The sequence below is a fragment of the Mesotoga sp. B105.6.4 genome (genome assembly GCF_002896535.1).
Classification (GTDB): Bacteria; Thermotogota; Thermotogae; order Petrotogales; family Kosmotogaceae; genus Mesotoga.
Map to the genome: position 1 here is coordinate 115343 of NZ_JWIM01000073.1, position 57671 is coordinate 173013.

A 57671-nucleotide genomic window follows, 5' to 3' on the forward strand; every position below is an offset into this window, starting at 1 on the left:
TTGCGATGTCTGTGTTGCGAAGAGCGTATCCGGTCCCATAAATACCGAAACGTTGAACGCCAAATTCTCCGCTTCGAGAGCTTCAGTCGGCTCGATTCCATAGACGATTTGCAGCGGCATCGAATATGGATAATCCTTCTGGCCGTCATAAGGATCGATACCGAATGGGAAGAGGTCCCACAATGCGATCCACTCTTTGATTGCACTGCCAATCGCGCCGCATTTTCCTGTCACGTCTATGAAATCTATGCCATTATGCCCCTTCACGACACACTGGTACGTGTAGCCGGTTTTTCCAGTGTCACCTGTTTTCAGTTTAACATCTGTCTTGGGATGGAGTCCTGTTATGTTTAGCTCCAGATCACAGTTCTTTGCCGGCGTTCCGTCCTTTCGCGTCACTGTGACAGTTACGGTATGCGATCCGGGAGCTATGTTGATGTCATAAGAGGGTTTAACAGTGAGGGTGTAATCGCAGTCGCAATCGATGCCAGCGGCACCCATTATCGCATCCAGATGTTCAGTCAGGGGTTGTGCTCCACCCCAGGTCTGTGCCATTATGCTTGGCGGACTGCCCGCGGGTTGAGGGTTGTCGTTTACATAATTTCCTTCGTCATCTGTGTGGTATTCATCGTCTAGACCCATCATATGGCCCACTTCATGGGCGATGACAGGTCCAGTATCCAGATTGTCCCATTCACCCGTGGTTGTTTCAGTCGATCCTGGAGTCGGCAGTGGAGTAGCTACCCACGAAGTGTGGCTTCCTTTGACCTTCTTGACTTCCACAACATGGGCGTCATCAGGTGGTTCTGCACCTTCAGCAAGAACCGAGAAGTCAAAGTCGAACGTTACTGTGCAGCAGCCGTCACCCCATTCTCGAGAACCACTCGCGCCGTTCCATATGGCTTCAGCGTCAGTTTCCCAAGACTCGACCTGAGTCTCTGATGCGCCTTCACCATGGAAAACAATGGTTACCGTGACTGTGTAGTCGCAGGGTCCTCCAGAGACGGCCGTCGTCTGAGGAAAGAAGCTTGCTAATGGATACTCGGCGGGATAATAGGCATTGAGTATGGTTTCAGCAAAATCTGAAAGCAGTACCGGTGGTACGCTGTACATCATGGGTGTGTCTTCAGTCAGTAAACTCTCCAGTACAGGCTTTCCTGAGTCATCTCCATTCAGTAAGAATGCTACTGCAATAAGTGCCCTGATAGTCTTGTTGTCATCTTGAAGGTATTCTTCTAGACTGTCAAGAGTGGATTCATCCAGAAGATTTCGTTGAAAGGCGTAAGCTGCGGCCCAGCGTTCCAGTGGGTCACTGCTTTCCAAAAGAGCCAGGAATTTCTGAATCTTGCTGTTGACAAGAGGTATTAGTTCTTCGCCATAACGGAATGAAAGCGGGTTGTAAGGATCCAATTTGTCAATTATGCTTGCTACTCGATCTTCAACGAAAACTGCTTTGATTGTCTTGCTTTTGTCCATCGTGACTGTTGTTGTGGTTGAGTCGGGCGACGCTACTTCGCCTTCCCAGGATTCAAACTCCCAATTGTTGTCCGGATACGCTTTCACAGCAACGATTTGGTTCCTCGTGAATTCGTGAACTCCTGCAGTTGGATCTGTAGTTCCACTGCCTCCTATCTGAATTGTAAGAGAGTATTTTATGCTTGGACAACTCGTAAGAAAGATTATTGCCACAGACAGGACAAGCAGAACGAAAAATGCTCTACGCATTGTAGCACCCCCTTCGTATTAGTGAGTGCTTAATAAGAATCAATCGACCTCAGAAGAATGCAAGACACAGCAAATGGCTGCTTGATAACGGAATTATACATCGTTGACCCATGAATAGGAGCAGTGGAAAGAGAGTGGTTCTGGGAAGAACATGCCAGGAAGCGAGGCTCGCTGCCGCAAGGAAGTGATGCCCGGAAAAACGTCCGGGGAAGTGATGCGCCGAAAAGCATCGGCGGAAGTAATGCCACCTTCGGTGGGACGCAATGCACTGAAGAGCATCATAGCAATGCCTGCTTCGCAGGGAAGCCTCTCAGGTCAACCGTCATCGATCCGCCGTCCACCGAAGATCCGCTGTACGCTTAAGAACGAAGACTCGCTGAGCGCTGAAAAGAACCGCTGTACGCTTAAGAGCAAGGACCCGCTGATCGCTCTGAAACATGGTTCGCCGTTGCCATACGGATTCGTCTGTGCAGAGCTGGAGTATTCTCCAAACCAGTCGCTGCACCACTCCCATACATTACCAGACATATCATAGATTCCAAGCTCGTTGGGTTGGAGTAGTTCCAACATCGTGAGTATGCCGAATTGATTCGGCGGGTTGGACATTCTTGTGCCGGGTTGGAGTAGTTCCAACATCGTGAGTATGCCGAATTGATTCGGCGGGTTGGACATTCTTGTGCCGGGTTGGAGTAGTTCCAACATCGTGAGTATGCCCTTCAGAGTTTTCCCAATACCAGGATACGTCATCTACATTGTCACTCCCGGAATACTTGTATCCTTCGCTCTTGTTCCCGCCTCTTGCAGCATACTCCCATTCAGCTTCAGTCGGCAGTCTGTATCCGACTACCTTTGACGGATCAGGCGTCACTTTTCCATCCTTATCCAGTAAGTTGCCGTCATTGTCATACGCCTTAGGGAGATTCTCTTTTTCACTCAGCCAGTTGCAGTAATCTATAGCATCGTTCCAGCTTACATTGATTACTGGTCTGGTTCCCCTTCCCCAGCCTTCGTCGCCGGGTTTGCTCCTTCCGGTAGCCTCACAGAAAGCATCGTACTCGTCGAAAGTCACTTCATACTTGCCTATTTGGAAGCTGTACGTAAGCGTGACCTCTCATGGGTTGGTTTTTCTTCACTATATCCATCTCCCGAGGTGTCGCCCATCGTGAAACTGCCCTTCTGAACCAGCACGAATTCTCCGCTTCTTGCAAGCGTAAGAACCGCCAGAGACAAAACTCAGAGTGTAAAAAGCACCGTTTTCTTCATTCCCCACCTCCATGAGTGAGGCTCTGCACTCGAAATAGCACGGCAAGACCAAGGTAACATGCAACATATAGTGCAATGCGCTCGTTAACTAATATAGCACCTTTACGTCCAATACAAAGTTAAACTCTGCTCCGTCAGTTCCCGACGATGAATGTTTCTGACGATTGCACCTTATGATTTGCGGCAGCCTTCTATAATCATTCCTCCACTCAAGCTCTCGCAGAGGTATCTTAAGGCGCGGCAGTGCTTTCTATGTCGGCGTCGCACTCTCGGCTAATGAAAGCATGTTCTTCAAATGACTATCCTTATCTAGAGACAATATCCAGTGTTATTTCAGGGATTAAGCCAAACATCAAGTTCGTGATCAAAAGGGAGACACGATTTATCGCGTCATTTCGCAAGATATTGTCTGCAAAGAAGAGCAGACTATCGTCTCCAGTACTGAGAAGGATGCACCCAGATACAGATAATCAAGTCTTTCCCTGTCACTAAGGCATACCTTGTATTGCGGACTCGAAAAAGGTCATAGCGCCGGCTCGAAAAACGTCCTGCAGATACGGAAACCAATATTATAGTCTGTGTAAGTGGGGGGATCACTTCTACGGCTCACTACCCGTATACTTCTGGCACTGTGGCTCCAGCTGCCGCCACGCCCAACCTTGTCGGAACCGCTATCGTTATAAGGATCTGTCTGTGCAGAACTGGAGTACTCTCCAAACCAGTCGCTGCACCACTCCCAAACATTACCAGACATATCGTAAAGACCCAGCTCGTTTGGTGCTTTCTTTCCAACTTCCTGTGGCATGAATTGCATGTTTACAGTGTACCAGGCAACGTCACGGCCATCATTACTCCCTGCATACTTGTATCCCTCGCTCTTGTTTCCGCCTCTGGCTGCATATTCCCACTCTGCCTCCGTCGGTAGCCTGTATCCAACAACCTTTGACGGATCAGTAATTATCATGCCGTATCTGTCCAGAAGGTTACCTTCATCGTCATACGCTATTGGGAGATCTTCCTTTTCGCTTAGCCAGTTGCAATATGCTATCGCGTCCCACCAGCTGACATTATTTACTGGCTTGCTTTCCCTTCCCCAGCCCAGGTCCTCGGGTTTACTCCTGCCTGTATCTGCACAAAAGGCATCGTATTCATCGTACGTTACTTCGTACTTGCCTAAATAGAAGTCATATGTGAACTCCACTTCGTGAGTCGGTTTTTCATTACTGTCTTTATCCTCCCACGTATTGCCCATCGTGAAGCTGCCCTTCTCAACCAGTACTAAATAATCCTCAGATTCTGCCGACACAGCCTTTTCGGTATTTGCAAATGTTAAGATAGCCAGTATCAGAATACAGACTGTTAGCATCATGCCTTTCCTCATCCCTTCACCTCCTGAGTTGTTCCATTAACTTGTATGACAAGCAATTCCAGTTTCATATGCCACGTTCATAAACGAGGCTTGACACCTGGAGTAAGCACGTGAAGACTCAAACAATATACGGCAAGCTGTGCAATGCACTCATACGATTAATATAACACTTGTTACATACTGCACAAAGGCAAGTTCATTCTGTAAGTTCCTGTTGCTGAAAGCTTTTGGCGATTGCACCTGGTGATTTGCGGCAGCCTTCTATAATCATTCCTCCACTCAAGCTCTCGCAGAGGTATCTTAAGGCGCGGCAGTGCTTTCGATGTCGGCGTCGCACTCTCGGCTAATGAAAGCATGTTCTTCAAATGACTATCCTTATCTAGAGACAATATCCAGTGTTATTTCAGGGATTAAGCCCAACATCCAGTTCGTGATCAAAAGGGAGACACAATTTATCGCGTCATTTCGCAAGATACTGTCTGCAAAGAAGAGCAGACTATCGTTTCCAGTACTGAGAAAGATGTTGCCCGGATGAGAATTATCTAGTCTGACCCTGTTTATTTGAGGATCCAGTCAGCTGACAAAGCGAGTGTTCTGATCAGTGAATCTCGTATGCTTCTTGATGAACTCGGTCAAGCTCCTATTCTTTGGTCCTGACCAACCACTAACAACGGCTTTGAAAATCGAGTCCCATTTTTGCGATCATTGAGCTCTAGAACAGGCCTCCAGCCCTTATGTTTATCGAGAAATCAACTCTTTTCCTTTTTCAAATCCCCGAAATGTCCTGGAACGATACTGAAGCAATTATCCACAATAAAAGAGAGATACGAAGATGATTTGCTATCAATATACTATATAGTATAATACTGTAAAGTAGAATAAGTAGGTGATTATTGTGTTTGTTGGCAGAAAGAGGGAATTAGCCTATCTCGAGGAGAGATTCGAAAGGGGAAAACCGGAACTGCTTGTTCTATACGGTAGAAGGAGAGTTGGAAAGACAGAACTCACAAAGGAATTCTTGAGGAAGAAGCGGGGGATCTATTACCTGGCAGAGAAACTCCCGGAGAATCTTCAGCTGAAGAAGCTCTCCGAGAAGGTTATTGAATTCTTCGACGAAGACATAATAGCCGGATTCTCCAACTGGGAGATGCTGTTCAAGTACCTTGCCTCCAAGCACGATCGATACATACTCGTGATAGATGAGTTTCCTTACCTTATAGAAAGAGAACCGGGCATTATCTCGTCTTTTCAAAAGGGCTGGGACGAATACTTGTCAAACTCGAATGTCTTTCTCATTCTCACGGGTTCGAGCGTCTCCGTAATGGAGAACAGTGTCTTGAGCTATAAGAGCCCGCTCTACGGCAGGCGAACTGGACAGCTTCTTCTCAAACAATTTACCTTCTTTGAAATCGGCGAGTTCTTCAAGAAGAAATACGAATTTGACGATTTACTCAAGATATGGGGCACTCTTGGTGGAGTACCGTTCTATCTTGAGCAGTTTGACAGCGATCTTGACTACTACGGAAATGTCATGGAGAAGATATACAACCAGAACGAGGTGTTGTTTGCCGAAGCCGAGTTTCTTCTGAACGAGGAGCTCAGAGAACCGAGAAACTACTTCGCCATTTTGAGGGCAATTTCGCTCGGAAAGAGAAAACTGGGCGAGATAATAAACGAAACCGGTATCGACAAAAGTAGCATCATGAAATATATCTCCATTCTCAATCTTCTTGGCATAGTCGAGAAAGAAGTACCAGTGGGTGAAGATCCGCTTAAAAGCAAGAAGGGACTATACAGAATAGCAGACAACTTCTTCAGATTCTACTTCCGTTATGTTTTCTATTACAAAGATCTCATACTCACCGATCAGAGGGAAAGACTGTTGAGCATCCTGAAAGATACCGAAAACCAGTTCTTCTCGCTCACATATGAGGATTTCGCGCGCAGTGTTGTCATGTGGATTAGCGGAACGAATTACTTCGAGATTGGTCGCTGGTGGGATAGAAACGCTGAAATCGATCTGGTGGGCATGAACAGAGAAGAGAAACGAATATTATTGGGAGAAGTCAAGTGGAGTGAAAGGCCCCTCGGCACTGATATTCTTGCAGCATTGCGTGAAAGGGGAAATCTGCCGCGATGGGATGAATTCAAAGAGAAGGAGTACGCTATCTTCAGCAGATCTGGCTTCACCAAAGCTCTAATTGACGAGGCGAAATCCGATCGATCTCTAGTGCTCTTTCACGGTGACCAAAGAGTAGTCTGAAGAACCTGTGATACGCAGACGCTTTTCGAAGAACCCGTCAGGCATAATCATCGTCGAGTGAAGAGCCGTCCTTGGTCCTTCGTCCCAGATCATGGACCCGTCCTCCGATAAGATCAAAGACCAGATCCTGACCAAGAGCTCGTCAGGATGACCAATTGAGTTAGTTCATGCAACCTAAAGTCCTGCCCCTAGAAAGGTTCTACCTCCTGGCTAAGCCAGCCTTACGTCCCCGGATGGTTGGGGGTGAAATCCCCCTGGGCTACTCACCGATTTTGTCCAGTGCTCTCCAAAAGACAACGTTCATGTTTTCCCTCGTTGTAAAAGGTGAGTGCGTCACAGAGAGAAATCTTGAACAGATAATTACCTTATTATCGTATTTATCAGTTCATTTCTCCAATCTCCTAAATTCGTGCTGCCTTTGGCTGGCCAGGAAATGGGTTTGTCCGTGTTTTTTCTCGACTCATCCAGATGAGAATCGATGAATACATTTAGCAAAGCCTCAGGAACCTTATACTGTATGTTCTTGTGTACGATACTTCCAGTTTCGATGTATTCCTTTATTCTCTTAATCACAGTTTTTGCACTATCGGATCTGACTTTCTCCTGTGAGCTGCAGAAAACAAGGTTCACGGCTTTGACGAAACCATCAGAGTGTTCGGTGGCCAATCTTAGTTTCTCATTGTCTGTGATCACCTCTTCGAGCATATTTATGTTTCTCGCATTGAAGGGATGTATGAACTTAACCTCAATGGCATACTGCACTTCTTTCTTATACGTCAAATCATCTTTATGCTTCCTTTCTATCGAAAGCGAGGCATCTTTGTTTATCACATGCTTCAGAATCGTTTCGAGGTTAGCATCTTGTGGATTTTCGCCATCATGAAGTGTCTCGAATACAGAACAGATGAATTCTCTGTTTAGAACAACGAGATCGAAATTGCCTCTATCACCGTATTTAGCTTCATTATCGATCGATGTAATCGACACATCATTACCATATCCCTCAAGAAGTTTGCGTTTTTCATATCTGAAGTTGGTAGGATATTCTAGATGAACAAGGGAAACAGCTATCCCTTCTTCCCTGTGAACAAGCTCTATGCTGCCTCCCTCCATGATATCTTTGTGAAGAGACGCATGGATATCCGACTCTGTGAAGTAAAAGAAAGGATTCTCTCTGAATCTGTTTATCGTTTTCCTTATGCCGTTATACACAAGCGTATCAGCACCAGTCATAATTCGATCCCTCCAGTTGTTTGGTTCCCGAAGATAACACTCTCACGTGTTTTCAGCAGGTAGTTTGAGAATCGGTGATTTCAGGGGAAAATTCTATTTTGTGCGGCGCGATGCAGATTCATTTCAGTAGTAGGCCTGCTGTTTTCCGAAAGAAACAAATTCACTCCAGATTTGATTCCTCCTTTCTATGAGCGCGTTCTGCAGTATAAGAACTGCGCAGTGTAGGTTGTCATCTTTCCATCTCCCTTTTCCGAGGTAGCGATTCAGTCTGTAAGTTATATGAAAAGTGCATTGAGTAACGAGTTTTTTGCCGCGTCACAGAAGTATGGATTGTTCGCTGGCCGTTCTGCATATGCGGAAGCCTACGGCGTCGCCAGCCGAAGAGGGTTCCAGATAATCCCGATCTGTTACCCGAGCGAAAGTCTCGTTGAGACCTACGCTTGCACCCTTCACATAGACCAGTTCGTCTCTATTGGCAGTCTTTATTTCGGAAGGATCATTTCCGTCCGGCACAAGCTTCCCAATCGCCAGCGCTATGCTTTCAGCGGCCCAGGTCGCAACCTCTTCATCAATGCCGCAGTTGTCTCTTAGTCGTTGGGAAAAGTCTGTAATTGCAGCAATCTGTTCAGATGAATCCTCACTTCTCAGGAGTTCGTTAAGCAGCCCCTCTCTCAGAGCGGTTGCGACAGCCGTTGTCTCTGTTTCACACTTCTCGAAGGAGGCCTCTAGCAAGGCTTCGACTTTATCCGGTTGATCGAGAATATTTTTCCCGTGTGTCCTCACCAGCTCTGACAGACGTTCTCTCACTTTCCCATTCAAAGAGCTCACTCCTTCTATAACGGAGTCTCACTTCGCAGGCAATAAAGCTCTCCGTCTTAAAGTGTGTTTAGTGCAACAACTCCGTTCAGAAATTCTTCTTCAGATTTGTCCTGTTTGATGGGTCACATGACTTTCGAGTCTGATTTCGAAGTCGCGAGTGTTTTCGAGGGTAACCGTCTCCGTATCTCCGCCCTTTAGATACAGAAGAGTCGCTGAAACGGGGTCGAGCGTATTCTTCAGTAAATACAGGTAGAACTCCATCTGGAACCTGTATCTGACAAGCATTTCATCTCTCTTTTCGGCCAGCTTGAAGTCGACGATCTTCCAGCCTTCAGCCGTCTTGTAGAGTTTGTCGATTACGCCCGCCAGTATGAATTTTCCGAAGGCTCTCTCGAAGCGCACTTCGCTTCTACAAGCCTCTGAGTTCTCGATTTCGCGAATTATATCGTGATTGCCAAGTCCATTCAGTTGATGGAGGATCTCCTTTGCCCTCTCGGGGGTCGCCGACCCTCTTGAAAGCTCAGGATCGTTCAGGATCTCATTCAGTCTCTTTCCCTTTGGTCTTCCAGCCGGGTTGCCGAGCTGTTCGAAGATCCTGTGAACGTAAAGCCCTTCTGCTGTTGAGGCTCGCGAAGTCCTTTCGATACTGTCGATCTCGAGAATCTCCTTCGGTTTTTCATCGAAGTCGAGCGTGGTCGGGGATACGACTCTCCGGAATTTGAGATGATCGAAGCGCTTCATGTAATCAATATCGGGCTCTTTCCAAGCGGTTTCTTCGCGTCGAATTTCCCCGCCTTCTGCAACGGGCGGGGCCTTGACAAATGTAACCAGGTTCTCGAGCTCTTCCTCAAGCTGTCCCGTTTCTTCGTTGTAAAGGCCAGCCGCTATCTGAGGCAACCAGCCGACATTCGTATCGTCTTTATTCTTCTTCAGCTCCTTCTCCATGGCCTCTTTGTCGACATTCATCACAAGAATTTCCCGGGGCCTCGTCAGGGCTACATAGAGGGTTCTCTTCTCTTCTTCGGTCTGTTTTCGCAGATCTGCTCTGTAAAACATGTCGAGCCCGTCATTCGTCAGTTCCTTGCTGTAAAGAGTGAAGGTTTTCGTGGCAGTGTCGAAGAGCAATGAAGGGGTATCTTTCCTCGGACTCTCCGACATCTCGGCAACGATCACAACGGGAAATTCCAGCCCCTTTGCCTGGTGGACTGTCATTATCTTCACGCTGTCGCTCTTCTCGTTTTCCAGAGCCGCCTCACCCTCGTCTGCCTCTTCGGAATACAATTTGATGTTCCTCGAAAACTCCCTCAAGCTTATCCCCAGGGAGTCTAGCTGCTTGGATATTTGAAGGAATTTGATCACGTTGGCCAGACACTGCTCGGGCATTGCAAGGAGCGTCATCTTCGGAAGGTAGTCCGTCTCTCCGACGAAGGAGTCGAGAATCTCTCCCGGCTTCAAAAGTCTTGCCAGGCGCGAATACCTTGTTATGATCGTGCGAAGATCGGAGAAGGATTCATCTTCGCTCCTCATAATGCAGTCATAGAAGTGACTGTATTTCTCCTTGAGTCTAACGGCCGCCTGCAGCGTACCTCCCCATGCGGGAGAAAGGAAGAATGACAGAAAGGCCCTGTCGTCTGCGGGATTGCCGAGAAAACTGACGAATGCAATCAGCCCGGCTATCTCGGGCCTCTGGAAAAACTTTCTGGAGCCGACCGTATAGTAAGGAATCCCGTTTGATTCAAGCGCTTCCTGATACTGCTCGACGTTCTTGAACTTCCTGAGGAGTATGGCTATGTCCCCTGGCCGTATCTTGCGCGTTACGACAACTTCTTCCTCTCTGAAATCGAGATCCTCATCCAGAAGCGAACGTATGTAGGCAGCTACGGGTCCTGCGTGGTCTTTATCTTTGCTTTCAAGTATTCTTACCCTCTTTTCTCTCTTGTCACCGTGAACCTCCAGGGCCTCGACATCTTTGCCGTATTTCGAAGCAAATGCCTCAAGCATCTCATTGTTCATAACTTTCTTGAAGAAGGCGTTGTGGAACTTCACGATCTCCGGATGCGACCTGTATGATTTTCCCAGAGTGTCCGTAGCGTCGTCACTTTCTTCGAATTCCCTTCTTGTGAGATTGAAGATCTCGACGTTCGCTCCCCTGAACCGGTATATCGACTGCTTGTCGTCCCCTACAAAAAGCACCTTCACATTCTCCGAAGCCGTCAACTTACTTATTATTTCTGCCTGAAGCTCGTCCGTATCCTGAAACTCGTCTACGAGAATGTACTTGAACCTCTTGGAATAACCCTTAGCTATTTCGGTATTGTCGCTCAGCATCTTCCTTGTCTCTTCCAGCAACTGCTCGAAGTCGAGCTGGGCCTTCTTCAAAGTCAGTTCCTCGTATTCACTGTTGAGCTTTCTGAATGCTTCGTGGCAGACAGCTGTCGCTTTCGATATTTTCTCGGCGGTCTCTGAAGTGTCTTTGTTATCATTGGGGCTGTAAAGATACATGTTGTGTCTCTGCTTGGAGAGGCACTCTTCGACAATCTTGTGAGTTTTGTCCAGACCGTAGATGTCTATCATTTTGTCGAGAGAATCCAGATTGCGCGAGAAGAACCTTCCCAGGGCCTGAAGTTCCAGTATCTTCTTTGTTCCGGTAATGATCGAGAATCCAGGATCTAGATCCGAATTCGTATTCAGAATGGACTCTCTGAGGATTCTCGCGCAGAAGGAGTGGATAGTCGAGATCCAGACGTGCATGACCCTTGAATTTATCTCTTTCCATCTCACCCGCTCGCTTTCGCTGGCTGCTTCGTCTATCTGCTTCAGTATCGCTTTCGCAACTCTCTCCTTCATCTCAGCAGCGGCCTTTTCAGTGAAGGTAATCGCAAGGATGTTTTCGATGCCCAGCTTTTCGTCGGAGCGAAGAATTTTCATGTATTCCTCTACCAGCCTGTAAGTCTTGCCGGTGCCTGCAGAAGCGGAGATGAATGTGTTCTTATCCATCGGTTGGCACACCCTTCTGTCTCCATTTCAGAATGTTGAAGATTCCTTCATTTTCGCACTTGTAGCAATTCGATGCTGTTCCTTTCCAGGTCTCGATGGAGAAATCGCCCGACTGGATTCTCTTGATTATCTCTTCCACAGCTCTAATAAACTCCTCGTCCGAAATCTTCCCCTTTTCAGCAGTTTCGCAAATCTTGAACTTCAGTTTGCCGTCGAACTTCCACTTTCTTTCACCCGAAGAGTGATCGATCGAAAAATTGTTAGCTTTCTTCTTACCCTTTATGAGTCTGAATTCTCCTCCGCTCAGCATTTTGTTCTCTTTCGAAAAGGCGTTTTCGACTGCCATCGAATAGAGTATGAGCTGTTCGGCCATCGCTGATCCCGGGTTCTTACCGCTCTTGTAGTCAATGACAAATAGCGTACCGTCTTCACAAGTGTCTATCCTGTCTACGATTCCGTGTACACAAATTTCGGAGGTCAGCTTCAATGGGCCATAATCGGATGTGTCGAACCCAAAGGAGAGCTCCGTACGGAATACAGTCCTGCCGGCCCTGGTCTCCTCCGATTGATCGTAATTCACATATTCTGTGAGTATCTTGAACATCTGATCGTACCGCCTCTTGAAAAGCGATTTGTTCACGCTGCCGGAATATCTCTTCAGGTGGTTCTCGAGGCTTTCGTTAAGAGAAACGCCCCTCCCGAGGTGGTCGCTGAGAACGGCATGAAAAACGCTTCCCGCATCCATGTATGAAAGCTCGAGTATCTCCTCCGGAACAGGCTGTAACCCAAGCACATAGTTCAAGAAATACTTGAATTTGCACTTGCAGTAGGTCCCGATCGTAGAGAAGCTTATGCACTTCTTCGTCAGCTCCTCGACTGCCTTCACGCCGGGGACCTTGAAGGAAAAGTCGTTTGTAATCGAGCTCAGGTTCTTCTCCAAAGTGGCGACCGTTTCCGAGTCTTTATGTCTCTGCCACTCATCGGGGCTCTCCTTGAATATACTGGCTATCGAAAGCTTGTAGTCGGACTGGCTCATGGCCTCCGACAGCGAGGGCACGAGATCGGTGCGTTTCCCTTCTACACGGCCATACGGTCTGGCCTCGGATTTGCCGAATGCTCGAAGAATCGATCCTTCATAAGGTGACTTCATCAACACGTTCCCGTCGACCGTGGAATTCGAGAAAGTAATGCAGAGCCTCTCTTGTGCGCCGCTTATCGCCAGAAAAAGACCCAGCTTCTGTCTGTTCTCCTGAATGCCCAGAATGTCCTTGGCTCTGGGCTCGGAGTACTGCGCGTCTGCATAGAGTGGATTGAGAGAGAGAACCGGGTAATTGCCCTCGTCGAACCCCATGAAGTACTTGACCTTCTTCGAAGTGTATCGGGAGTCGATCAGTGAGAGGACTTCTACTCCACCGCCCATGTCGGACTCGCCCCGTAGAGCTTCTCCTTCCAGATACTTCAAGAGAGATTTGTAGTACTTCTCCGGATCGTACTCGGTGATTTCCATAGCTTCGAGAATCCCGGCATGTGAAGGAACGGCTCTTTCAACGAATTGATCCACGCAGGCAATGTTTTCAGATGCGAATGTCTTTTCCTCGCTTCCGAGAAGCTCTCTCAATCCAAGCCTTTCTTCACAGATTCTGAAGAAGTCTTCGTATTTCAAGACAGACATCGCCGCATTTCTCTCTATACTCTTCAGAAGTGAAAAAACCCTTCTGACAGCGGGCTTTGCAATAACGTCTATGAACTGGATCTCATCTCTTATCTCCTGGATTTGGGACAGAGCAGAAAAGTCCTCATCGAGATCGTCGTTGGAGGTCAAACTCTCGGCCTTCGCACCGAGAAAACGTTTGTAATTGTCGAGCTTCTCCAGCCAAACCTTTTTTGCACCCTCTGTTGTGGCGGCAGATGTATCGTACAGCAGACCGGCCTTAGCCGCCACCTTCTCGAAGAGGACCGCATCGACTGTTTTCTCGGGAGAACCGTCCCCGTAACCGGCATCTATCATTTCGAGGATTCCCGAAGGCTCTAAAGAATCGGATACCACTTCAAGCGGCAGTAGAAGGGTCTGGATGCTCTTCGATTCGAGTAGGGAAACCGAATTCTTGCTAACTGCAGGGATCCCGAAATCGTTCAGCGATTTCTTCAATACCCTCCAGTAATCGTTATTGGGAATCACTATCTCGATCTCTTCCGGCTCCAGTCTTTCCTTCGCTATCGCTCTTTTCACTTCCCTGGCAACAAAGTCGACCTCTCCGTACAGATCGTTGCACTCGACGATTTCCGCGCTTTCACACCCTGCGTCGTTCAATTCTTCCCGATCCGAAAACAGGATCTCCTTTACCTTCGTAAGTGAGCCGCTTTCGCTTAGATCCACATCGATCGTCTCGAAGTCAGAGCCCTCGAAGAGATCGGAAACGGTCTGACTCTCCCTGAACAGATTCCTTCTATCACCGTCTTCAGGGCATGAGAGATAGACCTCGTCGAAAAAACGCGTAATATTGCTCATAAAAGCCCTGGTTGCCGGGCTTAAATCGTAGAAGCCGTCTATGAATAGGGTCTTTCCGAAATCGCCTTTTTCGAGAATTGCTTGCTCTGCGGCCAGTCTCAGTGCATCGTAGGAATCGTAAAGCTTCCTCTCTTCGAAGTGTTTTTGAAGCTCTCCATAAACTTCCTTCAGAACCTTTGGAACGGCGTCTTCCTTACCGAAAGCCATCTCGAAATTACCGAGATTCTCCTTCAAGACGACGATCGCCTCATGAAAGTAAGCCGTAGCCTTTTCTGACGGATAGTAATTCTTGATCTTTTCGAAGGCCTTCGCGATCTCTATTCGTTCGCCTCTTTCGGGAACAGCCGTGCGATCCGGGAACATCTCCCTCGCGATCTTCAGAGCCAGAGATCTATCCGTAAGGAACTGCCCGGCGGCAATCGAAAGCCCTCTCTTCAACATGGCATCTTCTATAGTTCGCAGAAAGAATGAAGAGGGTCCGACGAAGAGAAACGAGAAGGGATCCTCGCTGTAGTTTTCCTGGAGTTTCCGCAGCAAGTAATCGCTTCTTCTTCTGCCTTCTTTTCCACAGACAAGAATACCTTTCAAGAACTGCCCCCAAATAAAAATCTCAACTTTACTACCATTGTACAGTTTTCAGTTACGTAAACAAAGCGTTTCTCACTCCTGATATAATTAAATAAATTGGCTTGCCGTTACCTTTGTAAACATCATTAGCCGATGCTATACACTCCAGAGAAACTCGCTTCGAAGAAAACATACCCGACCTGGAGCAATGTTGTTGCCTTTGTCTTTCAGGCAGGCCTTACTTCCGGCAATGGTTCCGGGTTGAACTCCAGACTATCGTTTTCTAATCATATAGACCTACAATTCTCGATGCACGTACTAATATGTCAGACTGACGCCGACGCGCATCCTGGACTTGAATACACTTCAGGCCAATGGTCTGGTTTGTTTCGGCCTTCTGGAGTTTCCGATTGCAGGAAAAGTGAATCGCAGGGGAAGACGTTCAGGAGAAGGGAGTGGAGTCAAGGTTAATAGAGTCATTGTAAGCGTTCCTAATCTGCACAACAAAAATAGAAGGAGGCCCGGCATGGATCTTGAGAATTTTGCGAGAGATTACATTTATTTGCTGTTCAAATTGAGAGAGCATGACCGAAGCCTTTCGGAAAGGGCTATCGAGTACTTCTGGACAAATATGCTGCTGAGAAAACAGTCGTACCGCGACAATTTCACTGATCTCTTCGAAGAGTTCGCTCTTTTCGGCAAGAGCGGCATCGAAAGGGCAGTGCTGATAGAGAAGGCGTTGAAAGAGATGATCAGCAGGTATCCGAGGTACAGATTCATCGAGTACGAGGGAAAGTACGTATGGATCTTTAGAGAAGGTCCGGAACTGCTTCAAGAGGCATGCACTTACGCTGACTCGTTCGTGGATCGACTGGCGATGGTAGATATCTTCAACAAAAGCGGCTCTCTTTACGAGGCCTTGCTCTCGGTATCCATGGAATCCGATTTGCTGGAAGGAGATTCGGCGGCACCCCCGCAGGTAATCGATTCGATGGTCGAATTGCTGGATGTCCGTCATGGGATGAGCATCTACGATCCTGCGATCGGGTTCGGAAGGATCCTTTACGGCATCTTCAAGAACAACCCCCGAGAGGAGCTCGAATACGCGGGCCTCGAGGCAGATCCGTATAAGCACAGGATCGGAAAGATCGCTTTGATTCTTCTCGGGCTGAACGCGGTGAATCTTAAGCAAGGAGATCCGCTAATCAGGCCTAAAGACGATTCGCTCCTGTCGAATTCACAATACGACAGGGTGATAATCGAACCGCCGTCCAGCGAGAGGATTCTCTCTTATAGAATCAAGACCGGATATTTGACAAGAGACAACCTGGAGGTATCCAAAGTTCCGGGAAGTCAGTGGAGCTACATTCGACGCGGCATCGAATGTCTCAAGCCAACAGGAAAAATGGTAAGCCTCATAGAGACTCGAGAACTGGGAAAGCCGGCGCAAGAGATAATCGACAACGACTGGCTGGAGGCAGTGATAGAGCTTCCGGTGGGCAGGGGCAATCTCCTTCGAAGAGAGACGAGCATTCTCGTAATAAACAAATCCAAGCCCGATCAGAGAAAGGGAAAAGTGCTGCTGGTGCCCGAATCGGAGAGGCGGATCGACTGGTTCGATATACGGAACCCCATCGAATGGCCGTCGAAAATCACAAAGCAGTACAGAGAATGGCTATCGGAACCGAATCGAACAGGCATAGTCTCGATTCAGACTATAGCGGCAAACGGGTACACGCTGAAACCGCGTGATTATGCGATATCTGCGGGTTTGTCCGGGAGAAAGGATGTAAGCTATGAAGAGCTGATCAATGCCCCGATGATCGAACTCAAAGAAATCGGCGAGTTCATAGTCGGCAGAAGCCATGGATGGATCGATTATGACCGTGAGGGCAGAACGGTCTCGAAGACTCCGCTTCATGGCCATGAAATATCAGATAGAATTTATCTTCTGGACAGAGTGGCGACAGATGCGCAAGGCTTAATAGACTTGAGCCGCTCGACCAGGCATAGCGGGAGTCTGGTGGAAGTCGAAGAATCCAGTGCCCTGAGAAAGTCTGACATTGTAATCTGCGTTGAACCTGGGTCCTGCGGAGTAGGCATTGTGGGAGATATCGCTGACGATCAGGTGGTGATGCTTCCGGGAGACTGTATTGCGCTGAGAGTAAGGGAAGAGTACGATCCCTTTGAAGTGCTCAGGATTCTGCGAAGCGATTATGGAAAGCACTCTATTCATAAGGCAAAGATAGGCATTTTCTTCAGCGGCGGGAGACTCACTGCACTGGAAGAGATAAGGATACCGGATATCGTCAGTAAGAAGTGAAGAATTGGTGGACACTCTAGTTGGAAGTTCCCGCTTACACTTGGGGTAGAGTCGATCGGCCCCACATCCACAGCTCCAGTACTGTGAGACTGTTCGAATTCCACGAGGGGACGCTCTCTCCAAGAAGAGAGACGAGTTATGCCGGTCATCCGCGGCAATTAAGCAAACATATCGTAATGAATATACGATAATTATAGATATAATGTCGTAACTTACTAGTATTGACGTTGCTGTATAATTAACTTGTGTTGACTAGACAATCCGTACCGACAAGATGTGAATCCATTCCGCTTCTTGATTACCGTTTAATCGAGATCTCCAACTGTTGGTCATACCCTATCGAAATCAAATACGTGTATAGAATGTAGAAACCACAGACATCATGTATTTTTGAGTCGACTCTCAGAGTTCAAATCCCACACGAACATTTCCGTTCGCCGTTCTATCCAACCGGTGCTGTCTTTCTTGTAGCTTATTGAGCATCGGATATTCCGAACAACAATTTCACTCAGCTCCGCAAAATATCTACCCATAAGACATTCTCTCGTTTCCGATCCAGTGACAATCCCATTGTGCGGTTGTAGTGAGGGCAGAAAATACAATCGCCCGGTAATCCGGGTAGCGATTTCGATCGCGAAAAAATCATAAGGAGGAGTGGTTAGTTTGATGACGGAAATACCGTCAATGGAAATGCCGGAATGGATCAGAAACCCCGGGGAGTTCGACATAAGGAATATACTTCAGGACTCTCTCTGCTACTTGGCAAGCGGCCTTCACGGTCATTTTGTCAAGTGCTACATGGGAAATGCTTACAGCTTCGTGTACATCGACTACTACATAAGCCGCGAAGATCTGATGCAGGATATGGCCGAATACGGCTTCACAGGTTACAGGCCTATCTTGCATGAAACGATAGACCCGTACAGACTCCATCCCGGTGGATGGGACGCGCTGATTTGGTATTACCGCGACGACGATCCGCGGAGAGAGGGGAGGTTCGATCACTTCCGTGAAGACCGCGAGAGAGCTTACTTCGCAGGACATCGAGAGATTCTGAATACTTCGTGGAAGAAGGTTCTACCGGCCGAAGGAGATGGAAACCCTAACTCGTGGCTTAGAATCCAGAAAGAGCCCTTCGCCGAATGGTTCATCTTAGAGAGGACCGAAGAGTACGACGAGACGCACAACCCGAAACGCTTTTCCTTCTTCTTTCTCAACACCGAGGCTGTTGCTGCCTACCAGGCCCTGTACCTAGAAAACCGGATCGCTCCAAAAATCATCGTAATCCCGCAATACGGCTTCGGCATGAACTGGACGGAGTTCGGCGTCAGAGAGAGCATACTCGGCAGGTCTATCTTCTATCCAGATCATCCCCTACCGGAGTACATCGTGGGCATGTCCGGTTTTACGAACCCCTGGCCCGAATACACGCACAGGGTAAAGAAGTACTTCAACGGGTTTAACTTCTGCGTCACTATCTGGAAATTCTCGGGAGACCCCGCAAGGCTCAACCCACCTGTCATTGAGCGGAGTGGGGTAAAGCAATTAATCAAGAATAAAGAAAATGTAGATATCAATCTGCCGGTCATTGAGCAGAGAGAGCCCGCCCTTCACAGGTCCCCGGAAAACGAACTCGTCTTTGTCGAGAAGGGCGAGTTCGAGATGAGCGAGGTATGGGAGGGAGAAAACGGAAAAGAGCGGAAGACCCTCTATGTGATACTTAGCTATGATTTCTATATCGGCAAGTACCCCGTCACGTGTCAGGAGTACTCGAGGTTCTGCAGGGAAACGGGCACAGAAGAATTCATAGATAGATACTTCCCGAATGTCAGAAAGCCGGCCGTGCGTGTGAACTGGTTCGAAGCCATCGCTTACTGCAACTGGTTGAGCGAAAAGGAAGGCCTGCCCCCGGCGTACGATGAATTGGGAAAACTGCTTGATTGCGACGGCTCATACACGAGCGACTTAAGAAGAGTTGCCGGCTACAGGTTGCCGACCGAGGCAGAATGGGAATACGCGGCCAGGGGAGGCCAAAAGAGCAAAGGATACGTCTTCGCCGGGAGTAACGACGTCGATGAGGTCGCCTGGTATATCGGAAACTCAACCGACAGAACTCGAGAGGTCGGGTTGAAGAGCCCGAACGAACTCGGGCTTTACGATATGTCCGGCAACGTCTGGGAACTGTGCAGCGACAACAGCGACAGATACTCGGAGGGACTGGAGATAAACCCGTATGGGGAAACAGATCAATGGAAGGTTCTTCGTGGCGGAAGCGCAGTTGACCATCCTTTAACAGTGGCAGTTTCGTTCCGTAACATTGGTGTAGTAACTGCAGACTCGATGATCGGCTTCCGAATTGCGAAGACAGTGCCGGTCGACGAGGGTGAGCAATGATGGGCCTTCCAGGTAGCGTGCAGAACTTCATGTATCTTCTTTCCAAACTCGGTCAGCGGAACCGGCTGCTTTCGGAAAAGGCGATAGAGTATTTCTGGACCTCGATGCTGCTCAAGAGACTCTCGCAGAACGTCAAATTCAGTGACGTATTCTGGAGGTACGTTTTCTTCGGAAAGAGCGGACAGGAGAGGGCCGATCTCATGGAGAGCGCAATATCCGAACTCATCGTCGAGCATCCCGAATTTTCCTTCATGGACTTCAAGGGAGAAATGAGCGCGGCCTTCAAAGAAGACTCGCCGCTCTTCCACAGAACCTGCGCTTTTGCCGACGGCATGATCGACGAACTCTCAGTAAGGGACATAGATCTGTTGACAGATCCCCTGTATAGGGGCATGTTCACCATTGCGATCGATTCCAATCTTCTCTATTCGGACATGATAGTTCCGATGGAAATCCTCGAGATGATGGTCGATCTGCTCGAGATCGAACCCGGAATGACAGTTTACGACCCCGCTTTCGGTTATGGACGGGCCTTCTACACGATCTTCAAGAGAGAAGGCTTCGATTACACTTCCTTCGCCGGTCTTGAAATCGACCCGAGAAAATGGCGGCTCACAAGGATTATCCTTTCTCTTTTCGGGATCGACGTCTCTATGCTCGTAAGGGGTGATTCGCTCATGAAGCCGTCGAAAGAGACTCTCTATGTGGAAGAAGGCTACGACAGGGTGATTATCGAGCCTCCTACAGGCGAGCGAATGGTTTTGCAGGAGATTAAGACAGACTTCTTTCTCAGAAACATTCTAGATATCTCATCCGGTCTCATCAGCCAGTGGGATTTCATAACCCACGGAATGCGCTCGATGAAGGATGACGGGAAGCTCGTGACGCTGATCACGAGAGGAGCACTGGGAGAAGGAAACAAGGAAATCATAGACAACGACTGGCTTGAAGCCGTAGTACAACTACCCCTTGGAGCCGTTCACGGCGGAAACGACGACTGCTGCTTGATGGTCCTCAACAAGGCAAAGCCCGCCATCAGGAAAGGGCAGGTCTTCATGGCGGTGTCCAGGAGCGACGGCAGAGAGCCCTTCTGCTTCGAAGTGAGAGAGGAGAATCTTCTGCTGGATTCAGTCATGAGAAACTTCAAGGACTGGAAAGGCGAAAGCGGAGTATGCGCGCTACTCCCTATTAGTACGATAAAGCAGAGCGGCTATTCTCTGGTTCCGGCCGACTACCCGATAATACCTGTAGAGATAGACCAGTTGCCCGAGGATTACGAGACGTTTCTCACTTCCCCGACAGTCGATCTGGGTTCCATCGGTGAGTTCTTTGAATCCAACCGTTTGCGCAATTCTTGGAGAGCCGACCTGCTTGAAGATAATGAAGCCGATGGAAAAAAGTACGACGGCAAGGTCTACAAATACCCTCGTCTGGAGGTCGATGACAACGGCATCGTACAGTTTAGTTCTCTCGAGGAGTATACGGGAGATCTCCCAAAGGCAACCGAGAAAGCGCTTCTACGAAAGAACGACATCATATTCAACAAAAGAAACGACATATCTACCGTGGGGCTGGTAGCCGAGATTCCTTCAGACGCTTCGATACTGCCCTCAGGCAATCTCATAGTCTTCAGAGTCACTGGCGAATACGATCCTATTAAGGTCTTCAACATTCTCAGGGGCGACTACGGTCAGTTTCTCATAAGAGAAGCCACAAAGCACCTTTTCATGGAGTTTCTACCCCTGCGCATAATACAGGCCCTGAGGCTCCCGGTCGAGGCAATCAGGACACAAAGATCTGGTGAGAGCGGATCTCCGAACAAAGACATTTCGACCGGCGAAGTGAGTGATTCCGATGTTTGAAGAGGTGACGAAGGCCGAAATGCCCGACTGGATAAAGAACCCGGTGAAATTCGTCATTCATGACGTATTGAAAGACTCCCTATACTATCCGGCCTGCGGCTATGACGGACACCCCGTCGAGTACTTTCTGGGAAATGTCTACAGCTTCGTATATGTAGACTACTCCATAAGCAGGGAGAACTTGCTCGAAGAGGTCGCCAACAATGGGTTCAGGGGGTACAGAGTCCTCCGTCAGCTTTCCTTGAGCGAAGGCCAGCTCGCGCCGAACGGCTGGAGGATCAGGGTCGCCCCGGGCCGTGCGGAATTCCACCGGCCCGACCATTATTCGGATGTGTTCAAGAGGCCCTTCGCCGAATGGTTCATCTTCGAGAGGACCGAGGAGTACGGTGAAGACCATAATCCTTCCAGGTTCTCGCTGCTGTTCATATGTGCGGACGGTGCCGCAGCTTATCAGGCGCTTTATTTGGAAAACAGAATGGCCCCTAAGATTCTGGCCATAATCCAGCCGGGGGAAGCCTTCGGCTGCAACTGGACAAACTTCACGAACAGAGGTCAGATACTCGCGCGGTCAGTCTTCTACAAGGACAACCCTCTTCCCGAATATGTCATAAACGGAGGCATAGGCCGCAGCGAGTTCTACAGAGTCCCTATCTGGCCGGAATACATGGAGTTTGTCAAGAAATTCAACATAGGTGCTAAGTACTTCAGGATATGGAAGAGATCGGTAAGAGATGTGCGAGATCGATATGATTCTCGTGACATTGAATGAAAAGTGAGATATTCGTTGGCATGGAGTACTATGCTTCTTAGCTAAAGGCATAGAAAGCAGGAATTAGAATCTGAGTTTTTTTGGCCTTCAAGTTGCAAGTATAAGAACCGCGCTACGCCTAAAAGCAAGGACCCGCTGATCGCTGATGAAGACAACGTTGTCCGTCAACGGTCCCCCGTCCCCGCCGAGAAGACCGGTTCTTCGTTCCGACGCTACGCGTCCAGGTTGTTCGTTCTTGGAACCAGATCCCGGATCAAGTCCGGGATGACAACTAACGGTTAATTCCGAAAACACGAAAAGGCTAGATTCCGTCATTCCGACAAAGCTCCTGGTCGGAATCTTGATACTATTGCTCACGGTTCTCACCGGCGAACAATGCAATGTTAAACTTCGAACCAGCATAACCTTGTCCTTTCGAAACTGCAACCACGGAATCCCTCCAACCACGTACCACGAACAACAGCGCCTCTGCAAAAACTGAGTCTGTCAATGATTTTCTCCAGAAGAAGTACTTCCGGGGGCAGAAGTTACTTCCGATATCGGAAGTAGTTCCCAATCCTTAGTGCTTCGGAATTCCGTTTCTTTCCATTTCGTTAATGCTCGGTCCTGTAAATCCGTATGATGTGGAGAGCTGTTTCATGCTGCTGGCATGAAAGAGCGACAATCCATCATTCTGAGCTTGTTTCCGCATCTCGTTCTTTATAGATAAACAAAGATGGCTTTCATGTGAACCATAGCGGAATAATCTCGCAGATTTATTTAATTCCATGGCGTTGCCTCCTATCCTGTTTCTGCTTTCGATTTCTCAACGATCTCCTGAAGTATTCGCAGCAGTGAAAATGGAGTCTGACCCTATTTATAAGAGCAAAGACTATTGAAACGATGTCGAAAAGCCAGGACCATCTCACAATGAAATACTGTCGGCATCTATACAAGCAGTTTGCTACGAATTCTCAGTTTTTCACGAAGAGCCATTTGCTGAAAACGACTTCAGTCTTGAATCAATTCCGCGGGAATCAATTTCCAACGATCGAGTGCTTTTCTTTCATGCACTACGCGAAATCCTTTACCATGTTAGAAGCAAATGAGTTTTAGATTTACAATGGCAACCATTCGTAATTGGGCACTGAATGTAATACGATTACTCAACCAAGAAACAAACTGCCAATTTGAAATACGAGAGTAGCCACAATGAATGCAAATACAGTTGTATAAATAGCGGTGAAAAGGGCCCATTTGACTCCAGCTTCCTTCCAGATTGCACCAAATACCGCTACGCATGGCATGTATAGCAATGTGAAAAGCATGAAGGCATACGCCGAGAGTGGTGTGAAATACTCCTTCAAGGTCAGTTCGAGGTTCCCTTCTCCTATTAGCGTCTGATAAGTCCCAACCACAACTTCCTTTGCGAGACCTCCCATTAAAACTGCGACCCCGCTCTCCCAGTTATCAATTCCCATCGGCTTCATGAGGGGAGCAACAGCCGAACCAATAACGCCTGCATAGCTTTCTCTGGAACCATACTCCACTCCAGCCGGGAAGGTTGCCAGAGCCCAAATCACCAAGACAACTATGAAAATAATTGTACCGGCTCTCTTGAGAAACATCAGGCTCTTGCTTCCCGCAAATCTCAGAGTCTCTTTTACCCTTGGCGGCCTGTACGGTGGAAGCTCAAGCACAAACGGAGAGCTTTCCCCCTTAAGGATCGTACTTTTGAACAACCTCGCCATTCCAATGGCGGCTACTATTCCGATCACATAGATACTGAAGACAATGGTACTTTGATGTTTTGAGAAAAATATGGCGGTGAAGGTAAGATAGATCGGCAGTCTCGCGCTGCATGACATGAAAGGCGAAACAAGAATAGTGATCAGCCGATCCTTTCTCGATTCAAGGGTTCTTGTAGCCATAATTGCAGGAACTGTGCATCCAAATCCAATTATCATAGGTATGAAAGATTTGCCGTGCAGCCCAATCTTGTGCATCAGCCTGTCCATGACAAATGCAGCCCTGGACATGTATCCTGACGATTCTAGAACCCCGATCATGAGAAACAAGAAGAAGATGTTAGGAACGAAGACCATTACGCTTCCCACACCTCCGATAATCCCGTCCGAAACAAGAGAGACCAATATTTCCGGCACGTTTCCGGCAAGCAGAGAAGTTGCAGATTCAGATAGCCATTCGAAGCCGATTTCTATCTGTTCGAGAAAGAAGTTCCCGACAGTAAAGGTTACCTGAAAGGTGAGCCACATCAGAAAGAAGAAGATTGGAATTCCGAGCCATCTGTTGGTGAGTATTCTGTCAAGTCTATCTGTGAAATCGGCGCGAACAGTGTTTTTTTTCACACAGTCTGTTTCTATCTCCTGAATGAATCTGTACCTTTCTTGGGCGATCGCTACAGAAGCTTCTCCAACACTCTTTTCGAGGTCTGAAACGATTTGATCGACTGCGCCCTTTATGCCGCTTGAAGCTCTTTCAAGAACCAATTTGTACTCGGGGTCCCTTTCAATGAGTTTTATGGATAACCATCTGGGGTCTAGCTCATTGCAAATATCTGAATGCGATACCAGTGACTCTATCTTCCTGATTGCCTCTTCTATTCTCTGGTCGTTAAACTTCCTCTCTGTTTTGGACGAGATCTTTCCCCTATAATCGACAATCTTTTCTTTCAAATCCTTAATACCAGTATGTTTCAGCGCGGAAATCATAACGACCGGCACTCCCAATTTTCTGGCCATGCCTTTCGTGTCAATTGAAATGTTCTTAGCCTCCAACTCGTCCTGCATATTCAGAACCACAATGATGTTTAGACCCATTTCAATGAGTTCGAGGGTCAGATAGAGGTTTCTTTGGAGGTTCGTGCTGTCGATTATCGACAAGACCAGATCGGGCTTGCTGGTCACCAGATAGTCACGGGAGATTCTTTCATCTAATGAAAAGGCATTCAAGCCGTATATCCCCGGTAAATCGACTACTTTCGCCTTTATTCCGGCGAATGAAAATACTCCTTCCTTCTTCTCTATCGTAACTCCAGGCCAATTTCCAATCTTTTGGTGCATCCCTGTCAGAGCATTGAACACCGCTGTCTTCCCCACATTGGGATTACCAGCCAGTGCGATTTCTATAACGTCTTCTTCTACCGAAGCGCCCTTTAACGGCATTGTTCTCCTCCCCTCCATCTACAAAGCGGATTCTTTCGTCTATAGGTTCCACTACTATCCTGCTTGCAAGAGAGTTGCTCAGACCCATCCGAGATTCCCCAATTAGAAGAATCAACATCCCCTCCGCTGAGCCCCTCATAACTTCAACAACGGCGCTTTCAATAAGGCCAATGCTTCGCAGTTTGGATTTCTGCGTTTCGCATCCTGAAAGATCTACTATTCTGCAGCGGCCCCATCGAACATTGTTGAGAAAGAATCTCTCAGATCCTTTCGACGACAATGGCCCTCGCCTCCTCTTTACGAAGACTAAGTCTGTATCCCCGCACCTTTATCTCGATAGGATCTCCCAAAGGAGCGATAGCCTCAAGCGAAATCTCTGTTCCCGGAAGCACTCCCATGCTTAACAGACGTCTCTTCAGCTCAGGATCACCCCTGACGGCCTCTACCCTGTAGACATTTCCGCTTTTTTGCCTATCGAGAGTTACTTGTGACTCCTTCTCATAATCGTCAACGTAAGTCTGCATCTTTTTTAGAAGATCAGGGTTTTCAGCGAAAAACCTCGTTACGGCCTCCATTTTCGTCAGCAATTCCTGATTCAGATGATGCTCGAGACCGTGTGCAAGCTCATCCGCTTTGCTACCCTCGATATACAGAACTGCTTCGAGAAAGGTCTTGACAGAGTTGTGTTTCTCGAACAATAGACTGGCCTGCATAAGTCCCGCCTGAGTAAGTTTGATGTAACTGTACTTTTCGTAGTCGACGAGTCCGTTTTCGCTCAGCTTCTTCAAAGCAGAAATCACAGAGGAAGTTTTCACGCCGAGGATCTCAACGACATCTTTCACACGTGCAAAGTCCTTCTCGATCTGTATCTGATACACAGATTTCAGGTAATCCTCAAGGCTCTCTGAAATAGGCACTCTGAAACCACTCCTTCCATATGAAGATAAGATAGATATATCTACTAATAGTATATTGATGTACCTTATCTTTGTCAAGACTCCTCTAATGCATTTTCAAGAGCTTGGAGTATCCGGCTAGTCTTGTGATTTTTCATCCGAAACAAAGCTTGAGGAAATACCGTGAAGAAAGAAGTGAAAGGAAGCGTTTCTATCCGGTAAGAGAAACGATTTTGATGATGGAAGAATGCAGAGCACATAAACTCCCTGATCCAATATTCAGGGAAGAATCAGGGGGCTTTTCGGTAAGTTTCTTCAACACATCCTACAAAAGTGAACTGCAGATACCGGGGCTTACGCCAAGGCAGCAACAGATAGTAGAGTTTGTCATGAAAAACGGAAGCATTACCAATGAACAGTGAAGAGAACTCACAAAAGTCTCAAAAGCAACTGCGACAAGAGACCTTGCTGATCTTGTTGAAAAGCGCGTTCTTGATCAGAAAGGAAAGAGCAAAAAAAACCGAATATTACACTCTGGTGAGCCATAATGAGTCATAGGTGAGCCATAACTTTTGAATCTCTGATAAGGGGCATGGTAAATAGGGCCTCCATTTTTTGGCGAGAAGAGGGAAAAAGCCGTCCTTGGTTGTCCCGGAGCATGGACCCATCCTTCGAAAGAGCGGAAAGAACCGTTCAGCATCCTCCGAAAAGAGCCTTCTCTAATGGTCTTACCCATCACCCATAACTCACAACGCACTACCCATGAGCCCGACGCTGCGCGTACAGGGTATTGGGTCGTAAAAGAGTGTTGATCGATCGTATTCAGCTCTAGATACGGAGTTTAAGTCCTCCCTTCCCATCATGCCGAACACACTTAATACGTTATTCTGAGTTTGACTCAGAATCTGCTTTCTCAACAGTAAGGAACGCGATTGCTTAATTTCGCTTTTCTGTCCTTTGAAACACTCTCACAGACTTTTATCTTCGATTTCTCGTTTAGTGTGAAAATGGAGGCTGACCCTGTTTATAACTTCTCTTCGCCAAAGCATAAATAGGAGTCTGACCCTTTTAATTTCAACCGGCATTGCGACACGGATCTGGGCCGTGCTTGCCCAGCCTCGCGTCCACCGATGTTTCTCGGCGCCTTGGGTCTTATTTCAGCAGTGACTGGCTTTTCACTTGCCTTCTCGCGAGCTCAGCGAACATCTCGACAATGCTCTTTCTCGCTTGATGTTATCCAAGGACAGGGCCATGATCCTGGACGAGTCACGAAGGACGGTTCTCCACAAAGATCGGCGGGTCCTTGATTTTGAAGCGTACAGCTGTTCTTAGATGATAGATCCCGTACAGAAGCATCACGGGATGACACTGAACAGAGGCCCCAAACAGGCGCATATTGGAGCAAGCTTTTCAGGGCAGGCTTACTGGTGATAAAGTAAGGAGTCGGTACGAGTGACATGGGATGATAGCCTTCTCTTGCATCACGTCATTCTGAGATGATCCTGCTCAGAATCTCGCTCTTCTCGCGAGTGAGCTAACTCTCGATAATGCTCTTTCTCAACGATTGATCTTATCTTATCGGTCTTCCCGAAGGACGGTGGACCGTCGACGTACAACGTTGTTTTCATGTGAACCATGTTGGCATATTCTCTCTGCATGGGGGTGTCCCCGTGGGCGGAGCAGGAAAAAGGCTCCGCTTAACCTTTCTTTTCTATCCTTATGAATATCCTCACAGGCTTCTTGCCTTCGATTTCTCGTTCAGTGTGAAAAATGGAGTCTGACTCTATTTATTTTGTGACCCTATTTATTTTGCTCTTCTCTAAGATGATACTGAACATGCCGGAGATTAACCATCTTTACAAAGAACGAGAATCTGTGTAAGAGACTCATAGAGGAACTCTTAACTGGAACACAGCAGAGCTGGTTGTCGCAGCATGATTAACAACTTTGATCTACAAACTCCGATCTTCAAAAAGATGTAGAACATAAGGACATTGGAATAGTCCAGCCGGGAAGCTTCTCTTCCCGGCCGGATATTGCTGATCTTGAACTAGACACTTTAAGAGCAACAAATCCATTCCTGCAGCTTGTGATCTAGTTTAGTGAATTATGATACTGCCGCCAGTTGTTATGGTTAGCAGTGTATCCTTTGTCTAATCAGATTGTGGACCTGGTTGTTATGACGTCTCATTACTCTGTAGGAAAGCATCCAGGTTCTAATTCATCTAGAAACACTCGATTTCAGACCCAGCTCGACACATTATGAGTCAGTAGTCTAGGAACATCTCCGGTAACCATGGTCTTTCAAAGTACTTCTCGTACAACTCTTCATACTTGCCGCTAAACTTCGTCCACCTCAAGAACCAGTTGAACCACTCGACAAGCTCATCGGTTTCAGGCCCTTTCGCAAACACGAATCCCCAGGGATCGGGCATTATGCTCCCCTCAAGGATTCTAAATTCGCTATCCGGCAGCGACCTTGCTTTGCAGATAATCTCCAGCATTATGTCATCCCTTACAAAGGCGTCTACTAAACCATTTTGAAGATTCTCAATCATGACATTCAGCGAGCCTGTCACTAAAACCTCTCTGCCAAACACATCCTCAAAAGCCTCTTTCTCGTACAATGTAGGTGAGGGAACCGCAACTCTTACGCTTGGATTGGCCAGATCGTTTACATGAGTCAATTCGGAATCGACTCTTACAAGGGCGGTGACTCGCATGACAATATATGGTTCCGAAAAGCGTAAAGAACCCATCATAGGGAATTTTATCGAAAACGGAACTGCTACCATATCGGCCTTACCAATGGACAAATAATAAGGCATCTGATCCAACCCAACATTAGAAAAATCCCATTCAATATCCACTCCCAGTTTTTCTGCTGCAAGGTAAAGAAGATCAGGTATAAGACCCGAAGGATTGCCGTCTTGATCAATGAACTTCAGAAGGGGATTTTGTCCAGAACCACAAAGAATAGTAATTTTACCGCTCTCTAGTATTTGCTCAAGAGTAGATGTCGCAAAAACCGTTCCGAAGACAAGAGCAGCTGCAATGAGTAACAAAATCACCTTTTTCATACCAATCGCCTCCCTCTTTGTTTTGTGAGAGCGACACGGGTAGTCTCATTTGACAGTCACATCGCGAGAATCATATTCTCAAGTGTTTGATCATTCGGTCATCAAACAGGATACGACTTATCGACAGAGATCATCCCTCAGGGTGCGAATAGTATCTAGATGATAGAAAATGGAGTCCTACAATTCGAGTTTGAGAAGTTAAAGGCACAAGAAGTTCAATTGATTACGCCAGCCCTTACACTCCATACTTCAAAACAGTAAAGACACGTAGTTTTACGACTGACTTCACAGGAGTAATAGACTTACGCTGAGCACTTTCGAGCAAACCAGCCGGGAAGAGAACCTTCCCGGCCGGATATTGCTTACTCCTTCCAGATACCCCAGGCTTTCCAGAGTTCATCCGCTGCCGCCGAAGGAACGGGATTTGGAAAGTGCACGTTGCCCTGATATGCATATAGGAGATTTGGCGAATGTATGTAAATGATAGGCTGGTATTGAGCAAATAGCATCTGGAACTCTTCGAACAGTTCATATCTCTCATCCTCTGTTACGGATGTCTGGAGCACAAAGATCTCGTGAATCCTCTTTTCCCATTCCGGGAGGAAGTACATCTCTTCGGTTATGTAGTCACGATATCCAGGAGGATAGTTCCAGAAGTGACTCGGTCCATCGATACGAAAGCTTCCAGTACTAAGTTCAGGATCAAGCGTATAGTTGAAGAACCCTGACAGGAAGGAATCGTATAGAGGCTCTTTCATAAGCGGAACTCCTGCCAGGCGAACCAAATTGATAGTGATTCCTAGCTCCTTTGCATCAGAAGCGATCATGTTCCCAAGGGTTACGAACAATGGCGAGACCTCAAGGTTAAATTCTACGGCATTTCCGATCTCGTCGATCAGCTTCCCTTCAGAGTTCCAGCTGAACCCTCCCAGCTCAAACTCGCTTTTCGCCTTTTCCACAGAATAGAAAAACGGATTTTCCTCAACTTTTTGCGAAAAATATGGACTCTCTACGTTCAGCGGCGAATACAGGGGTTTTGAATTGCCCCCGTAAGTTGTATCAATTATCTTCTCCCGGTCTATCAAATAGGCAAAGGCACGCCTAAAGTGATCGTTCCTGAACCACTCTCTTTTTATCGGGTCAGGCGCATTGAAATTCAGAAGAAGGACCTGCACGTAGTCTCTTGAACCCCCCTGCCCCGCAACCCAGTTATGGTACTTTTGACTTAAGAGAGTCTTCAACTGACTTGTAGACGGAGTGAAGAAGTCCAGCTCGCCGGTCTGAAATGCCCACATCGCATTGCTTCCGCTCATTATGTGGATTACCGCACTGTCCAGATATGGGAGTCTCACACCTTGCGAGTCGAACTTCCAGTAATTTGGATTCTTGTTCAAGACTACTTTCACTCCCGGAACATACTCTGAAGGAATGAACGGTCCTATTCCTACTATCTGATCAACTTCGTCCAGAGACCATATATCATTAACCGTTCCAGCTGCGATTGCAGGCTCAAAGATATGTTTCGGTAGTATCAACAGGCTTGCTGCAGCTTTTATGCCTAAGGTATTTGGTACAGTCCAGGCGAGAGATATCACCGAATCATCGATCAAATCAACGGTTGGGAGGTTGCCTTCAGCATCAAGAAAATTTGGATTGCCACGCTCCACAACCAGACTGAAGAGCCAGTACACGGCATCGGCTGTGAATGGTTCGCCGTCTGACCATAAGATTCCCTTTCTTATTTTGAAGAATACGGTCAGACCATCTTCGGAGAGCCACCAATCCGAGGCTAATTCAGGAATCGTGAGACTCATGTTGGTATCGAAGCCGAGCAAGGAAGAAGAGAACAATCTGATTACCTTATTCGAATAAATGTCAGATGCAATGAAAGGATTGAAAGTCGCAGGATCTAGATTCATTGTGATGTTCAAAGTCCCGCCGGGTTTTCCGTCGAAGTCCTCGATAACGTATTCCGGAGTTGAGAATGCAAGAGCAAACAACAAAAACACTGCAATTACCAATGCCAGTTTCTTCATCTTTTCGCCCCCTTTTATTTTGTGAGAGCGACACGGGTAGTCTCATTTGACAGTCACATCGCGAGAATCATATTCTCAAGTGTTTGATCATTCGGTCATCAAACAGGATACGACTTATCGACAGAGATCATCCCTCAGGGTGTGAATAGTATCTAGATGATAGAAAATGGAGTCCTACAATTCGAGTTTGAGAAGTTAAAGGCACAAGAAGTTCAATTGATTACGCCAGCCCTTACACTCCATACTTCAAAACAGTGAAGACACGTAGTTTTACGACTGACTTTATAAAGGTAATAAGATACCTGCGTTTCATTACCAATTGAGATTATAGTCTTAATTGGAGATAATCCGTATATTCATAACTAGTCGATCTAAATGAAGGATGTAAAAGTTAACGGCTGTATAAGTTTCTCTATTATTTACTGAAATCAATTGACTGATCCGAACGTTACCAAAGTCAAAGCAGTCTCTTTTGGATAAAATACCTTTGTGCATTTAATAGAGCTTGAGATAGCAAGATCATCCACAACTTATATCTCGCGATCTCTCCTAACGAATCACATTACTTAAGACCCAGTTCTATCCGGTAGACCTATGATATTCGATTTTCTAAAAGAGCTGTCGGCTAAAATCCTTTGCGAATTCACTGATCACTACTTGGGCAGACATGAAAAACCGGTATTCAAATCAATCGGAATAATGACTTTTTTGCAGAAGACTTTTCTCTGAAGTGCAACTAAATGTCACTTAGACCAGCTTTCTAGAGCTGGCTGGCATGGAGCGTCTTCCAAAGCAAAAGCGTGCGTTCGCCCGCTCTTTGCTTAAAAAACATTGCGTCCTAGAAGGTCGGAACGATCTAGCCTTCGAGTTTCTCCAGAATGAATTCCCTGACTTCGTCTCTTGTCATTATCCCCGCCAGACTCTCAAGCCATTCACTGTCAAGGTCTTGTTCACGCACGACAATGAAATTGGCGTACGACCAATCCTTTCCCTCAACGAAAGTGGCGTCCTTCTTAGAGTTCAATCTTATCGAGAGCGCTTAATTAGTGTTAATGACAGCCCGGCGACTGTTGTGTCTTCCTTAGCTCCAGAAGCTGAAGAGCCTTAATCGTCTTTTCTAGCAGTATCTGGTCACAACCCAGTTCAACTCGTTTAGCCTCAAGATACTCCCTGGTCAAACAACTATCGGAGATCATCCAATGCCTCCCTGAAACCTGTCAGCTTCTTTGAGGTAAGGTAGTCAGACATTTCCTGTCTTCTACCTCTCCTCGCCGCATATCTTATGATGGTATTTACGTTCAGAGCGTATGTATTGAAGGCATTTCTGAAAACTCTGTCCATTTCGGCACCACCAAAAGGCTCAAGAACGGGCCCCCCTGAGAACAGATCCACAAGCATTTTTTCGAGCCTCGGTACGATGACTCCATCACTCTCCCTTACCGGTGCTTCAGTGATGAGTCTTCCGACAACTATTGCGGGAGACTGACCTGAAACATACAGATCGATATCTTCGACGGAGGGGTTTAGAAGTAGCAGAGTTCCGGTAAGAGAGGAGTTCTTCTCCAACGATTCCTGAAGCACTTCAAAGACGGCCCTTTCAGTTTCTCTTTCCGATTCAACAACTATGGTCTGCATAAAGGCTATATGAAGTGCGAACTCGTTCAACCAGAAAGGCCTCCAGACACATATTCTCGTTAGCGGCAGCCGTTTCCTTAGCTCGAGATATACCTTTCTAAGAGTTTGGTCTATCTCTGGAGTATAATCGTACAGCTTTTTGAGAGTGTACAGACCACGCCCGACAGGGGTTATGACTCCGCGCCTTTTCAGAGCATTCAGTCTGGTACGGATAGTAACCGTGCTTATCTCTTCTCCTGGAAGAGTAAGAAATGGCTTGAGCTCCTCAGTAGTGAAGGAGTCCCTATCTTTAAGCTCTGAACTTATTCTCTTACCACTACGCTTTGAGGACCAGGTCTCGTCTTTCAAATCGATCAACTCACTTTTAGAACAACAGGCAATTTATAAGCATATTGCCTTTTGTTCTAATTATAGCAGATGTTCTTTCCTTTCCAAGCAGGAAATACTTGGAGTGCTTTTCTAGAGTGTGCTACCGTGTCAATCTGAATCTCTGGCTTCGTCAGGTGATTTGCGCAAGAGCATTGTGTTTAATGAAATATCTTTGTAGTTCCGTGAAATCTCTTCTGCGCGCTCCTTCAGCTTTTTGTAATCTTGCAGATTCAAAAATCGCCTTTTCATTGAATGAATAACACTAAGCCCTCGTCCAAAAAACTTATCTAACGAGTGTTTTGCAGGATATTTCATTCTGCTTATTGTCGGAATGATAGTGTATCATTTTCTTCCAAACTCATTTTCTAATAGCCCTTTTAGGCCCATTTAGAATGCTTCTTATACAGTTCACACTGATCCGTCTGCAGAATTAGGAGTCTTACCAATTCATTTAGTAATTCAAGCAGGACTAGCTCTTGATCATTCCCTTGCAGTATTTTATGACTTTTTTCTCTCCAGTTTCTTTCCAGCAAGGTTCCTCGTGAGATAGAGATGAGAGCTGACTGCTTGTAAGGTGACCATATCTTTTCACAACCGTCTCGATGATCTCCTCTTCTTCGGCGAGCAAATGATCGGTCTCTGCCGTTCCTTTGATCATCACAAAGGCTTTCTTACCTTCTTCGACCACTCCGGCTTCTTTAAGATAAGAGACAACGTCTTCATACTTCACGGGCGTAGGCCCATAGAGATTGGCAATATACCTGAGACCGGTAATGGATATCCCCCTTCTCTCGAATGATAGTATATCGGAGTAGAACATAAGCTTGAACAATTTCATGTGATCAAGAGGTCCTATCTCGGAAAGGAAACGCCCCACGACTGCACTCAATGTTTTTCCTGAAAAGACCTTGAAGCCATTGAGGCGCGATTCGGTATCTCCGTGAGCTTCAATAATCATACTCTCTCTAAGAGAAAGCCGGGATTCATTTTCAATTCCGGTCTTGCCGACTATTCTGTCTCGATCGTCCGGCGAGATCCTTCCCTGGACCGAAGCGGCATTAACGAAAGAGACGAAGTCTTCTCCGCCTGGAATTATGTGATTTATGTAAGATTCTAGTAGCTTGTCTGAAAGAGCTCTGGAGCCGTCTTCAAGCCTAGAAACCAGGGACTTCGTCCTTCCGAGCAGGAGCGCTATCTCTTCTTGAGTGAGGTTCAGATTCTCTCTGGCTTTCCTGAGATCTTCCGCCGATGGGATGCAATGGACCTTCTCATAATTGTCCCAGATCTTCTTCCAGGCTTCATCGAGAGATCGGGCATCTACATATGAACTTCCACATTCATCACATTTATAGACATCGTAGGAAAGTCTGACTCGACTTCCCTTGAAACTCTCGATGCTCTCTTCCTTAGATAGGCGCATTTCCCTTCCACATTCGGGACATCTCATGAAATCAACTCCCGTACTCTGCAAGATGCAAAGATAAACAGATCAGCCTTTCCTCAAAGCTATAACTCAGCTTGAAATAGACTTTGTCTCTGTATTCATAGTCTTCTGGGGCCAAAAATTCATCATCGGCAATATCAAGTTCTCTGAGTATTGACTCAAGCGGCAAGGATTTCCAGACAACAATCGTAAATGCATCTCTTTGATTACCATCCAATAATAGCCTTTATCGGGTCTTCCGAGTCATCTAGAATGTCGTCTTCGAATGTCAGCAGGTCGTCTTTAAGCTGAAGCATCTCCTCGTCCTCCGAAGCAGCGAGGAGTTCAATAATCGCATCGAACGAATTCTTCCTTTCGCTTGCGTCGATCTCCTCGAGCATCTTCCATACTCTGTCGAACATGATCACTGTAATCACCCCCGGTGCCTTTGTTCTCTACACTAAGAGCATTCAAGTCATTCCGGTTTGGTGCAGCGAGATCCCGATCCAGACTGCAGTCATCTCTCTATTGGCTTCAACTTGAACACAATAACTTTGCGGAGATTGCCTTTGGTGTCCCGGCCCTCTTCTACGAAATCATCGACATATTCCATCTCTCCAAGATATTTGACGAAGCCTTTACTGACCTTCTGAAAGAGGTGGAGAGCTTTTTGATTCTCTCTATGGGTTTTGATTGCCTTGTTGCCTCTTACAAACTCCTTATCGCCTTCCTGGCCTTCACCATAATAGAGAAAGTATCCATTCTCCCATCGATCGTTGTAACCGTACTCCTCTCCCGAAAAGCCTGTGAATATGAAAACCATGTCATGTTCGGCAGGATATGATATCCCCCTCTGTCTATTCCCTCCATACTCTTCATGAATCAGCGACCGCTTGGAGACTTCGCTTTTCTTGAACTGCAAGGCATCACCTCCTAGCCTGTTTATACTTTCGATTTCTCAACTATCTTCTTGAAGTGTTCGTGGCAGTAAGTCTTTCCGCCCAGAAGCTCTGAATTCTTCCTGCAGCTCCTTTTGATACTGATCGATAACTCTTTGAATGTACATCAGCGGTTAGGTTTGGAACCAAGCGCTTCCTGAACTTCTTCCTTATACTTCTGATATCTTTTGAATTCCAGACCGTAGCTCTCGGCCAATCTCTTTGCCTCAATAGGCAGCAGACCATCGACCAGAATAACTCCGTGACTGGCCCCGTGCTTCGAGAGAGAAGCGGCGAGACTCTGCACTTCGGAGTTATGGATTTGATCATTGCCCTCTCTAATGGAGAACACCGTCTTTTCTCCAAAAATGTCCGCGATAAGATCGACGGAGGAATAGTCGCCCCTCGGAGGATAATCACAGGATACCCCATAGCTTTCGAGAAAGTCCTTAAGTTCGAGAACGAGAAGATTCCTGAGACTCTTCACATTTCGCTCGGGCTTCAAATAACGTCTGATCCTTAAGGATACGAGATTCACAGCGATGATCTGCGCAAAGAGCAGACCAATAACCGCCTGATAAGGAATCACATAAGCCAGCGCAATGATTGCAGCCGACACCACCCACCAGTACTTCCTGAAGTAGTATAGAATCATAGGGTTTTTCCTGTCACTTCATGTCCACTTCGATCGAAATCCACTTCCACACCTCGTCTAGGAAACGCATCGAATATCAATTCAGCTATTCTTCAAAGAACCGCGAAATACCTCTTTATCTTCTGTGCCATGAGATAACGTCGCTCTTCAAGGAATTCCTCGTAGTCGTCTATTGTCATGTTCACAATATTATCAGGGATGCAGTTCATCTTCCAGTCTTCGAGAATTTCATCTTTGCAGGTAATGCCGCCATCTTGAAACCTCATTGAGTGATTCTCTCCGGTCGCATGCGCTTGCTCGATATCATAGAAAGTAATGAATATGGAAAAAGCGAGTCTGTCCCGGTTAAAGTTCCAAGTGATGCCATAAAAGGAGTCACTGTGTTTTTGCCGCGTGGATTTTTCGGAGTAAACAAAATAGCACTAATACTCCTTAGGCCGCTGTGACTCCAAAGTGGTCCTTAACTATCTCATTTAGCTGCTTTGCAATTTCCGCAAACTCGCGATTTAGATCTAAAGTGCGCACACTGATTTTGTTGCCGCTCATAAGATAACTGTTATCCGGCTGAATTTCCTCTTCGGTCTTTGCGTACAGGAGCAAGCCGGAGACCACATGAGGTTTTTCGCCGAACTCCGCATCTTTATTCTTCACGTAGGTGAAAATCTGATATAAATTGCTTGAGTGAAGTGTGTGCTTGTCATATTGAGCCTGTGTCGTCTGGGCGTAGTATTTAGCGTCAATTATTAAGACAGTTTCCTTTTTTTGTATGGTTATATCACTCTGCATGACCGGCAACATCGTTCCTACACCATTGTCCAAAGCCCAGGGAATCTGCGATGCACTCACTGTAAACGATGGGAGCTTCCGATAGTAATACTCCAAGATGAACTTCTCGTACAGTCGAGACATTCTTTGCTCATCAACAAAGGAAGCCAGCTTGTAGCCCCCCTTTTCTGTTGTAATGAGCATGCCTTCAATAATCAACTGACAGATGCTGACAAGCATTCGGTAAGTCTGGTTATTGCGCTGAAAGCGAATGGACGACCACTTTATTGAAAATGGTTCAAGCGTATCAACGTTGGAGAAGAAGAGCATCTTCTTTTTCAAATCGTCTTTGTATTCCGATTTAACATCTGCATGACGAAGCAGGATCATGACCGTTGTTTTTAGTATCTGATTGAGCGGATTGTTTTCAGACAGCTCGTCATACTCACAAGTCAGGACCCGTTTACGATCGAGTCTGTTTCTTATCGTCCCGGGCATGTTTATTTTGCCGCGCATAACGGAAATATCTTCTTGACGATTCAGATATTCTCGGTACAACCCCTGTTTCAGTTGGTGACCAATTCCCTTTGCAAGAACCGCTGCGAATAGATTATGCAGATCCTCGAACTTTTCTTTGGCAACATCTTCATAATTCGATTGAGTTAGCGCCTGAAAAGCATAGGACAACATGTAGTAGATGTTCTTTATAAGAATGCTTTTGTCTTTCACTGAAACACTCCATTCAAGACATTCTTCCAGCGTTGCAGTTTTGTATTGTCATCGAACCAATACTCGCTGAGCATGGGCAATATTTCATACTCAACGATTGCCTTCATCCATTCTTCAGTGCATACCTCAGCTCCGCAGAAGTAGCTGTGGCCAATGCAAAATCCCTTGCCCAAAGATTTGTCGTTTTCTATTTCCTTGTTTAGATCATTGATTTTGGAAATGAGATCATCGAATGTCTTATCTGCAAGACCCTTTTGATACCTTATGAAACCTTCTGATTCAAAACCCGGTTCCATATTAAAAAAACTAAAACGGCGGCGGAGGGCGTAGTCAATCATTGCAAGGCTTCTATCGGCAGTATTCATCGTTCCAATTATGTGCAGTCTTTCAGGCACAGAGAAGCTCAACCCGTTATACGCAAGTGTAGCCTTGGTTCCCCTGTAATCACGTTCTATCAACATTAGTAGCTCACCGAAAATCTTACTCATGTTGCCACGGTTAATCTCATCAATTATGAAAAAATAATCCTTATCCGGCTGGTTGGCCGCTTTCTGGCAGAAACGATAGAAGACACCGTACTTCAATTCGAAGCCGTTCTCAACAGGTTTATAGCCCATGATGAAGTCCTCGTAGGAATAATTCTGATGGAACTGAACAAACTCGATTCGATCTTCATCTTTCTCGCCCATGACGGAATAAGCAAGTCGCTTCGCAACGAAAGTCTTGCCAACACCCGGAGCTCCTTGCAAGATGATATTCTTCTTGTTTTTCATGACTGAGAGTAGGCGTTCATACTTTTCCTCGGGCATAAAGACTTCGTTTAAGAAGTCCTCTTTTGTATATTCTTCAACAGTAGTATCGACAGCAGCCCGTAACGGATTCTCCTCGCGAATCAAGTCGAGAATAAAATCAAATTCGCCCTTCGTAAGTTTGAACAGACTGCCATTGGGATTTACAAAGACCTCCATATGTTCCAGTTCAGGACATACTCTTAACGTCTGATAATCTATAGGCGAGGTAAGTCCCTCAACCTTTTCAAAGTAGATTCTCTCACCATCTTGCTCGGCACTTACTTTACCTAAAGCAACGATTTTCTTTACCGGGTTGGCCTCATAGCCGATAATCATATCTCCGGCCTTTGCATCCAGGAAATTCTGAAAAATCCGGCGCTTGTTGCCGTTTTCGTTGTAAAGCGTATAGGATTGGACTTCACCAACTGCAAGATTAGAAAAACTCCAAATTCTCGGATTAGCATTCAACCACCAATACCCGCGCTCCCCACCTGGTTCAGTAGAGGCATATAGTTGTACTTTCGAGAGATCGATTCTATCGAGTGCTTCGGCCAACTCATCACGCAGCTTCCATATAAAAGAGCCGTCCTCATCGTCACTTGCATTCTTACCGACATACAAGATCGGCCACCAGCGGAAATTCTCTCTGTCACTATCCATTACCGGACATCCTGTCTTTTTCGCTATCCTCTTCGCCAAAGAAGATGATCCCGCATTGTAGAAGTTTTTCTTTTCGCCGTATTTGATGGAAAGTTGGGTGCACGTAGCCTGCCCACCGTAGTCTTTCATGCGCTTCATAATTTCGAGACTGCTAGGATAGAACACCTCTTTATCTTGAAGGAGTCTTACCCAGTCATCAACTGATAACCCCGGCGAATAATCTCTGGGCCGCCACTCTTCAGAAGGCATTTCACTATAAGAGCGGCTAATATAAAAACCAACATCAATAGTGAGAGTGCGAAGTTCAGGATCTGGATAGCAGCTTTCCGTAAGCTGCGACTTCAGCAAATTTATGAGTTCTTCATCCTGCTTCAATTCAGCGCAAATTTCATTATACAGCTTGAGAAAGTTCCTGATATTGTCAGCATACGCGCCTTTCTTGAAGCTATAGTTGCTTTTAAGCTTGCTCGCAACCGTTCTTATCTCACTTAATTTGTATATATAGTACTTATCCGGGTAACGAAGCCATAAATAAGTACTGATTGCGTTTTCGTTTTGGAAGTGCTGTATAGCACCATTTCCGTACTTTTCAAGTAAAGCTGCAGATTTCAGTTTGAAGCTTTCAATACGTTCGAAGACCTCTTTGCCTTCATCAAATAGATCTATAAACATACCACGCACTTCTTCCGGCGCTGCCCTTGCAAAGTTCTGTATCATTCTTGCCGGGAAATTATTCGCAGACGCCAGCAGATTATTCGTCTTTGAGAGAGAAAGAGTGAGCATGTCTGCAAAATCGGATGCGTTGACATCCCAATTATCTTGAAACCACTTTACTGCTTCCCACTTATATTTTTCATCCGGCCACTGCTTCCGGACAAAATCCTTCTTATACTCTGCCAAGACAGCTTTCAAAAGAGACTTGTCAAACATCATTTCACTCCTTCACACTCAAGCTTTCCTTAATCTTCTGGAGATTTCATCATCTCCCGCAAAGCTACTGTTGCTTTGCTTCATCATTGCTCAGAAGTAGTAAGAAGAGATCCTGTTTTTGCGGGAGGCTTTCAAAGATAAATCATCATTCTCACTTAATAACAGATATTGCACAGCAAGGAACAGTCTTGAAATTAATATAGCACTTGTTACATTGCAAGCAAAGAGTGGCCGCAATGGGAAAGAGTCAAACTGCTGCCTTGTTTTCTTCAAAGTGATGGTGATTTTGCCTCACAAGATGTTTGCAAAGATTGGGCAGACCTAGGGTATTTGCTCTCGGAGCGCCGGATGCTCCTGTCTCCTAAGAAAGGGAATCCCGGGGAGAATCATTTCCATGAGAACCCTGAGGGGTAATCTAGAGTGGAAAAAAGGAAATATCCCATGGGGCCTAAAAGTCAGGGGGGCGTTTCCCATCGTTATTCTAGTAAAGCAGTAGCAACAAGTCCCACTCAATACTGATCGAGTCTCGCGTTCGAGGCATCTCCACAAGAACAATCCTCTCGCAATCTTCTTCTATCAATTTCAGCGCTTCTCAGCTCTCAATCCTCCAGCGTCACACGCATTACGGCTACTTGAGGATCCAGGATAACTACAGGGACTTTTCTGAGAGACTATACATAGCGCGCTCGAGATATTTTCTATAGGCTCCAAGGGGATCGTAGTAGCCCCGGTCACGATGGCTACAATGTCTTCTAGTGACTGCGAGTCATAGCGTGATTTCTTCTGTGCTTAAGACTCTTTAGATTTTGTCTACTGCTCTCCAAAAGGCAACGTTCAAGTCACGCTTAGCTACAATAAAAGAGAGTCACCTTTTTCGCAGATTTTTTTAATTCCGAGGCGTTGCCTCCTAGCCTGTTTCTGCTTTCGATTTCTCAACCATCTCCTTGTAGTATTCGCAGCAGTGAAAAATGGAGTCTGACCCTGTTAATTTTTAAGCCTAGACCCTATTTATTTTTAAGCCTCGCGTCCAGCGATGTTTCTCGGCGCCTTGGGTCTTATTTCAGCAGTGACTAACTCTTCACTTGCCTTCTCGCGAGCGCAGCGAACGTCTCGACAATGCTCTTTCTCGCTTGATGTTATCCAAGGACGGGTCCATGATCCGGGACGAGTCACGAAGGAGGGTTCTCCACAGAGAACAGCGGGTTCTTGTTCTTAAGCGAATAGCGGCTCTCAGGGCGAGATCCCGTGCAGACCCATCACGGGATGACGGAGTGGGGATATTACGGGATGACACTGAACAGAGGCCCCAAACAGGCGCATATTGGAGCAAGCTTTTCAGGGCAGGCTTACTGGTGATGAAGTAAGGAGTCTGTACGAGTGACATGGGATGATAGCCTTCTCTTGCATCACGTCATTCTGAGATGATCCTGCTCAGAATCTCGCTCTTCTCGTGAGTGAGCTAACTCTCGATAATGCTCTTTCTAAACGATTGATCTTATCTTATCGGTCTTCCCGAAGGACGGTGGACCGTCGACGTACAACGTTGTTTTCATGTGAACCATGTTGGCATATTCTCTTTGAATGGGGGTGTCCCCGTAGGCGTAGAGGAGAAAGGCTGTGCATAATTTCTCTTTTCTGTCCTTAGAAACACTCTCACAGACTTTTACCTTCGATTTCTCATTCAGTGTGAAAAATGGAGTCTGACCCTATTTATTAATTTATTACATGGTTGCGCTCATCGAGCTTGTATCTTTCCGATGGTTTCATTTCAACACTTCCCAATAGCCTTTTTTTGTTGCCCCTACATGGCGTATGCGATTCTGTTCTTTGAGCTTTCTCAGATGATATTTTATACCATCCTCGCTCAATGCCAGTTCTTGTGCCAGTTGACGACGGGTAATAGATGGTTTCTCCCTTAGCAAGAGAACGATTTTTTCTTGGGTAGTTTCTTGGGTAGTTTCTTGGGTAGCACTACCCTTGCTACTTACTTTTCCCCGCATTGTATCCAGATAATTATCGGAAAATGGGAATTCCACCCAGAGATCATGTCCTTCCAGTTGAATACTGGGAGGCGGCGAATCCGAACTACGGCAAGCTGAGAATATTCGTTCAATCCCCCGACCCCAGGATTCAATTTCCCCGGAGCGGAAAAAAGCGTTTGCCACATCCGGATTATAGGGATGGGATGCATGTGCGCCCAATAATGTTTTCAAACTCCACCCTTCAGGCAGTACTGCAGGATTCCAGATTTTCAGTTTGTTCTCATAGACCCGAATCTGTATTGGCGCAGGCACTGAATAATCCCTATGAACCAGCGCATTAAGTACGGCCTCGCGCAACGCCTCGTAAGGTACTGGGAACCGCTCGATTCTCTGAAGACCTTCATAGATGATGGCGGCTTTCATGTATTTGGTTCGAAGTAGATCAATTACTGTATGTGCCTGTGAAAAAAGAGAGCCGTGAATTTCATCATGATAGGCAAGTTCAGACTCTGAAACAAAAAAGCCGATTTTGATAAAAGCCCCGGTGATAAACCGATCAGGATCTTCATGGAAGAGCAGTACAGCCGATCGTTTCAGGTATGAGCCTTCAGTTAATTTAAGCTTTTCAAGCAGCTCCGGATCTGCTGCCGATAAATCCGCATCACTTAAGCGTCCGCTGACGGTAGCCAGCTCACGAAATTTCCTGAGGCTCACCAAAGACAAATCATTTATTGCAACCCCTGGCAGGGGTACAGAATCCCATGTGCGTCCCTGTTTCTGTAGCAGAAAACGATCCAGCGCGGCGCCTTTGATTTCCTGCAGGGTACTGCCGCTACGAATGTAGTAATGACCCCGATAGCTAATCGGGTTGGTGTAGGCAGGCACATTAACTTCCAGCAATTCTGCTCCTTCTTCAGCAAGCAGGTTTACTTCGACAATTATTCCCAAAAGATCACGGATTTTATTGGGTAATTCCTCCATCAGCTTTGCACTTTCAGCAACACCGACTGCCTCACCTCGATCATTTTTGCCGATGATCAGAGTGCCTCCATGAGAATTGGCAAAACCACAGACCCAGCGCAGATAATCATCACGCCAGGATTCTTTAAATTCAACAGCTTGGTTTTCCTTGCTCATGTATTGATCTCCTTGTTTTGATGGTTTTTCATTATATCTCAACTTATGCACTCGATTTTAGCAAAAAAAAGGAATCCCTATTTGTCCTGATAACGCAGGCCATAAAAGCTGCGTCGCAACTAATTTCCTGAATTATCGATGCAGCTCAAAACGTACCTCTCCACTTCTGCAAAGTACTGTCTGACCCATTGACTGAATTGTTGCACTGCTATTCCAGTTGCTAGAAAGCTGTTGTAATACTTTGAACACAAACTACACTCACCCAGCGTCATTGCATAGAAGGCTATCCTGATATAGAGACTACAGAACGAAACGTGATTACCTATGGCTGTAATTTTATTATCCACTTCAGCGAGATACTTTCTCGATTTCTCAATGAGCTTATTCTGAATGGAACTCCCTCTTTGATGATCGATTGTAGCTAATACCTCATCAACAAGATTCAGCTTGGCCTCTATAGATAAGAGAACTGCGGCGTTATCGTCAAGTTCTTGTATTAGGTCTTCCATATGATCAACGACTTTCGTCAAATATCGGGGCCATTCAGCCTGATTCATCTCTTTCTGAAAGAATCGTGCAGCAAACAATCTGTTGTTCTCCCATTGCCACCTCTCATAGACGAAAGGTTCACCGAGACTTAGAACTTTCCGATCGATAGAATCAATAGAGTCACGAAAAAACGAGCACAGCTCACCGTATATTTGTCTGAAAGGCTGAATGAGATTTGAGCCTGCTAATCGAGTAAGTATATTGAACAGTTCTTTGTTCAACACGAATAGGTCTTCGAATGGCAACATACTAATTTCTCCCCATTTCTGCCTAACTACAAATAGAAGCGTCAATAGTTGAGTCAAGTTATCATGAACGTCTGGCATAGTTATTAAGAGCGAATTGATTGTCAGCATTGGCGTGATTGGGCTCAGATCGTACACAGCTTTTAGTGTTGAAACAAGCATAATCAGTTGACTCTTTTTCGGAAGACCTGGAATAACATCTATTAGGATCGCCGCAATTGAATCAAGAATCAGGCTTCTGTTTCCTATTTGTCTTCCATAGACCATTTGGTAGCTGAAGAATCTTGCTTTGTCATAAATGCCTCCGTTTGAGAATTCAGTTTTGAATTTCTCAAACGTCCTTGAAGCTTTCTCAAGTTCCCCGTTTCTGACATAAAGGTCTATGAGGTTTTGAAACGCAATGCTCTTGCTCCTTTTCTTAACCTTATCCCCAGCTGAAAAAAGCGCTTTCTCATAGTACCTCATGGCTTCGAGATCATTACCTCTCATATACTTCAACCTTCCCACGTTATTGATAACTACGGTGCCTGCCTTGTCTTCGTTTTCTTTTAATGCCTCGCTCAGCAGATCAGACGCTTCTTCTAGGTTTCCTTTGCTTTCAGCCAGCAGAGAAGAAGAAATAAGGAATGATGTCTTGAGTTCTGGGTAATGAGAGATATCCATTTTTGAAAGAATCAACTCGGCTCCCTTGATATTTCCAGCTAAGCAGAACAGCTGTGCTTTGATAATGTTGAGCCTCGTCCTTTCCGAATCGAAAAGAGAAAAGCTTTCGATTCTCTTATAGACTCTATAGGCACCGTGTAGATCATCATTGTCCAGCAAATAGCTTGCAAGAATATGGAGATACTCGATTTTGAAAGGTACAGATAAGCCAAAAAAGATCTTTTTGTCAGGTAAGTTTTGACCCTCGTTAAAATCCAGAGCTTCATACTTCCGCTTAGTCAGCCTCAGAAGAAGATTTTCTGGAAAAATAACGTTTTCACTGAATATTAAGCCAATAACTGCAACTACAGCCGCAGATGAATATCCCAAAAGACTGAATATAAGGCTTCTCTTGAATAATAGCGTTGTCACCACGGAGATGAGCAGAGACAATATGATTCTGAAAAGAACTCTCCGGTTGATCAACCACCGCCATTCCTCATGACGTGATCCAATAATGATAATGGCTAGAATCTGAACAAACAAGATGAATGAGATTCTTGTCAGATTTCCTGAAGCTAGCGCTTCAAAAAACTCATATGCTTGGTTCATTCTCCTGACTCCTTCAAAAGCGACCTAGCTCTCGTGTTTCAGCTATTGGTTTGCTCCATAAGGGGATTTTCTGACTCCCTAAACACCTTTCCTGCCGCTTTGGCTATTGCTGAGTACTAAACATCTCATGCTATATTTTGATCTTCAAATTGGTGCTCGCTCAAGAAAACTCGCAACCTTAGTATGATAATTCACTTTCTCAAATGTAAACCGCAATTGGTAGAACTACGACAAGTGGTGCGTCAATTTCATCTTTCAAGCTAGGAATTCTAAACCCATTCTTTGCTAGCCCCTCAAAGGATCGCAGAAATCCTTGAATCATTTGCTCGTCAAGTAAGCCAAAAAACGTTGAAGATTCCAATGTTTTGATGTGCCCTTCATCAATCTTCTTCACAACTTTACCTAGTAGTCTGTAGTTCCCTTTCTGAACAATCTCCCTTGAACCGCTTCTCAGAAGATCTTTGGACAGGAGGGATATTGCTTTATGACCTTCTAGATTCTTGAAGTCTATGAGATAAAACCTTGATTCTGATTTGTCAATGTCACCGACAAATGAGTTCAAAATGTCCGTTATTTGCTTGATGGGGACCTGTTTCTCACTCATATTTGGTTTGATCAATGGCGCAAATATCTCTATTACATGCAAAAATCTCTCTATAGAAGAGGAAATCGGGTTTGGCGAGAAGCCTCCGACGATCTCCACAAAGCTACCTTCTGTAAGAGCGTCCCAGTCCTTAATAGTTTCAATTCTTCTTAGTATCTGACTTTCAATTAGCTTCGTTCTCACTTTGTTGAACAGTGAGCCAGGCGTTTGAACTCTTTCAGACTGGCTTTCGGAACTCAAAGCCTTGCTTTTTGACAAGCCTCCGCTGGCAGAGATATCTACAAATGGCAACAATCCATAAAGCGAGATTCCTGCCTTGCCTTCCCTTCCAGAAAGCTCTCCACTTGTGATCTTGATTTTCTCACTGAGAGATAGCCCGTTATCAAGAGATGCAAGAATATCAAGCATGATTTCTGCATCAAGATAGACTGGAACGACAATGTCCGTTGGTTCCAATATCCCTGAGGCATCTTCAGATGCCTTTCTCTTTCTGAACATGAATTACCTCCCGAGTTAACGAGTGATCCTATTTTTCGCTGGTTGGATCACTCACATTCTCCTTTTTTGACTTCAAGTATCTGTCAAACAGAAAATCGAGGAGCGTGCTGGCGAAGTCTTGGTCGTCGTTTATCTTCTTGTAGAATTTGATATTCGAGTCGATCATGTCCTGGATTATGTCGTTGGCGATGTTGTCAAATGTAAGTCTGGCACTGGAAGGGGGGTTTACCTGCACGCTGTTTCTGAGCGCTTCGTTCTTCTCCAGTCTTTCTTGAAGTTGACTGAGGAATACTTTGTCTTCTTCGGTGAATTCGGTGCCGAATCTTTCGTTCAAATCTTCTATGATCTTGGATAGCAGTTCCTGTTCGTTGACAAATGCCCCTGTTTCAGCACTACCATTTGAGGGCTTCAACTCACCTGGGCCTCTCTCCAATTGAATTTTCCCCTTTGAGGACTTCTGGATTCGCAGAGATTCCATATCTATATCCTCAAGCACTTCCAAGGGGAGCTGCCCTCTAGGAATTGGAAGTCTTCTTAGAAGGAATCTCGCGAAGTGATACAGCTTCTCCAGTCCCGGATCGGAGAAAGTGATGATTCTGGAAAGGAAAGAGTATAGATGAACGAATCGAGTAAGTGTCTTACGAAAGTCAAGCTTGACATCTTCCTCAACCTCTTCAAAACTCGATATTACAGGCTTGAGGCAATTATAGTAATCAGAGTGTTTTGACTTCTCAGAAAAATAGACTTCTGCAAATCTGTCCACGTCATCTTGACTGTATAGCTGAAATTGCTCCAAAACTGTCTCCAGATCGTACAAAGTGTCGGGATCGGTTCCTTCAGTGAGCAATGTCTTTTCATAGTATGGCTGGAAAGACTTTTCGATTTCTTCGGCTTCATTCACGAAGTCAAGAATCATAGTCTCTTTCTTGTCAGGGTGAATTCTGTTTAGCCGGCTTAGTGTTTGAACCGCATGTACCCCGTTAAGTCTCTTATCGACATACATTGTATGCAGAAGCGGTTGGTCAAAGCCTGTCAGAAACTTATTTGCAACTATCAGGAATCGATACTTGTCGGTGTTGAACTCCCCAGCAGTTTGTGATTCAGAGAAGCCGTTCATTTTCGCTTCGGTGTATTCCATACCGCCGTCACGAACAGTCCCTGAAAATGCGACGAGAGCCTTTATCGTGTCGTAGCCCTTCTCCTTCACGTATCTATCGAATGCCTGACGATATCTCACAGCGTGGAGCCTTGAGCTCGTCACGATCATTGCCTTAGCTCGACCTTTGATTCTGTCCATAGTGAACTGCCTGAAGTGCTCAATGATTATCTCTATCTTCTTCGAGATAGTGTATTCGCTTTCTCTGACGAATTTCTGCAGAAGGTAAGAGGCTTTGGCTTTTTCGAATTGCGGATCCTCTTCGATCTTCTTGAGCAGTCTGAAATAGGTATTGAAGGTCGTGTAGTTTTCTAGAACATCCATTATAAAGCCTTCCTCTATCGCCTGTCTCATGGAATATAGACTGAAAGGTTCGAATTTGCCGTCGGCTCTTTTGACCCCGAACGTCTCAAGGGTTTTGTTCTTTGGAGTTGCCGTGAATGCGAAGTAGCTCACATTCGGCAGTCTTCCTCTCTTCTTCATCTGGTCAGTTATCTTGTCTTCGAGATCTTCTGATTCAGCTCCGTCCTTGATCTCGGCTTCTTCAAGTGTCTCCACCGAGAGAACCTCGTTCATGTCCCTGACAGTCTCGCCGCTCTGAGAGGAGTGAGCTTCATCTATTATTACTGCGAATCTATCACTCTTCAGTTCCCCTATCTGATCCACAATGACAGGGAACTTCTGAAGGGTCGTGACAATTATGTCTCTTCCGTTTTCGAGCGCCTCTCGTAACTGACGAGAAGTCTTGTCAATGTTCTCAAGCTTTCCCTTCACATCTTCGAACTGCCCTATAGTGTTCTGAAGCTGTCTATCTAAGACTCTTCTGTCGGTTACCACTATCACAGAATCAAAGAGCCTTCTATCATCAACGTGTAAATTGGAAAGATGGTAGGCTAGCCAGGCTATCGTGAAGCTTTTCCCGCTGCCTGCGCTGTGTTGCACTAGGTAACTGTTCCCAGTTCCGCTAGCTTTCGAATCCTCTATTAAGCGGTGAACTGCGTCCAGCTGATGGTATCTGGGGAAGATCATTGCCTTCTTTCCGGTTGGCCTTCCATCTTCATCTAGAATATCTATTACCTGAATGAAGTTCTGTATGAGGTCGAGTATCCCGTCTCTCGACCAGACCTCTTCCCAGAGATAAGAAGTGGCATATTTGTTGTAGCCAGAAGGGGGATTTCCAGCACCGGTGCCATCACCCCTGTTGAAAGGGAGAAAACGTGTCGCGTCCTTCTTCAACTCAGTCGTCATGTAAACCAGTTCCGGATCAACGGCAAAATGGGCGAGGCACCTGCCAAATCTGAACAGCGGTTCGACGGGGTCGCGATCTTTTTTGTACTGGCGCATAGCATCTTCAACAGTCTGACCGGTAAGATGGTTCTTCAACTCGGCAGTGAACACCGGAAGGCCGTTGAGAAATACCGCCATATCCAGACTGTTTTCATTTTTCATGCTGTATTTCAGCTGTCTCACTACCGAGAAGATGTTAGCTCTGTACAGCTCTTGAAGGGTCTCGTTCATGCCGGTTACTGGCTTGTAAAAAGCGAGTTTGAAGTGCGAGCCGAGAGACTTAATCCCTTTTCGAAGGACATGGAGTGTTCCATAATCGTCCACGGCTTTCTTTACTCGTTGTAGAAGGCTATCCTTGGCCTTGATGCCAGCCGCTTTCTGGTATTTCTGCCACTCTTTTGGCTGGGTGGCATAAATGAATTGGAGAAGATCGGAGGGGATCATGCAGAGTTCCTTCTCATATTCATCCGGTCTCCGGCTTGAGAAACCGCCGCTGACGAAAGCCGTCTGCTTTGCCTTCTGACCGTATAGCGATTCGACAGGAGCTTCCTTCAGTAAAGAGTTTTCAATAGCCTCTTCGAAGCTCTTCTCGTCGTAAGTCTTGCTCACTACGGTACCTCCTCCCGAACGTCTATCTTGCCCGTAACGGCCGCTGTGATAAGAGCGGAGCGATATTCCTTCAGAAGCTCTATGCTTTTTTCGATCTTTGAGATGAAGGAGTTCATTCGCGAGGTTTCTTTGTCCAAGTAATTAGCTATTTTCAGTTGTTCTGTCATATCAGGATAAACAATTCTTAGTCCCTTCACTTTTTCTGCGGTGAAATGAGATATCGTTGCACGATTGCAGAGGAAATCAATGAAACCACTTCTTTTTGATGCTTTAAGCAAGTAGAAAAGGTATCTGACACTATTTGTCTTGCTACGAATTCTGTTTATCGAATTCTGAAATCTGCAATTGCTCACTTGATTACTCCAAATTGCCGCCCTGCCTACATCTCCTCCTTCACAAACAAGTAGATCTCCTTCTTCAAGAAGCAAATGATCTTCGGATTTGTTGAAGTACATTGTCTTTATCTCGGAAGTGTCTACGAAACCATCTTGAATGTTCGCGCTTCTTAAGTATGGCGCTTCGAAATCATTTTCTGATCTTTTGTTCGGCTGAAGCATCTTCCCAAGAGTAACTTGATAGCCTTGTTTTATCAGACCTATATTCCAGTGTTTGGGCATTTCCCCGATCCATTCGATTCCCGAGTCTTTCATGGGAGCGTTGGGATCGAGACCTTTAGTCACGGCTCGAGTTATGATCGCCGCGCGCTTTTCCTTCAGGAGTTCAATAAGACGCTGCTTCTTGGAGATTAGGGTATCTGTCTTGAAGATTACTCTGTTGAGAAATCGGGAAATTCTTTCTTGTTCTTCATTCTGAGTACTTGGCAACATCAATTCTCTTACATCTGAAACGGATATTGCATCGAATGTACTGCCTGTTGATATTGACATTAGAAAAGGGCGACACGACTGAAGAAAGTAAACCAAATAGTCTCTGTTCAATTTCACTGGATCTAGAGAGCAAAGACCTCTTCCAATAGCATATTCCTGGTCAGCAATGTTCACTTCGCCAACAGGGGCACGAACGGAAAGCAAGACTTCTCCCGCCTTGGTTGTCTTCTGAAAACTGGTACAGAAATTATTAGCAGTTGGGTGAATTGGTCCAAAGTCAGCATTACCTTGAAGAAATGGAATTCCTTTTCCACTTGTGTTACAATTCTCGGAGTTAGGCGATTGCCCCATTGTTATAAGTGCTAGGTATTTGAGCTTCTCAACTCCCCACCCTTCCGGTATCTCCCCGATCCATTCGACTCCCGAGTCCTTGTAGCGAGGGTATCTCTTCCAGCGTTTCGGAACGATCTTTTCAAGGTCTTTTGTGATCTCCTCGCTCATTCGATCACATCCTTAAGAAGATCGAGAATCTCTCTTTCCACTTCGTTTAGATCGGCCTGTATCTCTTCAAGGGATCTGGGAGGCTTGTACTCGTAGAAGTATCTGTTGAAGTTTATTTCATAGCCCACTTTGCCTGTCTTGCCGTCTTTAGGGTCTTTTATCTTCTTGTTTATCCAGGCGTCGGGCACGAAGGGTTTTACCTCTCTTTCAAAGTATTTCTGTATATCTTCTCCAAGTGGGACTGTCTCTGTATCTCTAAGCTCGGAGTCCGGTTCGGGTTTGCCCTTTGAATCGAGACAAATGTCAGCCGTTTCGTCCCTCTCTGAGAGCGCGTCAAGTATCGCTTTTCTTAGCTGGGCATTGAGCTTCACCGTTGAGCTCTCGAATGCTTTGTCAAGATCGGTTTCGAATTCGGCCTTGTTTCTATAAAGATGTTGAGGAAGTGTTTTTAGGACTCTCTTTATCTCTTTTTGCTGTTCCTTTCCTTGAGCCTCTTCGAGAGAGACTTGTTCGGCGTTTTTCTTCTTTCTGCTCTTGGCAAGGTTAACAAATGCCGTCTGATCATCCAGTCTTGAAATGCGCTCATCATTTGCAAGGAAGTTAAGTCTCAGAGGTCTTTCAATCGTTATCTTCCTGAAGCCGAAGTATTCGTTGGGGAAGATCTTCGATTGCTCCTCGTTCTTGAAGTCGTTATACAGCTCGGTTATCTTGCGTATATGTTCTTCCGTGAGCTCTCTACGTTTGTTGCCGAGGCTTTTTCTCATGGGAGACCAGAGAGAGGTAGCGTCTATTAGCTGCACTTTCCCTGTTCGCCTCTCTTCTTTATTGTTGGTAATAAGCCATATGTATGTAGCTATTCCTGTGTTATAGAAGAGTTGTTCTGGCATCGCGATAATCGCTTCAAGCCAGTCATTCTCTATTATCCAGCGCCTTATTTCGCTCTCTCCACTTCCGGCGTCGCCCGTAAAAAGAGGTGAACCATTCATGATTATTGCTATGCGGCTTCCACCTTCTTCAGTGGGGCGCATCTTTGAGATCATGTGCTGAAGGAAAAGGAGTTGCCCGTCGCTTTTTCGCGGAAGTCCGGCCGAGAATCGACCGGCGGTTCCTCTTGAGGCTTCGTATCTTACGGTCTTTTCGTCCTGACTCCAGTCTTTCCCATAAGGCGGATTGGCAAGTATTATGTCGAATCTGTCGTTCGGGAACTTGTCTTTGGATAGTGTCGATTCATCTCTTATGTTTTCTGCGTCTCTCCCATCGACACTCTTTATTAGCATATCTGACTTACAGAGCGCGTAGGTTTCAGGGTTGACCTCCTGACCGTAGAGATAGACCTCCGTTTCCGCATTTATTTCCATGATTCTTTCCTTGGCGATCGAGAGCATTCCACCGGATCCACAGCAAGGGTCGTATATCGTTCTCACAATGTGATTTTTCTCGCGGATCTCCTTGTCGTTGTTCACCGAGAGATTGACCATAACTTTAATGACTTCTCTAGGGGTGAAATGTTCCCCGGGGTTTTCGTTGAGCGCTTCGTTGAATCTGCGGATGAGGTCCTCAAATACATAGCCCATTGTAAGATTGTCAACTTTGTCGGGATGAAGATCCAGATGGCTGTCGTTGAATCTTTGCATAACAAGATACAAAAGACCAGATTGATCGAGCTTTTCAATAGTCCTGAAAAAGTCGAATTTCTCCATTATTTCCCGAACGTTTGGACTGAAGGAGTTTATGTAGGCAGTCAGATTATCTCTCAGATTTTGAGCGTCATCCAGAAGGGTTCTAAATGTGTAACGAGATGTATTATAAAAAGCATAGCCTGAAGCCTTTCTCAGCTGGGGATCTCGATTTTCTATCCCTTTCTCGCTTAGCTTTTTTGCCGTCTCGAGAACATCTTTCTTTGTGCCTTCAAGAACAGAATCCAAGCGCTTAAGCGTGGTGAATGGAAGAATGACATCCTGATACTTCCCTCGCTTGAAGACATCTCTTATTAGGTCAGCTATACTCCAGATAAAGTTGGATATTTCGTTGAAGTTGGTCATGCTATCCTCCGTTGATTCATTGTGATGAATCGGTGCCAATGTATTATTCTCTATACCCTAACGGTTCGCTTTCTGCGTCCGTTTTGTCCGAAACTTTTCTCTGAGATACTTCAGAGAAATGGATTACTAATCTTCGCTTTACAATTTCTCAATCTGCCTCTTGAATGACTATCTGAGTACCTGAACCTAAGAAAACTACTCTCGCTTTCTGTGCTCTTTCTTCGCATGAGTGTTGTTTACAGTATATGTCTATTTGGCTGCTTCTTGCGATAACGAATAACGGACGTAACTGCCAGAAGTAGAGCTCAGAGTTGCGAAGTTGATCAGATTGCGTCTGTTGACTATTATATTCATTGTTACAAAGAAAACCAAATGCAATGGTTTACGTATCAAAAAAACCCCGGTCATTTCCGGGGTTTCTCATGGCTTTTATGTGTGTTCTTAAGATTTCAGAACAGTCTTCGTCAATTTCGCAACAAAGGCTGTTCTTTCGTTTCCGATCTAACGTACGGCTACTTCACCAACACCTTCATCGCCGTCTTCCAAAGTCCCCTGTTAAGGAACATGACGACTAGGTCGATCAAGACATCCAGGATGAAGTCGAAGAATTCTGGATCGATCTTCCACTCTTCATCTGGAAGCGCGTCCTTTATCATCTGTTTCACTTTCTCTTTCTTCTCTGCCCCGTTGCCGGGAGACTCTACGTAACTTGCGAAGACGGTTATTAGAGAAATCAATTGTCGTATGAAATCCATGGTTACCTCCTGTTGATTTCGTCCTTCGTCCAGGATCGTGAACCCGTCCCTCGTCCTTGGATAGACACTGAGAGCATCTTTGAGCTATCATTTCTCTGGAGGTGGTCTTCATGGCCGATTCTTATCAGAATCTAGATGTGTATAAGCTTAGTATGAAGTTTGCCTACGACGTTTATCAGATTGTCTCCACTTTCCCTGAGTTCGAGAAATTCGGCCTTTCTTCCCAGCTTAGGAGAGCCGTTATCTCCGTTCCCTCTAATATCGCCGAAGGATCAGGCCGTCAGTACAAGAAGGAGTTTGTGCAGTTTCTCTTCCTGGCAAAGGGCTCTCTGAGAGAAGCAATGACACAGCTCGAACTCTCGAAGATGTTTGGATATATAGATGAAGAGACTTTCAGTCAGATAAAGGATCAGGCGAACAGACTCCATAAGATGCTTAACAGGTTGATCTCCAGACTGAAGAACCCGGGTGGCTGAGCCACCCGGAGCCAAGGACGCCGGACGGGTCCTCGGGTTTGGACGATGGACGGTTCTAGATCAAATTAAACAACTCATTCTTCTGGGTGTCGATCACTGCCGCGTAGTCTACCGCGTAATTTGAAGGGATCACCTTCAGAGTTATGAGGTTTCCCATCACAGTCTCGACTTCAGACTGAGTGAGACTCGCCTTGGGCTCCTTTATGTAGAAGCCCTTGGACTTCTTAGCGGTTGAATCGTACCACCTAACGCTCAGGTTTCTCATTTGAGTTCCTCCTTTCGAATAACGGTTCTCCGTTGACCGTTAACCGTCCTCCGAAAGAGCTGTAAAGTGCAGTGGCATTGCATTTTCGATCTTGATCGGCGAACGGCCGACGGCCTACGGTTACATTGTTTCACCGGTCAGAGGTAAGAAGTTCCCAACTTCAAACCTCCAGCCTCTACCCTCTTACATCAGTCTCTTAATCGATCGGTCCGAGGGTCTGGGTTTCAACTAGCTTGATATCGGCGATGATGTAATCGGTGAGGCCTGCGATGTTATAGGCTGCGTCATAAGCCTCCTGCGCAGTCATTGCCGAATCGACTTTGAGAGTCTGTCTCGAGAGGACTGGTTTGTCGTCCTCGATGACACCTGTATCCCAGGTGATCGAGAGTGCCTTCTCGGTTCCTACTACCATTACAGTTGTGCCAAGTCCCATGAAAATTCCTCCTTTTCTTTCAGTTGCAAGTTACAAGTCGCAAGATGCAAGTAAGACCTGGATCTTTCTTCTCTTGCAACTGAGAACTCACAACTTGCAACTGCTCTTCTTCGTGGCCACGTGACAAGAGAATAACGTTAAATCTCTGTAAAAGCCAAGTACCTGATTCTCAGTCAAGGAATATGTTCAAAGCATTACGAAGGGCAAAACAAGCTGATTTGAGAAACATCCTTAAAGAGATTCTACTTTTTCGCGAAATTGTTACTCTCTATGATTCCCATGAATGCTCACTTTCATAACATTTTCTCTGGACTTTAGTCGTGTTTCTTGCTAGTATTTGATTGGTGACCAAAGTCATTACGCAATAGACTGAATCTTTTATGTCGAAGGAGGTTAAGTGTTGATCTTAAAGCGTCTAAGAAGAAATAAGGGACTGTCTATTCAGGAGGTCGCAGAGAGGCTTGGGATAAGCAGGCAGAAATACTCGAGGATCGAGAAGGCACCGGAAGAGTTGAAAGACTTCTTTCTCGCAGACAGAATAGCGAGTATCTTCTCTGTGCCTGTGGAGGTTCTCTTCGAACGCTTCAGCGTGAGAGTGTCGCCACTAACGCTTCCTGAAGAGATGGACGAAAGGAGGGATGCAAATAGAGATATTCAGAGAGGCACGCCATCGCAGTGGTTTGACTCAGAAGCAGCTGGCGGAGAGAGTCGGACTGAGTGAGAACTATATCTGCGCGATCGAAAACGGGAGGATTACCCCGCTGTTCAACAAGGCAGACAGGATCGCGAAGGAACTGGCAGTACCCGTTGAAGTCCTGTTCACCTGTTATGTGAGACTTTCAAGGCTGCCAAGGTTCAAAGAACTCATGTATCTCTATAATCTGGGATACGACATAAGTCCGTATGAGATCGAGGTAGTGTGAGTGAGAACAGGTCAACCTTCGATTGTCCATCGTCCAAAGATCCGCGCTGGTCGCTTGCTAGGAGACGTTCACCGCTTGGAAGATCAATGCAACAATAAGAACAAGATCCCGTGCAGAGACATCACGGGATGACAGAATGAGGCCATTCAGGGATTATTAGCTTTCATGATTTGCGTCATTCTGACAAAGCTCCTGGTCAGAATCTGGTTCTGATCTTGTCGGCGAACAAACACTTGATATTGGGCAATGAAGTATGAATTGCTTTTCGGAGCGAATAGCGATCAGCGAAAAGCGGTTCTCCAAATCGCACAGCAGCTCTTCTGCTTGCAACCAACAACTTGGCACTTGCAACTTGTTTTCCCTTGCAACTTGCAACTCAGAACTTGCAACTGATCTAATGAAAGGAAGGTGATTCGCCATGAATCCGGCAGTAAAAAACGAGAACGGACCTCTGGCAGGAGATCCGCTCTCAAGAAAAAGATATAAAAATACCCTACTAAATACTACCACTTTCAAACGGGAAAGGTCTAATTCTGTTTACCCTTTTTGCAACAGTGATATTACTTCGTCAATTCACGCAGAAAAAGCGTCAGGAATAGGACAGAATTTCTCTTGTCCATACATTTCCAGGCAATTAGCTCCTGAGAAATCGGAGAACGGAGAACGGCTGACGGAGAACCGTCACCCGTTCCCCTTATCCTACTCCCGAATCAAAGCCTTCGTGGAATGTCCTCACAGGTTCTATCTCCGCTATTTTGAAGGCCTGCCAGAAGCTCGGGGAGAGGGAAGAAAGCACAACGGGCTAATTCTAAGAGCTGTGTTCAACTCTTATCTCGGTAATTCTCCTACTCCTCTCCTCTTTGGAGAAAACCTCAAGAGGGATATGGAACAGATCGAATTCGGAGTGCAGTTTCTCAAGAGCAAAGATGTCGTTGCCCTCAATATCCCCTTCGCTCTGGACAGATTCTCCAATCCCGTACCATTCGATGAACCGGAAGTCGTGTTTAGGGGAGTGGCGCAGGCGGTCTATAAAGACGAGCGGAAAGACGTCCCTCGTCCTTCGTCCCAGAGCGTGGACCCGTCCTTCGCGAGAAACCATGAAGCGGACTTCTTCGTTTCTCATCCCGAAAACGGAGCTAAGAAGAGCCTTGAATCTGCTTTTCTTGGTCTTTCGGAGGACGGAGGACCGGGGACGGTCAACCCGGCTCTTACCCTCTGCCACTTTAAAGCAGGCTTTGGCGATCCCGACTGGGAGAGGCTTCTTATATACGCCTGGGCTTTATCGAGAGGGGGATATAACATAGGCAGGATCGAATGGGTCTCTCTTTCTGCAGGTGCTTCCTTCTCGAAAGAGATAACGAAAGAGAACCTCGAAGAGGCGGGGATCAATCTATACGCCTGGATAAACCAGATCCTTCAGAGCGACTTCACGCCTGAAGCCGGAGACCACTGCTCTTACTGCCTGTATCATTCACTCTGCCCTCTCATGGAGAAGCTTGGAGAGGATCTCACGATAAGTGACAGTGACTCTCTTAAGAAGACCCTTCAGAAGACAGTAGCCTTTCAGGAAGGGGCGAAGAAGATGAAGAAGCTCGCGGATGAATTCATAGACAGGGAAGGGATAGGAAAGGTTGAGCTAAATGGCTATGAATACGCGAGCGATGAAGCCCCAACTCAAATCAGGCTTCTGGATAGAGAGGCAGCTCTGGATACTGTCGTCGGGCTTCCAGATCCATTCAAATTCATCACGTTCAAGAACCTTTCGGAGCTGGTCGACTATCTTCCCGAAGATGCCTACGAGAAGAAAGAGAAGCTGAAACCGGTGAGGAGGTTTCGAAGAGCCGCTGAGCGCTGAACGCTGGGTAGAGCAAGGACCCGCTGGGAAGATATCAAAAAGCCGCTCATCGCGCTGGTGGCTGGGGTATGGGGTAGCGGGTTCGTAAGATCTTGACCTACCCCAAGAG

The 57671-nt window shown here is 46.1% G+C and carries 44 protein-coding genes (1 of these 44 cut by a window edge); 10 read left to right on the forward strand and 34 right to left on the reverse strand.

Annotated elements, in window-relative coordinates; translation table 11 throughout:
- The 4 genes from RJ60_RS13460 to RJ60_RS13475 form a co-directional block, all read right to left on the reverse strand.
- Window positions 1–1725, reverse strand: partial view of a hypothetical protein gene (locus RJ60_RS13460; protein ID WP_103135059.1) — the 5' portion only. 129 nt of this gene lie to the left of the window's left edge; the window shows 1725 of its 1854 coding nt (coding positions 1–1725); it begins with the start codon at window positions 1723–1725; the stop codon falls past the left edge of the window.
- A gap of 315 nt (window positions 1726–2040) precedes the next feature.
- Window positions 2041–2361 (reverse strand): SUMF1/EgtB/PvdO family nonheme iron enzyme, encoded by a 321-nt coding sequence (locus RJ60_RS13465; RefSeq protein WP_308410920.1) that lies wholly within the window; start codon window positions 2359–2361, stop codon window positions 2041–2043.
- Complete coding sequence (locus RJ60_RS13470; RefSeq protein WP_258006344.1) at window positions 2255–2794, reverse strand: formylglycine-generating enzyme family protein; 540 nt, start codon at window positions 2792–2794, stop codon at window positions 2255–2257. Before RJ60_RS13470 ends, RJ60_RS13465 begins: the two co-directional genes overlap by 107 nt.
- A 717-nt stretch (window positions 2795–3511) precedes the next feature.
- Window positions 3512–4369 carry an SUMF1/EgtB/PvdO family nonheme iron enzyme gene (locus tag RJ60_RS13475; protein ID WP_103135061.1) on the reverse strand — a complete coding sequence of 286 codons (858 nt, stop codon included), beginning with the start codon at window positions 4367–4369 and terminating at the stop codon, window positions 3512–3514.
- 883 nt (window positions 4370–5252) lie between these two features.
- Between RJ60_RS13475 and RJ60_RS13480 the strand changes: the two genes are divergently transcribed.
- Entirely contained in the window at window positions 5253–6620 is a 1368-nt protein-coding gene (locus tag RJ60_RS13480; protein WP_103135062.1) for an ATP-binding protein, read from the forward strand.
- A gap of 360 nt (window positions 6621–6980) precedes the next feature.
- On the opposite strand, the gene RJ60_RS13485 is transcribed toward RJ60_RS13480, so the two are convergent.
- The 4 genes from RJ60_RS13485 to RJ60_RS13500 form a co-directional block, all read right to left on the reverse strand.
- Complete coding sequence (locus RJ60_RS13485; RefSeq protein WP_103135063.1) at window positions 6981–7853, reverse strand: hypothetical protein; 873 nt, start codon at window positions 7851–7853, stop codon at window positions 6981–6983.
- Between the two features lie 315 nt (window positions 7854–8168).
- Window positions 8169–8672, reverse strand: a complete 504-nt coding sequence (locus RJ60_RS13490; RefSeq protein WP_103135064.1) for a hypothetical protein — start codon at window positions 8670–8672, stop codon at window positions 8169–8171.
- A gap of 99 nt (window positions 8673–8771) precedes the next feature.
- The gene (locus tag RJ60_RS13495) at window positions 8772–11669 is read right to left on the reverse strand and encodes an exodeoxyribonuclease V subunit beta (protein WP_103135065.1); all 2898 of its coding nucleotides are present in this window, start codon (window positions 11667–11669) and stop codon (window positions 8772–8774) included.
- Entirely contained in the window at window positions 11662–14766 is a 3105-nt protein-coding gene (locus RJ60_RS13500) for a PD-(D/E)XK nuclease family protein (protein ID WP_103135066.1), read from the reverse strand. The genes RJ60_RS13495 and RJ60_RS13500 overlap by 8 nt, the downstream gene beginning before the upstream one ends.
- Before the next feature lie 505 nt (window positions 14767–15271).
- On the opposite strand from RJ60_RS13500, the gene RJ60_RS13505 reads away from it, so the two are divergent.
- The 4 genes from RJ60_RS13505 (at window position 15272) to RJ60_RS13520 (ending at window position 22093) form a co-directional block, all read left to right on the forward strand.
- On the forward strand, window positions 15272–17068 hold the full coding sequence (locus RJ60_RS13505) for a class I SAM-dependent DNA methyltransferase (protein ID WP_103135067.1): 1797 nt from the start codon (window positions 15272–15274) through the stop codon (window positions 17066–17068).
- A 666-nt stretch (window positions 17069–17734) separates the two neighbouring features.
- Window positions 17735–19462: a formylglycine-generating enzyme family protein gene (locus RJ60_RS13510; RefSeq protein WP_258006349.1), complete on the forward strand. Its 1728-nt coding sequence runs from the start codon at window positions 17735–17737 to the stop codon at window positions 19460–19462.
- Complete coding sequence (locus RJ60_RS13515) at window positions 19459–21324, forward strand: N-6 DNA methylase (protein ID WP_103135068.1); 1866 nt, start codon at window positions 19459–19461, stop codon at window positions 21322–21324. Before RJ60_RS13510 ends, RJ60_RS13515 begins: the two co-directional genes overlap by 4 nt.
- Complete coding sequence (locus RJ60_RS13520) at window positions 21317–22093, forward strand: hypothetical protein (RefSeq protein ID WP_103135069.1); 777 nt, start codon at window positions 21317–21319, stop codon at window positions 22091–22093. Before RJ60_RS13515 ends, RJ60_RS13520 begins: the two co-directional genes overlap by 8 nt.
- Window positions 22094–22180: 87 nt before the next feature.
- Here RJ60_RS13520 and RJ60_RS13525 read toward each other — a convergent pair whose 3' ends face one another.
- The 4 genes from RJ60_RS13525 to RJ60_RS13545 all read right to left on the reverse strand — a co-directional run bounded on the left by RJ60_RS13525 (window position 22181) and on the right by RJ60_RS13545 (window position 26174).
- A complete protein-coding gene (locus RJ60_RS13525) occupies window positions 22181–22408 on the reverse strand; it encodes a hypothetical protein (RefSeq protein ID WP_146028932.1) in 228 nt (75 codons plus the stop codon).
- A gap of 830 nt (window positions 22409–23238) precedes the next feature.
- Window positions 23239–25257 (reverse strand): ferrous iron transport protein B, encoded by a 2019-nt coding sequence (gene feoB / locus RJ60_RS13535; RefSeq protein WP_258006345.1) that lies wholly within the window; start codon window positions 25255–25257, stop codon window positions 23239–23241.
- The gene (locus RJ60_RS16595; RefSeq protein WP_103135073.1) at window positions 25199–25537 is read right to left on the reverse strand and encodes a FeoA family protein; all 339 of its coding nucleotides are present in this window, start codon (window positions 25535–25537) and stop codon (window positions 25199–25201) included. Before RJ60_RS16595 ends, feoB begins: the two co-directional genes overlap by 59 nt.
- Window positions 25518–26174, reverse strand: coding sequence for a metal-dependent transcriptional regulator (locus RJ60_RS13545; RefSeq protein ID WP_146028933.1), 657 nt, complete (start codon window positions 26172–26174; stop codon window positions 25518–25520). Before RJ60_RS13545 ends, RJ60_RS16595 begins: the two co-directional genes overlap by 20 nt.
- 125 nt (window positions 26175–26299) lie before the next feature.
- Between RJ60_RS13545 and RJ60_RS13550 the strand changes: the two genes are divergently transcribed.
- A complete protein-coding gene (locus RJ60_RS13550) occupies window positions 26300–26575 on the forward strand; it encodes a hypothetical protein (protein ID WP_103135075.1) in 276 nt (91 codons plus the stop codon).
- Window positions 26576–28420: 1845 nt separating this feature from the next.
- Here RJ60_RS13550 and RJ60_RS13555 read toward each other — a convergent pair.
- The 20 genes from RJ60_RS13555 to RJ60_RS13645 form a co-directional block, all read right to left on the reverse strand.
- Window positions 28421–29233: an ABC transporter substrate-binding protein gene (locus RJ60_RS13555; protein WP_103135076.1), complete on the reverse strand. Its 813-nt coding sequence runs from the start codon at window positions 29231–29233 to the stop codon at window positions 28421–28423.
- 362 nt (window positions 29234–29595) lie between these two features.
- A complete protein-coding gene (locus tag RJ60_RS13560) occupies window positions 29596–31269 on the reverse strand; it encodes an ABC transporter substrate-binding protein (RefSeq protein WP_103135077.1) in 1674 nt (557 codons plus the stop codon).
- 856 nt (window positions 31270–32125) lie between these two features.
- Window positions 32126–32299: a MetQ/NlpA family ABC transporter substrate-binding protein gene (locus tag RJ60_RS13565; protein ID WP_103135078.1), complete on the reverse strand. Its 174-nt coding sequence runs from the start codon at window positions 32297–32299 to the stop codon at window positions 32126–32128.
- A gap of 19 nt (window positions 32300–32318) precedes the next feature.
- Window positions 32319–32465, reverse strand: a complete 147-nt coding sequence (locus tag RJ60_RS15660) for a hypothetical protein (RefSeq protein WP_180979963.1) — start codon at window positions 32463–32465, stop codon at window positions 32319–32321.
- The gene (locus tag RJ60_RS13570; RefSeq protein ID WP_103135079.1) at window positions 32452–33252 is read right to left on the reverse strand and encodes a DUF6577 family protein; all 801 of its coding nucleotides are present in this window, start codon (window positions 33250–33252) and stop codon (window positions 32452–32454) included. Before RJ60_RS13570 ends, RJ60_RS15660 begins: the two co-directional genes overlap by 14 nt.
- 490 nt (window positions 33253–33742) lie before the next feature.
- Complete coding sequence (locus RJ60_RS13575; protein ID WP_103135080.1) at window positions 33743–34720, reverse strand: type II TA system antitoxin MqsA family protein; 978 nt, start codon at window positions 34718–34720, stop codon at window positions 33743–33745.
- Between the two features lie 4 nt (window positions 34721–34724).
- Complete coding sequence (locus RJ60_RS15665) at window positions 34725–34934, reverse strand: hypothetical protein (RefSeq protein WP_103135081.1); 210 nt, start codon at window positions 34932–34934, stop codon at window positions 34725–34727.
- Window positions 34924–35118 carry a hypothetical protein gene (locus RJ60_RS13585; protein WP_180979964.1) on the reverse strand — a complete coding sequence of 65 codons (195 nt, stop codon included), beginning with the start codon at window positions 35116–35118 and terminating at the stop codon, window positions 34924–34926. Before RJ60_RS13585 ends, RJ60_RS15665 begins: the two co-directional genes overlap by 11 nt.
- A 95-nt stretch (window positions 35119–35213) precedes the next feature.
- Window positions 35214–35618 carry an HNH endonuclease gene (locus tag RJ60_RS13590; RefSeq protein ID WP_103135083.1) on the reverse strand — a complete coding sequence of 135 codons (405 nt, stop codon included), beginning with the start codon at window positions 35616–35618 and terminating at the stop codon, window positions 35214–35216.
- Window positions 35619–35761: 143 nt separating this feature from the next.
- Window positions 35762–36289, reverse strand: a complete 528-nt coding sequence (locus RJ60_RS13595) for a restriction endonuclease (RefSeq protein ID WP_103135084.1) — start codon at window positions 36287–36289, stop codon at window positions 35762–35764.
- Window positions 36290–36381: 92 nt separating this feature from the next.
- Window positions 36382–36555, reverse strand: coding sequence for a hypothetical protein (locus RJ60_RS15670; protein WP_180979965.1), 174 nt, complete (start codon window positions 36553–36555; stop codon window positions 36382–36384).
- Window positions 36556–36721: 166 nt separating this feature from the next.
- Entirely contained in the window at window positions 36722–37783 is a 1062-nt protein-coding gene (mcrC, locus tag RJ60_RS13600) for a 5-methylcytosine-specific restriction endonuclease system specificity protein McrC (protein ID WP_219725895.1), read from the reverse strand.
- Window positions 37780–40164 carry an AAA family ATPase gene (locus RJ60_RS13605; protein WP_103135085.1) on the reverse strand — a complete coding sequence of 795 codons (2385 nt, stop codon included), beginning with the start codon at window positions 40162–40164 and terminating at the stop codon, window positions 37780–37782. Before RJ60_RS13605 ends, mcrC begins: the two co-directional genes overlap by 4 nt.
- Before the next feature lie 1763 nt (window positions 40165–41927).
- Window positions 41928–43283, reverse strand: a complete 1356-nt coding sequence (locus RJ60_RS13615; protein ID WP_103135087.1) for an ATP-binding protein — start codon at window positions 43281–43283, stop codon at window positions 41928–41930.
- A 119-nt stretch (window positions 43284–43402) separates the two neighbouring features.
- A complete protein-coding gene (locus RJ60_RS13620) occupies window positions 43403–45331 on the reverse strand; it encodes a hypothetical protein (RefSeq protein WP_103135088.1) in 1929 nt (642 codons plus the stop codon).
- Window positions 45332–45530: 199 nt separating this feature from the next.
- Window positions 45531–46433 (reverse strand): hypothetical protein, encoded by a 903-nt coding sequence (locus RJ60_RS13625; protein WP_103135089.1) that lies wholly within the window; start codon window positions 46431–46433, stop codon window positions 45531–45533.
- 28 nt (window positions 46434–46461) lie between these two features.
- Window positions 46462–49485, reverse strand: coding sequence for a type I restriction endonuclease subunit R (locus RJ60_RS13630; protein ID WP_103135090.1), 3024 nt, complete (start codon window positions 49483–49485; stop codon window positions 46462–46464).
- The gene (locus RJ60_RS13635; RefSeq protein ID WP_103135091.1) at window positions 49485–50813 is read right to left on the reverse strand and encodes a restriction endonuclease subunit S; all 1329 of its coding nucleotides are present in this window, start codon (window positions 50811–50813) and stop codon (window positions 49485–49487) included. Before RJ60_RS13635 ends, RJ60_RS13630 begins: the two co-directional genes overlap by 1 nt.
- The gene (locus RJ60_RS13640; RefSeq protein WP_103135092.1) at window positions 50810–52855 is read right to left on the reverse strand and encodes a class I SAM-dependent DNA methyltransferase; all 2046 of its coding nucleotides are present in this window, start codon (window positions 52853–52855) and stop codon (window positions 50810–50812) included. The genes RJ60_RS13635 and RJ60_RS13640 overlap by 4 nt, the downstream gene beginning before the upstream one ends.
- A gap of 512 nt (window positions 52856–53367) precedes the next feature.
- On the reverse strand, window positions 53368–53610 hold the full coding sequence (locus tag RJ60_RS13645; protein ID WP_103135093.1) for a hypothetical protein: 243 nt from the start codon (window positions 53608–53610) through the stop codon (window positions 53368–53370).
- Between the two features lie 110 nt (window positions 53611–53720).
- Here RJ60_RS13645 and RJ60_RS13650 point away from each other — a divergent pair, with 110 nt between their 5' ends.
- Window positions 53721–54086, forward strand: coding sequence for a four helix bundle protein (locus RJ60_RS13650; RefSeq protein WP_103135094.1), 366 nt, complete (start codon window positions 53721–53723; stop codon window positions 54084–54086).
- Between the two features lie 55 nt (window positions 54087–54141).
- Here RJ60_RS13650 and RJ60_RS13655 read toward each other — a convergent pair whose 3' ends face one another.
- Window positions 54142–54351 (reverse strand): DUF2922 family protein, encoded by a 210-nt coding sequence (locus tag RJ60_RS13655; RefSeq protein WP_103135095.1) that lies wholly within the window; start codon window positions 54349–54351, stop codon window positions 54142–54144.
- A 196-nt stretch (window positions 54352–54547) separates the two neighbouring features.
- The gene (locus RJ60_RS13660) at window positions 54548–54784 is read right to left on the reverse strand and encodes a DUF1659 domain-containing protein (RefSeq protein ID WP_099830338.1); all 237 of its coding nucleotides are present in this window, start codon (window positions 54782–54784) and stop codon (window positions 54548–54550) included.
- A gap of 400 nt (window positions 54785–55184) precedes the next feature.
- On the opposite strand from RJ60_RS13660, the gene RJ60_RS13665 reads away from it, so the two are divergent.
- From RJ60_RS13665 to RJ60_RS13675, 3 genes are all read left to right on the forward strand, one after another.
- Window positions 55185–55505, forward strand: a complete 321-nt coding sequence (locus RJ60_RS13665) for a helix-turn-helix domain-containing protein (RefSeq protein ID WP_180979966.1) — start codon at window positions 55185–55187, stop codon at window positions 55503–55505.
- Complete coding sequence (locus tag RJ60_RS13670) at window positions 55465–55707, forward strand: helix-turn-helix transcriptional regulator (protein WP_258006346.1); 243 nt, start codon at window positions 55465–55467, stop codon at window positions 55705–55707. Before RJ60_RS13665 ends, RJ60_RS13670 begins: the two co-directional genes overlap by 41 nt.
- Window positions 55708–56125: 418 nt before the next feature.
- Entirely contained in the window at window positions 56126–57562 is a 1437-nt protein-coding gene (locus RJ60_RS13675; RefSeq protein WP_103135098.1) for a PD-(D/E)XK nuclease family protein, read from the forward strand.
- The last annotated feature ends 109 nt before the right edge of the window (window positions 57563–57671 follow it).

Excerpts from the sequence above, each read along its gene's own strand:
- RJ60_RS13485 (WP_103135063.1), bottom strand. The coding sequence starts at position 7,853 with ATGACTGGTGCTGATACGCTTGTGTATAACGGCATAAGGAAAACGATA.
- RJ60_RS13660 (WP_099830338.1), bottom strand. The coding sequence starts at position 54,784 with ATGGGACTTGGCACAACTGTAATGGTAGTAGGAACCGAGAAGGCACTC.
- RJ60_RS13510 (WP_258006349.1), top strand. The coding sequence starts at position 17,735 with ATGACGGAAATACCGTCAATGGAAATGCCGGAATGGATCAGAAACCCC.
- RJ60_RS13615 (WP_103135087.1), bottom strand. The coding sequence starts at position 43,283 with ATGAGCAAGGAAAACCAAGCTGTTGAATTTAAAGAATCCTGGCGTGAT.
- RJ60_RS13575 (WP_103135080.1), bottom strand. The coding sequence starts at position 34,720 with ATGAGATGTCCCGAATGTGGAAGGGAAATGCGCCTATCTAAGGAAGAG.
- RJ60_RS13675 (WP_103135098.1), top strand. The coding sequence starts at position 56,126 with ATGAATCCGGCAGTAAAAAACGAGAACGGACCTCTGGCAGGAGATCCG.
- RJ60_RS13645 (WP_103135093.1), bottom strand. The coding sequence starts at position 53,610 with ATGGATTTCATACGACAATTGATTTCTCTAATAACCGTCTTCGCAAGT.
- RJ60_RS13625 (WP_103135089.1), bottom strand. The coding sequence starts at position 46,433 with ATGTTCAGAAAGAGAAAGGCATCTGAAGATGCCTCAGGGATATTGGAA.
- feoB (WP_258006345.1), bottom strand. The coding sequence starts at position 25,257 with ATGCCGTTAAAGGGCGCTTCGGTAGAAGAAGACGTTATAGAAATCGCA.
- RJ60_RS13620 (WP_103135088.1), bottom strand. The coding sequence starts at position 45,331 with ATGAACCAAGCATATGAGTTTTTTGAAGCGCTAGCTTCAGGAAATCTG.
- RJ60_RS13555 (WP_103135076.1), bottom strand. The coding sequence starts at position 29,233 with ATGAAAAAGGTGATTTTGTTACTCATTGCAGCTGCTCTTGTCTTCGGA.
- RJ60_RS13475 (WP_103135061.1), bottom strand. The coding sequence starts at position 4,369 with ATGAGGAAAGGCATGATGCTAACAGTCTGTATTCTGATACTGGCTATC.
- RJ60_RS13560 (WP_103135077.1), bottom strand. The coding sequence starts at position 31,269 with ATGAAGAAACTGGCATTGGTAATTGCAGTGTTTTTGTTGTTTGCTCTT.
- RJ60_RS13585 (WP_180979964.1), bottom strand. The coding sequence starts at position 35,118 with ATGTTCGACAGAGTATGGAAGATGCTCGAGGAGATCGACGCAAGCGAA.
- RJ60_RS13515 (WP_103135068.1), top strand. The coding sequence starts at position 19,459 with ATGATGGGCCTTCCAGGTAGCGTGCAGAACTTCATGTATCTTCTTTCC.
- RJ60_RS13495 (WP_103135065.1), bottom strand. The coding sequence starts at position 11,669 with ATGGATAAGAACACATTCATCTCCGCTTCTGCAGGCACCGGCAAGACT.
- RJ60_RS15660 (WP_180979963.1), bottom strand. The coding sequence starts at position 32,465 with ATGATCTCCGATAGTTGTTTGACCAGGGAGTATCTTGAGGCTAAACGA.
- RJ60_RS15670 (WP_180979965.1), bottom strand. The coding sequence starts at position 36,555 with ATGAGGTTTCAAGATGGCGGCATTACCTGCAAAGATGAAATTCTCGAA.
- RJ60_RS13655 (WP_103135095.1), bottom strand. The coding sequence starts at position 54,351 with ATGAGAAACCTGAGCGTTAGGTGGTACGATTCAACCGCTAAGAAGTCC.
- RJ60_RS13465 (WP_308410920.1), bottom strand. The coding sequence starts at position 2,361 with ATGTTGGAACTACTCCAACCCGGCACAAGAATGTCCAACCCGCCGAAT.
- RJ60_RS13605 (WP_103135085.1), bottom strand. The coding sequence starts at position 40,164 with ATGTTTGACAAGTCTCTTTTGAAAGCTGTCTTGGCAGAGTATAAGAAG.
- RJ60_RS13635 (WP_103135091.1), bottom strand. The coding sequence starts at position 50,813 with ATGAGCGAGGAGATCACAAAAGACCTTGAAAAGATCGTTCCGAAACGC.
- RJ60_RS13505 (WP_103135067.1), top strand. The coding sequence starts at position 15,272 with ATGGATCTTGAGAATTTTGCGAGAGATTACATTTATTTGCTGTTCAAA.
- RJ60_RS13525 (WP_146028932.1), bottom strand. The coding sequence starts at position 22,408 with ATGACGGAATCTAGCCTTTTCGTGTTTTCGGAATTAACCGTTAGTTGT.
- RJ60_RS13650 (WP_103135094.1), top strand. The coding sequence starts at position 53,721 with ATGGCCGATTCTTATCAGAATCTAGATGTGTATAAGCTTAGTATGAAG.
- RJ60_RS13520 (WP_103135069.1), top strand. The coding sequence starts at position 21,317 with ATGTTTGAAGAGGTGACGAAGGCCGAAATGCCCGACTGGATAAAGAAC.
- RJ60_RS13640 (WP_103135092.1), bottom strand. The coding sequence starts at position 52,855 with ATGACCAACTTCAACGAAATATCCAACTTTATCTGGAGTATAGCTGAC.
- RJ60_RS13595 (WP_103135084.1), bottom strand. The coding sequence starts at position 36,289 with ATGATTCTATACTACTTCAGGAAGTACTGGTGGGTGGTGTCGGCTGCA.